Here is a 57,671-nt window from a genome sequence, read left to right as displayed (position 1 = left end):
ACCGATTCCGCGCTGACGGGAACGAATCTGCGCCTGATCCTTCACAATCTCGGCATCCGGAATGTCATCTGCTGCGGTATCTTCACGGACCAATGCGTGTCCTCGACGGTGCGCAGCCTGGCGGATGAGAGCTATGCCGTCATCGTGATCGAGGATTGCTGCGCGGCGGCGACCGAGGAGCTTCACCGCAAGGAGCTCGAAATCATCAACATGATCTATTGCCACGTGATGTCGAGCGGCGAGCTATGCAAAATCATGGCCTTGGCAAAGTGACGCTGCGTCCGTACTGTCATGGCGGCACGAGCAGGCTGGGACACATCGGCCGCCCTGTGCGGGGAACTGCATACAGCTGTCACGAATGGAGAGGGCTTCATGGCCATAGAAACTGCACGCGGGACGATCGACGTCTCGAAGAGTAACAGCATCAACCTTTTGCACTCGAAGGCCGTTGGGCTCGCCGGAGTGCTCTTCCTGGCCGTCACCGGCGCGGCGCCAATGTCGGCGATGCTGGGCAATGTCCCGTTCGCGGCGGGCTACGGCATCGGCAAATATACCCCTGCCGCCTTCCTGATGGCGACGATCGTGCTGACCATCTTCTCGGTCGGCTATGCCGCGATGGCATCGCGCGTATCGTCGGTCGGCGGCTTCTACTCCTTCATCAGCCAGGGGCTCGGCCGCGAGGTCGGCATGTCGGCGGGCATCGGCTCGCTCGCCTGCTACTCGCTGTTCGAGGCTTCCCTCACCGGGCTGTTCGCCTTTTTCGGCAATCTGTGGCTTTCGCAGCATTTCGGCATCAACGTGCCGTGGATCGTGCTCGCGCTCGCCATGATCGTGGTCATCGCGGCCCTCGCCTACCGCGATGTGAAAGTGTCGGCACGGCTGCTCGGCATAGCCCTCATTCTGGAAGTGATCATGCTGGTGATCTTTTCGCTGGGCGTGATCTTTGCCCATGGCGGGACGAATTTTTCCGGCGATTCGCTCAATGTGTTCAAGGTGTTCACGCCTGTCGCCGAGCAGACAGTCGGAACCGTGGCCATACCGGCGGGCGCGGCGGCGGTCGGCATCTTCATGGCGTTCTGGTCGTGGGTCGGCTTCGAGATGGCGCCGAACTATGCCGAGGAATCCCGCGATCCGAAGCGCATCATTCCGCAATCGCTGCTGATTTCGGTCATCGGCCTTGGCCTGTTCTACACCTTCGTCAGCTGGTGCGCGGTGGCGGCCTATCCGACCGAGGCCGACATGGTAGCCAAGGCCTTCTCCGACGGCGTGAACTTCTTCCTGACACCCATTCAGAGTTTTGTCGGTGGCTGGGGCTACCAGTTGATGTCGCTGCTCATCCTGACCAGTTCCTTCGCCTGCGGCATGGCTTTCCACAACACCGCTTCCCGCTATCTGTATTCGCTGGCGCGCGAAGGCGTCCTGCCGCAGGCGATCGCCGAGACGCATGACCACCACAAGAGCCCGCACAAGGCCTCGGCGCTGCAGTCGGTGCTGGCGGCGGTATGGGTGCTGCTCTACGGTCTGGCCTACGGCTTCGACGATCCGTCGGGACAGGCCTGGCTTGGCGTCTATACGCTGTTTGCCGTGCTTGGCACCGGACTGCTTTTGGTGCTGCAGGCGGTTGTCTCGCTGGCCATCTACATGTGGTTCAAGAAGAACGGCGGCGGCAGCATGCTGACGACTGTCATCGCGCCGTTGATCTCGCTCGTTGTGCAGTTGGTGCTCGTCTACACGCTGGTCGCCAATCTGGCGACTCTGGGCGGCACCAATGGCTTTGCCAGGAGCATCCCCTATGTCGGGCTTGCGATCCTTATCGTCGGCCTGATCTGGGGCTTCGTGCTGAAGTCGGCCAACCCCAAGGCGTATGAGAACATCGGTCACATGGTGAACGAGGGCTAGGGCATTCCTCGCCCTGGATTTCCAGCGTCAACGGGGACGGAGCATCACTCTGTCCCCGTCTCATTTTGGAGGTTCAAGTCATGACCCAGTCTCTGAGGGGTCGATCCGTCGTCGTTACCGGCGGGTCGAAAGGCATCGGCAAGGGCATAGCGCGGGTGTTCGCACTCTCGGGTGCCAAGGTCGCCATCATTGCGCGCCATGTCGACCAGGCCGAAGCCGCGGCCGCCGAGATCGGCCATGGCGCCTTTGGCGTGGTTGGCGACGTTACCTCGCTCGCCAGCATCGAGAGCGCGCTTGCCGCGGCAGCCGCGAGAAACGGCAGTATCGACGTTTTGTGCGCCAATGCCGGCATCTTCCCGCAGGCACGGCTCGAGGACATGACCTCACAGCAATGGGACGAGGTTGTCGACACCAACCTCAAGGGCACCTTCCACGCTGTCAAGGCGGCGGTTCCCTATCTCAAGGCATCCGACCAGGGCCGCATCGTGCTGACGTCGTCGATCACCGGCCCGATCACCGGTTTTCCCGGCTGGTCGCACTACGGCGCCACCAAGGCGGGACAGCTCGGCTTCATGCGAACGGCCTGCATCGAACTGGCGAGATACGGCATCACCGTCAACGCCGTCATGCCCGGCAACATCGTGACCGAGGGCCTTGTCGGCCTGGGCGGGGACTACCAGAAGACCATGGCCGCCTCGATCCCCCTCAAGCGGCTCGGAAGCGTGGAGGACATCGGCTACGCCGCGCTCTACTTTGCATCGAAGGAAGCCGGCTACGTGACGGGACAGACAATCATTGTCGATGGCGGCCAGATCCTGCCGGAGAGCCTGGAGGCACTGGCATAGGTTGGTTCAAAACTTGCTCAGATAGGCCTCGCACAGCCCGACCGTTCCCTCGGTATAGGGAAGGCCCATCGACTTGGCGAGGTCTGTCTCGGCGTGCGAGCCGATCCACGCGACCAAGAGCAGACGGCGCAGCATCACGAAGGTCTGGATCTCGTCTTCGTCCGCCCTGGGCAGGTCAAGCACACGGCGATAGCCGGTCGTCCATGACCGGATGAGATCGGCTGCCTGTGGCTCGTGCTCGTAGAAAGAGATGGGCGTCGCCGCGTCGTACATATACCAGCCGAAGCCGCAGTCGTCGAAGTCGATGACCTTCACCGTCTTGCCGTCGATCAGAAGGTTGGCGAGCCGCAGATCGCAATGGATGAGGCCGAAGCGGTCATGGCCCTTGCCGAAGGCGGCGAGCCGGCGGCCGATCAGCTCCGCGGTGCGGCCAAAAAGCCTGGCTTTCGCGGCATCGACGCCGATGCCGTCACGCCAGCGTCCCCAATGCGGCCTCTCCTCGCCGAGGCTTGTTTCGAAATCCCATACAGGGCGGCTGAACCAGGAAGGGCGCTTCCACTGCCGGGTGTGGATGTGCATGCGGGCCGTCACCTCGCCCAGCAGTTCGAAAGGTTCGCCAAGCGCCTCGCCTATGCCCGGCTCCGAACCGGTCTCCCATTGCGACAGCACGACATTGCGTGGTTGCGCCAATCTGGCATGGCCGACACGCTGGATTTGCTCACCGTCCTTCCCCGCCACCGGCACGGGCGTCGGGACGATCCCGGTCTGGCGCAGATCGGTCAGCCAGGCCAGTTCAGATTGAATGGCCATCCTTGAATGGTAGCCGTCGCGATGGATGCGGAGCGCCCAGCGCCGGCCGTCGCGGGCCGCAATCTTGTAGGTCGCGTTCTCCGACAGGTTGATCATATCGACGGAAACGTCCGCCGGCAGATCGTAGTTGGCGGTGGCCGCTTCCGCCGTTTCCTGCAGGATCCCGAGTTGCTGGTCGTGGGTGAGCGCGTCGAAATCCATCACTGTCCATCCTGCCCTATCCCAGCACACCTGCCCCATGCCGGAACCCGCGCGATCCCGGCAAGCCCAGCCGCCCGTTCGCACTGGACGCCTGACAATTTCAACGAGGGTTGGACCATGTCAACTCGCCTTGCCTGCCTGATGCAGCAACGCCCGCGCGCGCGGCATTGCCGCATCGAAGCGATCCATGATGTCCCGGCAGGTCTCGTGGTCCAGAAGAACGCCGGGCTTCCATTGCAGCACCCGCTTGTCGAGCGACGAGAAGATCGCCCAGACGCCCTGCTCGTAGAGCGCACGCGACACGAAGACGGCGCCTTCCGGATGATTGCTGAATTCCAGCCCGAGGATCACGCCTTTCTGGCGTACCCCGGTGAAGATATCGCCGTGACGAACCTGCATCTCGCGCATGGCCTGCGCCATGAACTCGGTTACTGTGCCGACATTGGCCACCAGTTCGGGCCGCTGCAGCATCTCGATGACCTTGTGGCCGACGACACAGCCGAGTTCGGCCCCGCCGGTCGTCGAAATGTGGGCTGCCCCATCCTCGTTGAGCCAGCCGCCGGCTCTGTCGTTCACCAGCGCCGCGCTGATCGGATAGAGGCCGCCGGACAAGCCCTTTGCCGTCACCATGATGTCCGGCTGGACGCCGTAGGCCTGCCAGCCCCACATGCTGCCGGTGCGCATCAGGCCGGTCTGGACCTCGTCGGCGATGTACATCGCGCCATGCTTTTCGCACAGCGCCTTGCAGGCGGCGAGATAGCCGTCCTTCGGCATCGGGAAGCCGTAAGTGGCGGGGATTGTCTCCATGATCAGCGCCGCGACGTCTTCGCCCTTGAGCACCCGTTCCATGGCGTCGATATCGTTGAAGGGAACCTGGATGAACGTCTCCGGCTGGTCGGAGAGAAAGATCTTGGTGAAGCGATCGTCGCCGGTCGCCACTGCGAGCCCCGAATGCCCGTGATAGCCCTTGATGATCGACACGATCTTGCGCCGCTTGGTGGCATAGCGGGCGCTCTTGATGGCGATGTCCACCGCCTCCGCGCCGCCCGGCGCGAAGATCGCGTATTTCATTCCCGGCGAGACATTGACGAGGGATTCCGCCAGCGCCGTTCGCGCCACGGAAGGGAACCAGTGGTTGCCGATGTCGAAATAGTCGAGCGCGCTCTTCAGCGTCTCGACCAGCTCCGGATTGCGGTGACCGAGATTGTAGGTGCCGCCATTGAGGTGCAGGTCGATCAGGCGCCGCCCCGTCATGTCGTAGAGGAAATAGCCCTCTCGCCTGCCGATCACCAGATCGATCCCGGCCTTCTGCCAGAACCTGGTCTTGTCGGGGTTCCAGAAACGCATTGCCTTGTCGAAAAAATCCTGCTTCGACTCGAACTCGAAGGGGCCGAAGTCGTACATGCCTGTCTTGTCCTCAAGGGTTGATCGGGCGAGGCTCGCCCGATCGATGATGCAGGATTACCGACCGGCGAGAAAGGGGGAAGCATGATCCTGAAGGACAGGACCGCGATCGTCACCGGCGCGGGATCCGGCATCGGCAGGGCGGCGGCGCTGATCATCGCGCGCGAGGGTGCGGTGGTCGGCGTGGCGGATCGTAGCGCCGACGGCGCCAACGCGACGGTCGAACAGATTCTTGCCGTCGGTGGCCGGGCAAAGGCGCTTGTGTTCGACCTGACCGACGATCAGGCGCTTGAAGCCGGTTTTCACGATTTCATCCACGCTCAGGGCAGGATCGACATCCTGCACAATCATGCCGGCGTACAGGTCGAAGGCGACGTGCTCGGTGTCAGCGTGAAAGGCTTCGACACCTCCTGGACGCTCAATGTGCGGGCTCACTTCCTCGGTGCCCGCGTCGTCATGCCATTCATGAAGAAGGCAGGCCGCGGCGTCATCCTCAACACGTCGTCGAGCTCCGGCGTGCTCTACGACCGCGAGATGATCGCCTATACGACGACCAAGCACGCGGTGATCGCGATGACCAGGCAGATGGCCGGCGACTATGGCCGGTTCGGCATTCGCGTCAACGCGCTTTGTCCGGGTTGGGTGGACACGCCCTTCAATGCTCCTTTCATCGCCCAGATGGGAGGCCGGGAAGCCATCGAAGCCTACATCCGCGAAAGGGTGCCGCTTGGCCGTTGGGCAACCGTCGAGGAGATCGCGGAGGCAGTGCTGTTTCTGGTGTCCGACCGATCCTCGTACATGACGGGTCAGATCCTGGTTGTCGATGGAGGAGAAACGGTGATCTAGGACAATTCCGGGAAAGGTGTGAGCGGTTTTCCCGGGGAAAGCGCAGGTGCTTCAGCCTGGCGCGAGTGCCTTTCACGAGTGCCGGTGCGTCAAGGATTGGCCTGAGCGGTCATAGGAATGCGCTTTGGTCGGCGCCAGGGAACGAACGTCGAAGATCTATTCGAAAGAGTAAGTAAATCCTTCCGACGAGGCACCGACGGTGACTTTTGTCATCTTCTTGCCCTCGAGCGAGCGATTGAGCACGCCGCGGCTGAGTTCCGGCAGCAGCGTGTTGGTGAGGATGGCGTCGATCATGCGTCCGCCGGATTCGATCTCGGTGCAGCGCGCCTTGACCATGTCCATGACACCGTCGCCGATCACCAGCTCGGCATCGTTGGTTGCCTTGAGGCGCCGCGCGATCTTGCCGAACTGGTGCCTGGTGATCGCCTCGATCATCGCGTCCGAGAGCGGATAGTAAGGGATTGTCACCACGCGGCCGAGGAAAGCGGCCGGAAACACTTTCAGCAGCGGGCCGCGCAAGGCGGTGTCCAGGTCGTCCATGCCGCTGCGCAAGGTGCCGTTCTTGGTGCGGTCCATGATAACCTCGGAGCCGACATTCGAGGTGAGCAGGATCAGCGTGTTCTTGAAGTCGATCCGGCGGCCTTCGCTGTCGTCCATCATGCCCTTGTCGAAGACCTGGAAGAAGATCTCGTGTACGTCCGGATGCGCCTTCTCGACCTCATCGAGCAGGATCACCGAATAGGGCTTGCGCCGCACGGCCTCGGTCAGGATGCCGCCCTTGCCATAGCCGACATAACCGGGCGGCGCGCCCTTCAGCGTCGAGACCGTGTGCGCCTCCTGGAATTCGGACATGTTGATCGAAATCAGGTTCTGCTCGCCGCCATAGAGCGTTTCGGCCAGCGCCAGGGCTGTCTCGGTCTTGCCGACGCCGGAGGGGCCGCAAAGCAGGAACACGCCGACCGGCTTCTCCGGCGCGCCGAGGCCGGCGCGGCTGGTCTGCACGCGCCTCGCGATCATCTCCATCGCATGGTCCTGACCGACAACGCGCTCGGACAAAGTGGCGGCGAGCTTGAGCGCCTTCTCGGTCTGGCTGGACAGCATCCGTCCCGTCGGGATGCCGGTCCAGTCCTGGACGACGGCAGCCACCGCATTGCGATCGACCGACGGCAGGATCAGCGGGGTCTCGCCCTGCGCCTCGGCAAGTTCCGCCATCAATTCGCGCAGTCGTGCCAGATCGGCAGTGGAATCCGGCACGGCAACGGGCTCGTGCGCGGCAGCGGCCTCCATCTTTGCCGCCTTTGTTTTCGGAGACTTGGCCTTCGAGCCCTTGGGTTCGGCCGTCTTGGGTTCGGCCGTCCCGGGTTTCGGCGTCTTGGCCTCAGCTGCCTTGCTTTCATGCGCCTCGGCGGCTGGCGCATTGACGGCCTCGCCCGGAGCGGCTTCCCCGCCCTCCACCGCGTCAAGCGGCACGCCCTCGCCTCGGAGTTTGGCGCGCAGGTCGAGAATCTCGGCGACAAGCGCCTTTTCCCGATCCCAACGCGCTTGCGCTGCCGCAAGCACGGTCTCGGTTTCCGCCAACCCGGCCTCCACGCGAGCCTGTCTGTCGGCCACTTCGATGCCGATCGCCGCCTCGCGGCCGATGATGCCTTCCTCGACCTCGAGCGCCTGGCGGCGGCGCAGAATGTCCTCGACCTCCGCCGGCGTAGCGTGCTGCGAAACGGCAACGCGGGCGCAGGCTGTGTCGAGGAGGCTGACCGCCTTGTCGGGTAGTTGCCTGGCCGGAATGTAGCGGTGCGAAAGCGAAACCGAGGCCTCGATCGCCTCGTCGAGGATCTGCACCTTGTGGTGCTGCTCGAGAACGCCTGCGACACCGCGCAACATCAGCACGGCCACCGTTTCGGAAGGTTCTTCGATCTTGACCACCTGGAACCGGCGGGTCAGCGCCGGATCCTTCTCGATATGCTGCTTGTATTCGGCCCACGTCGTGGCGGCGATGGTGCGAAGCTCGCCGCGCGCGAGCGCGGGCTTGAGGAGATTGGCCGCATCGCCGGTTCCCGCCGCGCCGCCGGCGCCGATCAGCGTGTGTGCCTCGTCGATGAAGAGGATGATCGGCGTCTCTGAGGCCTGGACCTCGTCTATGACGGCCTTCAGCCGCTTTTCGAACTCGCCCTTGACGCTGGCGCCGGCCTGCATCAGCCCGACATCGAGCATGCGTACGCTGACATTCTGAAGCGTCGGCGGCACGTCGCCCTGGGCGATACGCAAGGCAAAGCCTTCGACGACCGCCGTCTTGCCGACACCTGCTTCGCCGGTCAGGATCGGGTTGTTTTGCCTGCGCCGCATCAGGATATCGACAATCTGGCGGATTTCAGGATCGCGGCCGACGACCGGATCGATCTTGCCGTCGCGAGCACGCTGGGTCAGGTCGGTGGCGTATTTGGCGAGCGCCGAATCCCCGCCCGGGCCGCGTCTCATCGGCATTTCGGCGGCCGCCGCGGCCGGAGGTGAGCCGGCTTCGAGCGAGCCCTCGGTGACGTCGCCAAAGCGGGCAATGACCCCGTCCGCATCGATCTTGTCGAATTCGGCGCTGATTTTCGAAACCAGCCCATCCAGCGCCGGCGTCTTCAGACAGGCGAGAAGAATATGCGCGCTGCGCACCTCCTCGACACCGAATTCCAGTGTGGCCAGGCTCCAGCCTTCCTGTATGGCGTGGAAGATGTGATCGGAGAATTCCTCCACCGAGGTCGCGCCGTAGGGCAGCTTGTCGATGGCGCGGGTCATATCGGCGGTCAGCCGGCTGACATCCAGCCCGGCATCGGCGACGATCATCTGCACATCCGAGCGCTCGGACAGCACCAGTTGCTGGACGAAATGAACGAGCTCGACATAGGGGTTGCCGCGCATCTTCGCCGTGTCCGCGGCGGCCTTGAAGGCGCGCACCCCCGTGGGATTGAGCTTTGCAACCAGTTCCTTGCGCTTGAAACTCTGCGACGATCGGCGCTGTTCCATTGAACCTGCCCCCGAAATCTGCTGACCGTACCCTGCCATAGAAGCGGCCGCTTGACAAAGCCGTGTGACGAACGAGGCCTTCCGACCCGGTTCGGGCGGCACCTCGTGGTTACACAAGCCCTGCAAACTCCTCCAACAAACCCGGATTGCGGGCCGGGCATGCGAGCCATTTCGCATGCCCGGCCCGCCGATCGCACAATGGGTTTGGTTGAAAGATTACTGGAGAATTCAGCTTCTGTTAGTTTTTGAGGAAGTGCTCAATTGTCGTGGCATGGGACCGATGATAACGTTGCGTCACATGGGTCACAGGGCCTTTGCTGGGGGTAGGTGTGATTGATCTCGCACTCTGGCTGAATCCTCTGGACGGTGCGAACCCGTCGGGAGAGGATTTACGCAACGACCCGGCTTTTCATGAGCTGGAGCGGCTCACGGAAGCCCAGCTCAAGGTCGTCCACGACGGTGGCAACAAGGCTTCGCAGTCAACCAGCGCCGTCGACTGGGCGGCCGTCCTCGAAAAATCGGAAGAATTGCAGTCGCGCGGCCGGGATTTGCGCCTTCTGGTCATCGTCACGCGCGCGCTGGCCAATGAAGAGAAGCTCGCCGGCCTCGCCCAGGGGCTGACCCTGATCGCAAGGACTTTCGACCAGTACTGGGATACGATGCATCCGGCTTTGCGGACTGGTGCCACGCCCCGCGACGCGGCGCTGCGACGCATCAATGCGCTGCTTGACCTCCAGAACGGCCAGGAAGGCCTGCTGGCGAACCTCAGGCAGACCGTCTTCTTCTCACCGCGCGCCATCGGGCCGATCAGCGGGCGAGACCTGGAACAGGCAGCGCTCGACGAGCGCGTCATGCTCCAGGAAGCTGCCTCGGGCCTCGGAACCGCCGAAAAGGCAGCGCTGACGGCCGCCCACAACCAGCTGCTGAACCGGGTGCGCACAGGATGCGCGGCGCAGATCGATCAGGCCGCGGACACTGTCGCGACACTTTTGGCCGATGCGCGCGCCGCGATTTCGGCGCTGGAGGCGGTGGATACCGCGCTCAATGCCCGCATCGACGGCAATGGCGCGGCCGTTCCGGATTTGAAGAAGTTCCTGCAGCGCCTGCTGACGACGTTGGAGCGGAATTCCAGCGCCGGCGCCATGGCCAACGGTGCGGCAAAGCCTGCCCCGCAGCCGGCCCAACCGGCATCGACGCCCACCCAAAACGGTCATGGAGCCGAAACGATGGCAAGTGTGGCAAGCTCCGTGGACGCCAGCGCCGGCCTGCCTGACCGGATCAACTCGCGCGACGACGTCGTCAAATGCCTCGATCTCGTGGTCGCCTTCTACGACCGCACCGAACCGTCCAGCCCTATCCCGCACCTCGCCCGGCGCGTGCGCAGGATGGTGCACATGGATTTCGTGGAACTGATGGAAGATCTCGCCCCGTCGGGGCTGAAGGAATTCCGGCTGCTTGCCGGTGTCGCCGATCCCAAGAAGCCGGCCCAGAAGGATGAAAGGTAACCAGTATGCCAGCAGAGAGCAAAGCCAAGGTCATCGAAAGAAACCGCGCCCCGCGCGTGCAGATCGCCTACGACGTCGAAACCTACGGCAGCCCCACGACGATCGAGTTGCCGTTCGTCATGGCTGTCATGGCCGACCTTTCCGGCGCCTCGCAGACCAAGGAAGCGTCGAAGTCGGTTCTGGACCGCAACTTCGTCGAAACCGACGCCAATCGCTTCCCCAAATTCATGGAAGCGATGGGACCGCGCGTGAAGGCGCGCGTGAAGAACACGTTGCCGCAAGCCGAAGGCGCCGAGCGGGACGAGGAACTGGCGATCGATCTCACCTTTTCCAAAATGGGTGATTTCGCGCCGGACAAGATCGCCGAGCAGGTACCGCAACTGGCCGAGATCCTCAAGATGCGGCGTCAACTCGAGGAACTGCTGGGCTTCATGGATGGCCGTGTCGACGCCGAAAAGCGCATCGCGCAGCTTCTGAACAACGAGCCGCTGCTGAGCAAGATCGCCGGCCAGGCGATTTCTGACGGCAAGGGCGAGGAGTAAGTCATGGCCGAACAGCAAAAGACCGCAGCCGCTACCGCCGAGGCCGAAGCCATCGATCTTGGCGAATTCAGCGGCCTCCTTGAAAAGGATTTCAAGGTCAAGAAGGACGACAGCGAGAAACTGCAGCAGTTGGTGCGCAACCTGGCACTGGCCGCTCAGTCCCGTTCCGAGACGACGACCATCTCGTCCAACGCGATCAGGTCGATCAAGTCGCTGATCGCGGGCATCGACAAGATGCTGACGACGCAGGTCAACGAGATCCTGCATGCCCCGGAAGTGCGGGAGATGGAAGGCACCTGGCGAGGCCTTTGGTACCTCATCAACAACACCGAGACTGACACCAAGCTGAAGATCCGGGTGATGAACATCTCCAAGGAGCAGTTGGCCGACACGCTGGAAGACTATGAAGGTCAGATGTGGGACCAGAGTCCGATCTTCAAGAAAGTCTACACGGACGAGTATTCGATGCTGGGCGGCGAGCCGATCGGCTGCATCATCGGCGCCTACGAGTTCTCCAACCATCCGCGCGACGTCGGCCTGCTGCGCAACATCTCGGGTGTCTGTGCCTCGGCGCACACGCCATTCATCGCGGCCGCGTCGCCGCGGCTGTTCCGCATGGACAGCTGGCAGGAACTGCCGAACCCGCAAGACCTGCAGATGATCGTGAACAACCCGTCCTATGCCTCATGGCAGTCGCTGCGCGAGAGCGAGGACGCCCGCTATATCGGGCTTACCATGCCGCGCGTGCTGGCACGCCTGCCCTACGGCTCGGAAACCGTTCCGGTGAAGGGCTTCACCTTCGAGGAGGAGGTGGGCGGCGACCACAACAAATATGTCTGGATGAACGCCGCCTTCCCGATGGGCGTCAACATCAACCGCAGCCACAAGCTCTATGGCTGGGGAACGCAGATCCGCGGCGTCGAGAATGGCGGCACGGTGCTCAATTTGCCGGTGCACGCCTTCCCGACGGACGACGGTTCGATCGCAATGAAATGCCCGACCGAGGTCGCCATCGACGACCGGCGCGAGGCGGAATTGGCGAAGCTTGGCCTGATGCCGATCCTGCACCGCAAGAACACCGATCTCGCAGCCTTCATCGGCGCGCACTCGCTCCAGGATGACGAGACGCGCGCCGGGCGCCTCGTCGACCCCGACGCCCAGTCGAACGAAAGGCTGAGCGCCAACCTGCCCTACCTGTTCCCGGTGTCGCGTTTCGCGCATTACCTCAAGGCGATCGCGCGCGACAAGATCGGATCGTTCAAGGAACGCACCGATATGGAGATCTGGTTGACCGAATGGATCAACCGGTACGTGCTGGCCAATCCGGCCTTCGCCGACGACAAGGCACGGGCCAAGCGTCCGCTTGCCGCTGCCGAGGTTCAAGTCGACAGCGTCGAAGGCCGGCCCGGTTACTACAATGCCCGTTTCTATCTGCGTCCGCACTACCAGCTGGAAGGCATCAACGCCTCTCTCCGGCTGGTATCGGAACTGCCGTCAGTGAAGGGCTGAAGTCGCAGCGAAGTCATCTTGTTTCGTTTGAAAAGCGGTGGAGAAAGACAATGCCGACCACAGAGAGAAGCGAGGGTCCTTCAATGAAGATCGATGGTTTTTTGAAAGTTCCGGACATCAAAGGCCCGAGCAAGCGCGACGGCCATGAAGACGAGATCGAAGTGCATGGCGTCGATTACAAGATGATAGCGCCCTACGACCCGAATTCGCTTTCGCGACGCGGCCGTGTGTCGATGGGAATGATCAAATTCATCAAGCACTACGACAAGTCGTCGCCATATCTGAAGAAGGCGCTGTTCGAGAACAAGGCGCTCGACGAGGTGGTGTTCTCGGCACGCCGCACCATTGACGGCGAGACCAGCGACTATCTGGTCGTGACGCTCACCGACGCCTCGGTCATGGAGTACGATATGCGGCAGGCCACCGACGAGGCCGATCTTATCGAGGAAGAAGTCAGCTTCGCCTACAAGAAGATCAAGTTCGTCTACGACAAGGACGACGAGATCGAAATGGACGTCTATGTCGGCAAGTGAGGCCAAGCGGCCTGGCGCGAAGCCGCAGTTTGCCGGCAGTTCGCGGGCAAAGCGCGAGGCGGTCCAGCCTTCGCTCTGGGACCGCCTCGTCAACGACTTGCCTGGTGTGGCGTCGGAGATCGACGGGCTGCGCCGTCTTCTGGATGAAGAACTCGGCGCCGAGCGCGTCGAGGCTCTTCTTGCCGGCAGCGCACGCGGCATCGATACCGAAGCCGAACTGACGCCAGAGCAGAGGCGGCGCCTGCACCGGCTGGTCTTCCAGGCCGAACATCGCGCCGAGATCGAAAGCCGCGGTGTGGTGGTTTCGGCACGCGTGCTGAAAGAAGCCGTGCGGCGCGACATCGAGGCCCTGTTCAACACCGAGCGCTTCGAATCCGTACCGATGCTCTCCGATGCCGAACACGAACAGCCCCTGGACGAACTGCCGTCGCTCGCCGACTTTCCCGAGGTGCGCCGCAGCGTGGTCAATTATGGCGTGCCGTCCTTTTCCGGCCGCTCTTCGCGGGATTTCGACCGCGATGCGCTGGCGCGCGAAATCCGCGCGGTGCTTGCCACCTTCGAGCCGCGCCTGAAGGAGAGCGCCACGACCGTCAACGTCACGCTCGGAGACAAGACCGTCGGCCTCAAGATCGAGATCGACGCGGTGCTGATCATGGCCCCGACACCGGAGCGCATGCGGCTGCGCACCACGATCAATCTCGACAACGGCCTGGCACGAACCGAATTCCGGGAGACCTGAGATGGATCGGGTCTTCGTGGAGTACTACGAAGAAGAACTGACCCATATCCGGGCGTTGGCCGCGGAATTCGCCGACATGCATCCGGCGGTCGCCCGTAATCTTTCCCTCGACACGGTCCCCTGCCCCGACCCTTATGTGGAACGGCTGCTCGACGGCGTGGCCTTCCTGGCCGCGCGCACCCGCCTCAAGGTCGACGCGGAGCGCTCGCGCTTCTCGCGCGCCGTGCTCGATGTGCTTTATCCGGATCTGGTGACGCCGGCGCCGGCGACGGCGATGGCCGTGCTGAAACCCGGCCAGCAGGTGCAGTCGATGATTGCCGGCCACGCCGTCGCGCGCGGCACACGATTGGTCTCCGGCCTCAATCCAGGGCTTTCGACACGTTCGACCTTCACGACCGCGCAGGAGGTCACGCTGTGGCCGATCGCGATCACCTCGGTCGGTTATTTCCAGGATCGCAGCGCGCTCGCGGCTGCCGGAATCGCGCCGATCGGCGACGCGCGCGGCGAGGCGGCGTTTCGCGTCACCCTCTCCCGGACGGGAAAGGGCAAGCTCAGCGAACTGTCGCTTGACCGTCTCGACCTCTATTTCGCCGGGCGTGCCAGGGCACCCTTGCTTTTCGATGCAATCTTCGGCGCTTGCTCGGCTCTCGGCGCGCGGGCGGAAGGCAAGACCAATCCGCTGACGGCGCTGCCCGAGCCCGAAATGATCGGCATCCGCGACGACGAAGCGCTGATGCCGCGCACCCGTCCGACCTTCGAGGGATACCGGCTGCTGCGCGAATATTTCATGATCCCGGAGCGCTTCCATTATGTGCGGGTCGCCGGCCTCCAGCCGGTGGTGCGCAAGTGCGATGCGGGGATCGAGATCATCTTCCTGTTCCGGCGTCCGGTGCCCGAGCTCGCCGATGTGACGGTTGCCGACTTCGAATTGTTCGTGACACCGGTCATCAATCTCTTCGAACGCGAATGCAACGTCATCGAGATCGACCCGCGCAAAACGCGTCAGGTGCTGCACGCCGACCGCACGCGGGCGCGGGATTTCGAGATCTTCCGGGTCACGCGGGTCGAGGACGCCGACGCCGAGAGCGGCGAGGCGACAATTCCCGAACTGTTCAGCCTGGGGCAGAACCGCGGCAGCGGCTGGGTCTATTCGATTGAGCGGCGTCCGCGCCGGGCCACCGAGGACGAGCGGCGCGAGGGCCTGACCCGCACCTCCTACACCGGCGACGATGTCTTCATCGCCGTCTCGCGCCCGGCAGGGAGCTCGCCAAACCGGCCACTCAAGCGGCTCGACATCACGGCGCTGTGCACCAACCGCGACCTGCCGATCCTGGACGACACGCCGACGCTGACGCTGGAGACCGCCGATCCGGTCGAAGCGGTGCGCTTGCTTGGAGCGCTGCGGGCGCCGCAGCCGGCAGTCCCGGCGTCCCTTCCTGCCAGCGCGGCCGGTGAATCCCGCGCCGACAATCTCGCCTGGCGGCTGGTGTCGCAGCTCTCTCTCAACTTCCTCAGCCTTGCCCAGGAAGGCCGTGGTGTCGATCCGCTGCATGCCTTGCTCGACCTTTATGCCGATCGCGGCGATCCCAGCCTTGCCCGCAACGTGCATTCGATCGTGCGCATCGATTCACGCCCGGTGATCGAGCGGCTCCAGATCGACGGGCCAATGTGTTTCGGACGCGGTACCGAAGTGACACTGCATGTCGACCAGTCCGTGCTGGCGGGGCAAAGTTCGCTGCTGCTTTCGGCACTGCTTTCGCGGCTGTTCGCCCGCCATGCAGGGATAAACGGATTTGTGCGGACCCGTACCCGGTTGCTGCAGAAGCAGGAGGATGTGCCATGGCCGATGACGCCCGGCAATCGCTACCTGATCTAGCGGAGCCCGCAACGGTTGCGGCCGAACCGTTGCTGGAGAGCTTCGACTTTTTCGAGTTGCTGCGGCGCCTGGAGCAGCGCGGTGGATTGTTCGGCCATTCCGGAACGGCCGACCGCGAGCCGGCGAGACTTGGCCAGCATGTGCGCCTGAGCTTCTCGGCTCGCGATGTGGTCAAGCTCCAGGACGCCGGGGACAAGGCCCACGCGCGGGTGACCGTCGCCAATCTCGGGCTGCTTGGACCGGAAGGACCGATGCCATTGCATCTGACACGCTGGGTGCTCGACCGGCTGTCGCAGCGCTGGTTCACCGGGGCCGATGCCGAGCAGACCAGCGACACGACCTTCGTCGATTTCGTCAACATCCTGCAGCACCGCATGATGGCCCTCTACTATCGCGCCTGGGCCGACGCGCATCCGGCGGTGCAGGTCGAACGGTCAGTCGGCGGGCGGGTTCGCGCCATGCTGGAGGCAATGTCCGGGATCGGCTTCCCCGGCACGCAGGATCCCGAACTCGACACTGTTCGACTGCGGCAGGCTGGATCGCTCGCCAACCAGATCGACGGCGCGGAGCGGCTGACGCTGTTTCTCGCCACCGCCTTCAAGGTGCAGGTGCAGATCAAGGAATTCGTCGCCGCTTGGATCACCATACCGAAGGCACTGCAGACGCGTCTCGGCAAGGCCCATGCCGGGCTTGGACGTGGCGCGACGATCGGGCCGCGGGTCTTCAGCCGCCAAAGCAGGATCGAATTGCGCATCGGTCCGTTGAGCCTCGACGACTTCAGGTCGTTCCTACCCGGCGAACGGCGCCTTGGCCTGTTCAGGAAGGCGGTGCGCGACATGATCGGCGAGACGCTCGACGTCGATCTGCGCATCGTCCTCGCACGCGACGCCGTGCCGCCGCCACGGGTCGGGACCGTCCAGCTTGGCCGGACGGCCTGGCTGGCGCGTCCCGCCGAAAAGGGTGACGCCGACGATCTCAGATTGCACACCATCGTCGGCTGGCGGCCGGAAATGGCGGAGGCTGCCGCATGAGCCTGCTGCTGACGCTGGAACAAAGCCCGCGCTCGCAAGTGGTCAGGCAGACCCGGCTGGACGAGGGCGAATTGGTGATCGGGCGCAGCGCCGACGCCGGCTGGCAGATCGACGACCCGGACATGTTCGTCTCGCGCGCCCATTGCAAGATCAGCGGCGACCGGGATGGCTACTTCGTTACCGACACGTCGAGCAGCGGATTGTTCGTCGATGACTCCGACAGCCCCCTGGGTCCTGGCAGGTCGATGCGGCTGCAGAACGGCATGCGGCTGCGCATGGGCGACTATATCTTCCACGTCGAGGTTCAATCCAAAGCGAACCGGACGTCGGTCGGCCCGGCCCCTGTCACCGGCCATCCCGCGCCTGCATGGTCATCGCCGGGAGCGCGAACGCCTGCCAGCACCGGCGGCGACGACTTCTTCTCGGCCAAGGTCGAGGAAGAACCGCGCCCGCCACGCCCGGCGGACTTGCCGAACCCGTTCGAGCAGCCCGTTCCGGGGGCTTATGACCGCCCATCGATCCAGCGCAGTTCGCCTGCCTTCGACGACCCGTTCAGCCTCGACCCGGTGGCGACATCGCAATCCAGCGATGCCGCTGCTCCAGGTCAGCCGGATCCGTTCGGGTTCGGCGAAATGCCTTCGCGCAACGATGCGTCCGGGCATGCGGCAAAGCCGGCAAGCTTCGATGACGATTTCAGCTTTGGGCCGGCCGCGACCCCGCCTCTGGCTATCGGCGCAGACCCGGCAGGACGTGTGCAGCATCAGGCTGAAAAGCCGCGCGCCGGGCATCCCTGGGATGTACCGGTGCAAGCAGCCGAGCCACCGCCGCCGCGACGCGCCGTTCCAGCGCCCAAGCCGGCGCGCCCGGCGCAGCCCGCATCCGGCGATATGGCACTTCGTGCCGCATTCTTGCGCGGCATGGGCGTCGAGGAGGCCGATTTTCCCGGCCGCGACCCGATCGCCGAAATGGAAAAATTCGGACGTGAATACCGGCTGATGCTGGATGGCTTGATGCAACTCCTGCGCAAGCGCGCCGAGGAGAAGGGAAGCGCGCGCGTCGCCCAGACGGTGGTCGGCGCTTCCGAGGTCAACCCGCTTAAATTCCTGCCGACGGCCGAGGATGTCATCGTCACCATCATCTCGGAACGCAGTCCGGGCTTTCTCTCCGGCGAGGCGGCGATCGACGACGCGGTAAGGGACCTTGCACAGCATCACATACGCGCCTGGCGCGGCGTTCAGGCCGCGCTTCGGCGCATGATCGACCGTTTCGATCCGGCCGCGATCGAGGAAGAGCTCAAGTCCAATTCCGCCATCGGCAATCTGCTCTCCGGCGGACGTAACGCCAAGCTGTGGGAGCTCTACCAGAAACGCCATCGCGACATCGCCCAGAGCGCGGAATCGAGTTTCCTGGGCGAGATCGGCGCAGACTTCAGGGACGCATATGAAGAGGAGGAGTAGGACATGATCGACAGACGCGAATTCGTCGTTGCCCTCGGCGCGACGGGGCTGCTTGCGGCTTGCCAGAGCGGCCCGCCGAAACCATCGGTTATCTCGGTCAACGTGACCGGGGGCGCCGGCATGAATCCAGGACCGGGCGGCGGCGACAGGCCGGTGACGGTACTGGTGATGCGGCTTGCCAGCACCGGCAAGTTCAACTCGGCCGACTATTTCGCGCTGCAGGGCGATGCCAGCTCGGCGCTCGGCGCCGACCTCATCGGCTCCGACACGATCTCGGTCGCGCCAGGCAAGACGGCGGCCAAGACCATCACGGTCGAGCCGAACGCCACGGCACTCGGCTTCGTGGCGCTGATCCGCGAGCCAGGCGGACGCAACTGGCGCACGACCAAGTCGGTATCGCCGGGGTCGAAATTCACCGTCAATGTCAGCCTCGGCAAGGGCGGCATTTCCGCCTAGCGACAGGGGCCACGGATGGTTGTGCGCAGAAAGTAATGGCATGAGCGATGCAAACAGGGTGCTGTGGTCGGAGGGCCTGTTTCTCAGGACCCAGCACTTCCAGCAGCAGGATCGGTTCTTCGAGGGCATGGTGCGCGGCGCATTGCAGGCCGGTCAGCTCCATACTTTCGGCTTCCAGCAGCTGACCCTCGACCAGTCGCTGCTCGACGCCGGCCAGGTCTCGATCGTGTCCGCCCGGGGTATTTTCCCGGACGGCACCCCTTTCTCCATCCCGGAACTGATGGATGCGCCGAAGCCGCTGCCGGTCACTGCGGACACCGGCGCCGGTCCGGTGCTGGTGGCACTGCCGCTCGAGCCGCCCGGTGGCGTCGGATTCGATCCGGCGCATGCGGCTTCGACGGGCGCGCGCTACCACGGCAAGATCGTTTCGGTGCGCGACGCCGTCCAGAGCGGCGCTGATCCGGAAGAGATCGAGGTCGCCCGGCCGCAAGCCGCCCTGCTTGCACCCGGCAAATCGGTCGGCGGTTATACCGCCTTGCCGATCGCCGACATAAAGGGTGTGCGCGCCGACGGCGGCATCTCGCTCGATGAGACGTTCCTGCCGCCGACGCTGGTCACCGGCGCGGTCCACTGGTACCGGCAATTGCTGCAGGAAGTGGTCACCGGCCTCGACCAGATCGCCGAAGCGCATGGCAAGATGGTGATGGGCGGCGCCGGCCGCAGCGTCGAAGACCTTTTGATGCTGCACCTCGCCAACGCCGCTCGCCCGCGGCTTGCCCACATGCTGGCACAGGATGTCTTTCATCCGGCCGAACTCTATCTCGAACTGGCCGGACTGGCCGGCGAGATGGCAACCTACGGCTCGAGCTCGCGGCGGCTCGGCGAATTGCCGGCCTACGACCACATGGCGCCCGGCCCCGCCTATATGGCGCTGGCCGACGCCCTGCGCTCGCTCATCCTCAGCCTGCGCTACATCGAGCCGAAATCACGCGCGCTGCCCGTGATGCGGCACGCGACCAATGTCTGGAAAGTGCGCATCGACAACCCGAAGCTGTTGGTCGCCAGCCGCATTGTCATCCGCGTCGGATCGGAACTGTCGGAAGACGCGCTGCGCAAGATCTTCGTCAACCAGGCGACGGTCGGCGCCGCCGATCAGTTCGAAGGCCTTTGGAAGTCGCGCCTGCCGGGTATTCCGCTGAAACCGCTTCATTCGCAGCCACGCGAGATTCCCTATGATGGCGACCGGCTGTGCCTGGAGCTTGACCAGAAGAGCGAGCATTGGGCCTCGTTGCTCGACGCCCCCGGCTTCGTCATCGGCGTTTCCGGTGTCCTGCCGAGCGAGCCGCAGGTCGACTGCTACTCAGTGAACAGGTGAGGCCATGAGCCGGGATGATCCTTTCGGACTGTCGGAGGATCGCGAACGCACACGCATCAGGCTGGCGGGCGCCGCGCCGCGGCCGATGGCGCCGCTGGCACCGGGCGCGCCTGTCAAAAGGGCGCGCGCCCATCCCAACACGCTCATCAATATCTTCGCGCCGTTGCTCGAATTCGCGCCGGAGCTCGAAAGCGCGCTGGCGCCGGAGAACCCGGAAGCGATGCGCACGCGCCTGCTCGACGAGTTGGTTCAGGCGCGCGACGCCGCGATGGCAGCAGGCTCCTCGCTGGAGCGCGCCGACCAGGCGGCCTGGGCGGTGGCGGCGTTGCTCGACGACCTGGCGCTGAACACGCCGTGGGGCGGCGCCAGCGCCTGGCCGCGCCAGCCGCTGGTGGTCATGCTGCGTGGCGATGTCGATGCCGGCACCCAGTTTTTCACCCGCCTTGACGAGTTGGAGCGCCATCCCAACCGCGACCGCGAGATGCTTGAGCTTCAGTATTACTGCCTGGCGCTCGGCTTCCGCGGCAAGTACCGGGTGCCCGGCCGCGCCGGCGACCGCTCGCTCAATGCCGTGCGTGTGGCAGCCGCGCGGTTCCTGCGCAATGCCGACGCCGAGGACGCGCCGCTGTCGCCGAACTGGAAAGGCGTGATCGCTTCCGACGAACCGCAGCGCTTCATCGTTCCAATCTGGGTGATGGCACTTGCCGCGGTCGTCGTCGCCGCCGCCGCTTACATCGGTCTGTCGATGGGCTTGAGCAGCCAGGCGGTCGAACTCTCCGCCCTCGTGCGCACGCTGCCGCCGGCCTCACGCGCGGACGTTACCCGCGCCGCGCCCAAGCAGGATGCGCCCGCACCTGAACTGCCACAGCCGGTCGATTTCGCGCTGCTGCCCGCGTTCAAGGTGGAAGCGCCGACGAGCCTCAAGGGCGCGCTCAGCGGCACCGAAAGCGTCTCGCTGGCCAAGCTGATCATCCAGTCGTCCAACCCCGAACTCTTCCAGTCTTCGCGGCCGACACTGTCGCAAGGCTATGAGCCGCTGATCCAGTCGATCGCCAAGGTGATCCTCGCCAATCAGGAGCTCATCGGAAACATCACGATCGTCGGCCATACCGACAATGTGCGCCTGCAACGGTCCAATCCGCTCGCCAGCAACCAGCGGCTCTCGGAGGCACGTGCCCAAACCATAGCGGACCTCCTGGTGCAGGCTGGCGTGCCACAGGAGCGCATCCATTCCGAAGGCCGCGCCGACTCCGATCCGGTGGCCGACAACTCGACGCGCGAGGGCCGCGCGCTTAACCGGCGCGTCGAGGTCCTGGTCGAGAAGAGGCTCTGAGATGTCCATCCTGCGCTTCCTCTGGGCGGTCATCACCTCGCGCTTTCTCTGGACGCTGATCGGCATTGCGCTGCTTTCGCTTTTGATCTGGGTGTTCGGCCCGATCGTCCAGGTCGGCCCGTACGCGCCATTCGAATCCGACAATGTGCGCATAGCCATCATCGCGGGCCTGATCATCCTGTGGCTGGTCTGGCTGATCATCGCGCAACGGCGCGCGATTCGCGCCAACCGCATGTTCGTCGCCGAGATCGCGGCACCCGTGACCGAAAAGCAGCTTACCCCCGGCGAGGAGAGCGTTGCAGCCGTCGGCGCCAAGTTCGGCGAGGTGATGGCCGAGCTCAAGCGTCGCAAGCTCGGCGGACGGAAGTTCCTGCGCGAGATGCCGTGGTATGTGATCGTCGGGCCTCCGGCCACCGGCAAGACCACGGCATTGCGCCAGTCGGGCCTCAATTTTCCAATCGATCTGACCGATGATCTGCAGGGTGTCGGCGGCACGCGCAACTGCGACTGGTTTTTCTCCGAGAACGCGGTGCTGATCGACACTGCGGGCCGCTACGTCCAGCAGGAGAGCCAGCCGGACGTCGACGCCGCGGAATGGCTGGGCTTCCTGGACCTTCTGAAAAAGCACCGCGGTCGCCGCGCACTCAACGGCGTCATCGTCGCGCTGTCGATCGATGTGCTCTCGGAAGGCGACGAGGCGATCAAGACGCACGGCCGCAAGATCCGCCGCCGACTGGCCGAGCTCAACGATCGGCTGGAAATTCGTCTGCCCGTCTACCTGATGCTGACGAAGGCCGACCTGATCAAAGGGTTCGAAGCCTTCTTCGGCGGCTTGTCGACGAGCGCGCGCGAGCAGGTGTGGGGAACCACCTTTGCGCTGGATGCCCGCGTCAACGCCGGCATGATCCAGTCGGAGCTGGCCAGGCTTGGCACCGAGCTGGAGCGAAGGCTGGTGCCGCGCCTTGAAGACGAAGACAAGCTTGGTTCGCGCGCCGAGATCTTTCGCTTTCCGGCGCAGTTGGCGAGCCTCTGCGGGCCGATCCAGGTGCTGATCGAGGCGATGTTCGGCGAAAGCCGCTACGAGGAAGCCGCGTGGCTGCGCGGCCTTTATCTGACATCGGCGACACAGGAAGGAGCCCCCATCGACCGCCTGACCGCGGCGTTGTCATCGTCCTTCGGGCTGCCGCCGCGCCGCGCCATGCCGGCGGCGCGCGTCGAGAAGCGCAGCTTCTTCCTCAGGAACCTTCTCACCGAAGTGATCTTCAAGGAGGCCGGCCTTGGAACATTCGATCCGCTGGCGCAGCGCCGCCGCGCCTGGATCTGGCGCGGGGCCGCCGCCGCCTGTGCGCTCGCGGCCCTGCTGGCCGGCGGAGTGTTCACCTGGTCCTACCTCGACAACCGCAATGCGATCACCGAACAGGCCGGCCAGTTCGAAGCCCTGCAAGGGCCGCTCACCCAAGTCGCCGCCACGCCGGCCGCGGTCGAGCAGCCGACCATGGATGGCGCGCTGGCGGCGATGGACGCGGTGGCGACCGCCCGAACGCCGCCACCAGACGCCGTCCATAACCTGCTCGGCCCGACCGCTTCGCCGGAGCTGGTGCGCGCGCAGACCGATACCTACGACCATGCGCTGCGCAACGTGCTCGAGCCGCATATGGTCGCCCTGCTCGAGGCCACGATGTGGCGGCAAATCCGCGATCCGGATTTCATGCTCGGCGCGCTGAAGACCTACCGGATGATGACCGGCCTGTCGCAGATGGACACCGATTTCGTCCAGAACTGGTGGGTGAACAGCCTGCCGCAATTCGCACCGGCTCCGCCTTTCCCCACGGCCGACGCCGAAGAGCACCAAATCGCCGCCATCCGCCGCATGGCCGTCGACGACAGCTACATCGCCCCGGACAAGGCTCTGGTCGCGGAGGCGCTGAAGACTGTATGCACGATCTCACTGCCGCAGCGCGCCTACAAGCAGCTCCTAGCCGATCCGGAAGTAGCCGCCGTCAAGGAATGGGTGCCGGCCAATTTCGCCGGGCCGAACGGCGCCAAAGTGTTCGCGCGCCGCTCCGACAAGACGTTGCGCGTCGGTGTTCCCGGGCCCTACACTTATGCGGGTTTCCACGACGCGATCCTCGACCGGGTCGAGGATGTGGCGGGACAGGCCGCCCTCGATCGCGCGGTGTTTGCCGGCGGCTGCTCGGAGAACTCGGAGACGTCGGTCTCGGCGCTCTCGCAGGACATCCTGAAGCTCTACTACGACGACTATATCGCCCAGTGGGACTCTTTCCTGCGTGACATGCGGCTTGCGCCGCTCACCGATCTCAACATCGCCAGTGAAAACCTCAAGGATCTTTCCAACGCCGACTCCGCGCTGAAGCGCCTGTTGACGGCAGTGGTGCAGGAGACCGACCTCACCCGCTCCGACGACGCGCCGGCCGACGACAAAAGTGGCGCTGCCGCCAAGACCGGCTCCAAGCTGCTCAGCAAACTCGGCAAGCTGGGCAAGGTGGTGACCTCGGGCGCCAAGCTCCTGCCGCGCGCCGGCTCCGCCAACCAGGTGGACATGACCGGCAGCTTGGTTGCCGAGCATTTCAAGCCGCTCAAAGGCACCATTGCCCAGGTCGACGGCCAGCCGCCGGCGCTCGACGCCGCCGTCGTGGCGCTGACGGCGCTGTCGAATGTGCTGCAGACGGTGACCGCCAATCCCAACCCGCAGGATGCGATCAAGAAGCAGGGCGGGCTTGCCGAACTGACAGGCGCAGTCGCCAGGCAGGCGCAGATCCTGCCTTCGCCGATCAACGAGTGGCTGGGCGGCATTGCCGGCGACACCAGCGGCCTGTCGCAGAAGGCCGTAACCAACGAACTCAACGCCATCTGGCGGGCCGACATACTGCCGTTCTGCCAGGCGGCGCTCAACAACCGCTATCCGTTCAGCCCGGACAGCGCGGTCGATGTCAATGTGCGCGATTTTCAACGTCTTTTCGGGCCGACCGGCCTGATCGATGCCTTCACCACCGACCATCTGATCAACTATGTCGACACCGCCAGCGAGCCGTGGAAATGGCGTGCCGATTTCGGCCTGGACCCGGCGGCGCTCGCAGCGTTCGAGCAGGCGAGGCATATCCGCGACGACCTGTTTCCGGGCGGCACCGGCCCGGTGATGAACTTCACGCTCGAACCGAAGGACCTGTCGCCCAACGTGACGCGCGTCACGCTCAACCTCGATGGCCAGAACCTCGTCTACTACAACAACGCCACCAGGCCGCAACCGATGACGTGGCCCGGCAAGGATGGCACCGGGGTGATCTCTCTCGCCTTCCAGCCGGTCGACGGCTCGCCCGAAGTGATGCTCAACGAGACCGGCAGCTGGGCGTGGCTCAGAATGCTGCGCGGCGGCCGCTTCGCCGCGACCAAGCTCACCGACGTCTACAGCCTGCGGCTCGGGACGAAGGGGATGTGGGCCGATTTCGAGCTCAAAGCCGCCAGTGTCGAGAACCCCTACACGCTCGAAATGTTCAAGAAGTTCACATGTCCGCCGCAGATCTGATCATGCCCGGCTTCTATGGCAAGATGCCCGCCACCGGCGATTTCGTGACCCGGCGGCTGCCGGCGGATTTCGTGCGTGGATGGGACCGCTGGCTGGCGCAGCATATCGTGCCGCTGTTTGGACTTGAAACCTGGCCGCAGCACATTGCGCTGCGTTTCCTCAGCGGGCCTGGTTCCTTCGGCGCCTCGGCCGGCATTGTACTGCAAAGCGCCGACAGGGTCGGCAGGCAATTTCCGCTGAGCATCGTCGCGCGTCTTGATGAAGCACCGCTGAAGCTTGCCTATGCCGATGCCTGGTTCGAAAATATCGAAAAAGCCGCCTTCGCCGCACAGCGGGGCGAGATGACGCCTGACGAACTCGACGCGGCGCTGGCCGCCCTGCCGGTTCCGGTAATCGATGGCGAGGGCGATGTGATCGACGATCTGGTCATGTGGTCAGCGCATACGGATATTTTCGATGTCGACCAGCTGGCGCCGCGACCGGTGCTGGAGCAGATCGCCGCCAGCCACATGGAGGCGAGCTGATGCAGATCTGGAACCAGATGGGCTATCCGCATCAGTTCACCATGGGCATGGATAAGGCCGGCCATGAATGGATCGTGGTCGTGGTCAAGGGTACTTTCGATTTTCCGACGAAGCCTGGCGGGCTGGTGCAGAAATCGGCCGAACAGGTTCCGCTGGTCATGGCCGACACGCAAACCGGCGTGCCCGGCTATTCGGCGACGTTGTGGGAGACGGATTTCGCCTTCCGCAAGCCGCGCTGCGACGTGATCGCCAATGGCTGTGCCTACGCGCCGGGCGGGCGTCCGGCCGAGCGCGTACCGGTCGGCATCAAGGTTGGCAACTGGTCAAAGTTGTTCGAGGTCGTCGGCCACCGCGAATGGCGCGCCATCGGCCCGCTCTTTACCGCCACGTCGCCGCAACCCTTCCTGAAACTGCCTATCTCCTATGATGTTGCCTGGGGTGGCGTCGACAGGCTGGATCCAGAGGACAAGCTTCCCGCCAGCTATAAATACAACCCGGTCGGAACCGGCTGGTCGCGGACCAAGAACCAGCGTCTAGTCCCAGGCCTGCGGCTGCCGAACACCCAAGCGGTCAACGAAGAAATCCGCTCGCCCTTCGGCGACTACAAACCGATGAGCTTTGGGCCGATGGGCCGCGGCTGGCCGGGACGCATCGAATATGGCGGCACCTACGACCAGAACTGGATCGACAATATTTTTCCGTTCCTGCCGCAGGATTTCGATGAACGCTATTTCCAGATGGCGCCACCGGACCAGCAGATCGACCATCCAAGGGGCGGCGAGGACGTGCAGTTGATAAATTTGACGCCGGCAGGCAAGGAAAGCTTCCGCATGCCAACGACAGCGTTGCCGCTGACGCTGTTCAAAGGTCGCGAAAAAGCGTTCGAGGGCGAGCTTCTGCCAGATACGTTGTTGTTCGATCCGGAGAAGCGGCGGTTTTCGCTGGTCTGGCGGGTATCGCAACGGATCCAGCGCACGATCCTCGATTTCAACGAATGCTGGGTCGGGCCACCTACGCGCGGAATGGAGCGCGCCAGGACAACGGGCAAAGTATATGTTCGCGGCTTCAATGCGCCGCCACGAGATGAGGCCGACGCGGCATGAGCGCCAGTCTCGACATCGTCTCAGTTGGAATGGTCACCGCTGTTGGACTTGACGCACCGTCGAGCTGTGCCGCAATGCGGGCAAGATTGGACGGATTTCGCGAGACGAGATTCGTCGGCCCTGGCGGAGACTGGTTGATCGGCGCTCCAGTGCCGCTGCCGCGGAATTGGGTTGGCGAGAAGCGCCTAGAGCACCTGGCGGCCGGCGCGATCAGCGAAGCTTTCGCAAGTGGTGAAGCGGCGAGGGATCAGACGGCACTGCTGTTGTGCCTTGCTGAGGAGGGTCGCATTGGCTCGCCGGTGCGCGACAGCTCGCGATTTATGCGCGCAATTGCAAAAATTCTGGAGTTCGAGCCGCATATCGCGTCACGCATTATTACGCACGGCCGGCCGTCTGGACACGTCGCTTTGGATCACGCGCGTAAGCTGATCGCGTCAGGCGCTGTTTCGAATGTCATGATCGTAGGGGTGGACAGCTACCTCTCGACATTGGCAGTAGGCCATCACCTACGACAAAATCGCCTGCTGACGGCCGACAATGCCAACGGATTTATTCCTGGCGAGGCGGCCGCAGCAGTGCTTTGCGCTCGCAGCTCGAACGGTAGCCTTTCCCTCTTCGGTCTCGGACTCGCACGTGATCCTGCGCCAATCAACAACCCGCGTGATCTGCCATTGCGCGGGGACGGCATGGCCTCAGCCTACCGCTTGGCCTTGGATGAAACCGGCATTGGACTAAACCGCGTCGGCTACCGGATTGCTGACCTCATCGGCGAGCAATACTGGTTCAAGCAAACTACCCTTGCGAGCTTGCGCCTGGAGCGCGACGCCACAGGCTTTCAAGATCTCTGGAGCCCCGCCGAGTCTCTTGGCAACGTCGGTGCGGCCGTGGTCCCGCTCATGATCGGAATGGCGTACTTTGCAGCGCGCAAGGGCTATGCGGCTGGCAACCCCGTGTTGATCGAGGCATCGGCAGATGACGGAGCCTGTGGGGCTGCCATCGTCTCCGCGAGGGCTGCCTGATGTCAAACGTCTTTGCGAATGGGCTAGAGATCTCTGGCAAGGCCGTCCAAGCACAAACCATTGCTGCGTTTCCCGATGTGTGCTTCACGCCACCTCAGACGCCGGCGACGCCGCCAGGGGTGCCGATCCCCTATCCATCCTTCGGAATAGCATCCGACACCGAAAATGGCACTGGCAAAGTCCTCATCGGCGGCAAGACGGTGAACATCAAGAATAAATCTGATATTTCGCGGACCAGCGGAACAGAAGCCGGATGTGCGCCGAAAAAGGGAATCGTCACATCGAAGAATACAGGCAAGAAGTATTTCAACTCTTGGTCCAACAACGTCAAGTTCGAGGGCGAGCCGGTCATACGCTTCACCGATCTCGCAACGCACAACCACGCGTCGCCCGGTGGCCAAACTCCTCCTTGGCCGGAGATGGTCGCGGCGGCGCCGCCAAATCCCGACGGGACGAAGTGCATAGTTGGTGAGTATTCCTCGGATGCGGCGAAAGACTGTGCCAAAAACACAGACGCCGATGGTAATAAATACCAGTTCCACCACATTGTGCCCGATCGCACTTTCCGAACCGGTCGCAGAAAGGTCCGGGGGCTGAAGAATCCACGCGACTCACGAATGCCTGGCGCGCCCTCACACGGTGAAGGCATGTGCATCTGTCTTCCTCCTGATAACCACGTTGGATCGTCCAAAAGCACGGAGACCGCAGTTCACAAAGCCATGGACAGCAAGTTGACCGCTTTGGGCAAACAGGCGAGCACTAGAGCCAACCCAAGCGGAGTCGCCAAGATGAGCGACGTGAGAATTGACTGCTTGAAAGCGCTGAAGAAGCTCGTCCCCGACGTTATCACTGCGGAATGCTTCAAAGCTGCCACGAAGGCGGTGATGGAACAGACCGAACCGCATAAGGACAGGCTTGTGCGAGCAGAAAAGAGCCTGAACAATCTCAGTCCGACGGCGAGAGGAGTGTTGAATAAGCCATGGCCATAGAAATTCCTAAAGGCCCCGCTTCTCTGCGCGGCGGAGTTCTTACCACGTCGGGCACGTTTTACCTTCTATGCGACCACGAAGACGCCGAGGATGATGAGCTCGTAGTCGTGGGGGGCCGCCGTGACGGAAACCGTATCCCGCTGACGGGACTGACCGATCTCGAGGAAATCGTATCGCTCATTCCCCTGTCGGGCGTTTGGGCCGGTAGCGCCGAGGCGGCGGCAATGACTGCCGAGGGAACCGTTTTCTTTCTAACTCCGGCTGCGGCAACTCCAGATCCTATCCCCGGCGCTGGCTATAATCGAGCAGGCGCGCTGGACCTTGGCCGGATGACGACCCTTGTCCAGGCAGGTGATTATCTGTTTGCATTTGGTTTCGGCGGGCAGGTCTATCGGCGTACCCCAACGGAGAATTGGCAAAACCTGAATGTACCCTCCGAGGCAAGTGAGCCGGGATACGACCCATGCTTTTATGCAGTCGTTCTCGGGAAGAACGAGTTTTGCTTTGGTGGGATCGATATTTCTCGAGATGAAACAACCCCGGAGATGGAAGCAGCGAACAATGCCGGCGACGCTGATCTGCTTGCCGACCTCCTGCTGGCAGATGTTCGGCCGGATCGCACGACGCTGCGCATCTATGACGGACGCTGGCGTACGCTCGATTTCGACTATTCCGGTGCCGTCATCGAGATCCTGCCCGCTCCTGGTCGAACCTGGTACGTTTTCTCAAGTACGGGTGTGGTTTGGCGCACGACGGATTTCCTCGCCTTTGATGAAGTTGTTGCCCTCCCTGGCCGACGATATTTCTTCGACGTCAAGGCACGCGACAACGATGTGTTGCTCTTGCTGGGCAGTGGCCTCAACCTCCTGCAGGGCGGGGAAATCGTGCCTTTCGACCCTCCGCTGCCGTCCATCGAGTCAGCCTACGTGAGCATCTCCCCAACAGTTGGCGCAATCGCGGCAATGTTCGAGAGCGGCGTCATGTTTTTCGATGGCAGCCGGTGGGCGCGGCTTTATCCTATCTTCGAATAATCAAGGCTCTTGTTTTTCGACATGGGCGGCAAGGAAAGCTCGCACCTTTGCTAGGTCGAGATCAGACACTCGCGTCCTTGTCGCCGATGGCTCCAACATTCGAAGCACAAACAGTTCCCCCGCTTCTGGGAATTCCGAATAGCGCTCCTTGGCGATGCGCAAGCCATCCGCCCGCGCCACTCGCAGCCCGTCGAGATGCGCTTCCAACCGTTCGATTAGTCGGGCAATGCGCACTTCGTCCATCTCGGGATTCTCCTCCGGATGTAGAAGTGCATCGTCATATACAATCCACAGAAAGGCCGCCATTTCCGCGTGTTGGCGCACTATCTCGGGAATGACGGGCGCCGGGATCAATTAAGGTTCACCGATCCACCACGAATTCGGTTCGTGGCACTAGCATGGCTCGTGACATAAGTTCCGCGGATGGTGATGTGCCCATCCTTCTCCAGGATTATCGTCGCTTTTCCGCATCTAAGTTCAACGCGATCTTCACCGCTGATGCGGGTATATTTGCCGTCGGCAATCACATGAGTGGGTCGCGTTCCCTTGGTTGGATCGACAATACGCCCAACAATTAAAGGGCGTGTGGCTTCGCCGCTTTCGAACAACAGTGCGACCTCAGCGCCGATCATATCCGAAGTAAGCTCAATAAGACTGCGAGCCCGGATGCCGTGATCTTTAGGATTCCCCACAAAAACCACCAATGGTGCGCTGGCGTCGAATCCTAAAAATATACCAATTACTACACCGTCAATACGCTTCAAAATGTAAGACATCTTATCACCTCAATTTTGCAGTATTTTACTGCCTTTCATTGTAATATCGCTTGACGCCTCCGCGCTTATCTTTCCAGATGCGTCAATCGAAATATTCTTTCCTTTTATTCCAATTGTTCCATCTTTTTTTAGAATAATCGAAGCTGCCCCACATTTAATCGTAATCGATTCTTTGGCCTCGATCGTCAGATTTTTTCCTACTATAATACCGCTGTCTTCTCCAACCTGTACAAGGCTGCCCTTTCCAATCTTCTGCTCATGTGCACCGTTAATCTGAGTTGCATCGTCTTCGCCAATCTTCGTGGATCGTTTTTTTCCGATTTCCGTCGACTGACCGCCACCAATCTTTATTCCTTGATCCGCCCCGATCTGAACGCTTTGGCCTGCACCAATCTCCCAACTGTCTGATACTGCGATAGTATGGCTCTGGCTAATGCCGACCGTGACAGTGCGGGCGGCGCCGATCGTGTTGGTCTGAACGCCACCCACAGTTCGGGTCTCGGCGGCGCCGACCGTGTCGATGCGTGCTGCGCCCACCGTGATGGTCTGGACGATCCCCACCGTCTGGGAATGATTGGCGTCGATGTTCTCCGTCGAGTTCGACACAACATGGATGGTCTCGTTGGCCTTGACCGTCAGCGAACGGTTGGCGCCCACCGTCTCCGTATCGTTCGACCCGATGTTCGTCGTCTGATCGACGCCGACCTTGACTGTCTTGTTGTTGCCGACGTCCTCGTCGAGGTTATGGCCGACGGAGTGCTTGGCGTCATGGTCGATGCGGTCGGACTGGTCGTGCTGTACCGTCTTGTTGCGGTCGTGCTTGATCAGCAGATGATGGTCCTTCTGCGCCTGGAAATTGACCAGTTCGGAACCGGCCTTGTCCTCGAACATCAGCTCGTTGTAACCGCCGCCGCCTTTCGAGGAATTGGACTTCCAGCCCGATTGCGTGGCGTTGCCCGGCAGCGCGTAAGGCGGCATCTCGGAGGCATTGTAGACGCGGCCGGTGATGATCGGCAGGTCCGGATCGCCCTCGATGAAATCGACGATGACCTCCTGGCCGATGCGCGGGATCTGGATGAAGCCCCAGCCGCTGCCGGCCCAGGTCTGAGACACGCGCACGAAGCAGGATGAGTTCTGGTCCTTCTTGCCGAGGCGGTCCCAGTGGAATTGCACCTTCACCCGCGCGTATTTGTCGGTGAATATCTCCTCGCCCGAAGGACCGACCACCGTTGCCGTCTGCGGGCCGCGCATGATCGGTCTGGGCGTGATGCGCGGCGGCCGATAGGGCAATTTCGTCGGCGCTACGCCCAGCACCACCTTGAAATTCTCGCTGTGAGCCTCGTTCTGGGTCCGGTAGCCCGGATCGAACAGGCGGTATTCGGCGCTCACAACCAGATATTCCGTGTTCTGGTCGTCGCGCGGAAAGCTTTCGAGCGTGAACTTGCAGCCGGAAAAAAGGCCGCGCACCGTACCGACGGCGGTGTTGCGATGATGCACTGCCTGAAGTTCCTCGCGGCGGATCCCCGCGATTGTGTCGCCGCGCCCGACATCGAGATGCGCTCCGGGCTGGCGGTAGTTCTCGCCCGAAGCCTCCTTGTGGCTGAAGGGCTGGGCGGACTTCGCCATCAGATCGGCGCCGGGCTTCTCGAAGTCATAGTCCGTATGGGCGTAGGCGCCTGGCCGCACCGCACTGCCCGGGATCCATTCGGTGATGTATTCGACGTCGCGTCGCGAGCCATAGCCCTCGAAATTATAAAGCACCTTCTCGTAGCCTGGAGCCGGCTTCAGCTTGCTCATCGCATCGCACAGCACGAGCGTGTGCTTGTCCTCATCATGCTCGAAGAAATAGAAAATCCCTTCGTGCTCGAACAACCGCTGCACGAAATCGAGATCACTCTCGTCATACTGGACACAGTATTCGCGCGATGGGTAGGAGCCCTGCAGTCGCTTCTCGAATTTTGCGATGCCGTATTTCGAAAAGATCTTTTCGACGATCTCCACAGCGGTCATGTTCTGGAAAATGCGGCAATCGGTGGTGTTGCCGAGGAACCAGAGCCATGGCCTCACGGTGGCCTCGTAATAGGCCAGCCGGTCCTCTATGCGCGTTAGCTTGAAATCCGACACCAGGCCGCTGAACCAACGCTTTGGATCGGATTCACCTTCGACCGAAACGACGCCGCCCAGCATCTTCAGCGGATCGACGTCGCGGCTCTTGCTGACGAACCCGACGGTATAGGCAAAACTTCGGCTGATCTCGTCACGACCGACGAGATGGGTGAAGGTCAGCACATCGGCGCCAACCGGCGTGTGTACTACCGTGGCACGTTCGTTCGGCATGGGGCGTGCCCCTCCTCGACGCGGCCGCCAGTGTGATGGATTGAAGCCCCCGCTCCGTAAACTGCGTCACGCTCGGGAGGTTTTCGAATTCACCGCATCGGACCGCAGCAAGCCTAGCATATGTTTGATGGAGGCCAAACAGAAGCAATGTCTAAACCGTGGCGTGCATTCATGTGAGGCGCACCTCTCCCACTGCGCTGGCAAGATGCTAGAATGCCTGGGATTTCAGGTTTGCCAGTGGCGTCGAATGTTCATTTCGCTCCAGATCAGCAATGTTGACAGACTGCCGCCAGGCATAGCGACCAGCTATGCCGCCCGCGACCGCAGCTTCGAAATCGGGCGCGAAAATTGCGACTGGACACTTACCGACCCCGACAAGTTCATCTCGGGCCGGCATTGCGAAGTCCACTATCAGGCGGGCTCGTTCTGGCTTCATGACGTCTCGCGCAACGGCACTTTCGTCAACGGCTCCAGCCAGCGCATGAATGCGCCGCATCGGCTGACCCAAGGCGACCGGCTGCTGATCGGCCGTTATGTCGTCGCCGTTTCGGTCGACGCAGAGCGCGTCGCCACCGGGCATCCGCAAGCCAGGACCGGTTCAACGCAACGCGAGTTGCCGCCCACGACGGGAAGGCCGCTGGAACCTGGCAGCGCGCCATTCCACAATCCAGCGGGGCAGCGCCTGACCGAGGCGGCGCCGGTGCCGACGTCTTCGGCGCGGCAGTCCACCCCCGCTGTTCCGGCCAAGCAGTCGGCGGAAGCGGACGGGATACTGCGCGATATCGCCAGGGCGGCCGGCTTGTCGCCGGAGCTGTTGCAGTCGCGCGACCCGCATGACGTCGCTGCCGAGATCGGTGCGGTGCTGAGAACCACGGTCGAGCAACTGTCCTTGCTGCTCAAGGCGCGGGCGGCCGCCAAGGTGCTCGCCAAAAGCGCGCACCGCACCATGATCGGCGCCGAGGACAACAACCCGCTGAAATTCGTGCCGGGCACCGACGACATACTCGAGATCATGTTTGCCAAGCGCCGGGCCGGCTATCTCGATGCCAGGCACAGCATCGAGGATGCGTTCCGCGACCTGAAGACCCACGAAATCGCAACCTACGCCGCCATGCAGGCCGCGCTCTCGAGGCTGCTCGACGACCTGTCGCCGGAGGCGATCGCCAAAAGAATCCCGCCTGCGTCCTTTTCGTCCAGGAAAAGCCAGGCCTGGGACGCGCTCGTCGCAACGTGGCGGACGATGGAGGACAAGCACGAAAACGGCATGCTGGATGTCTTCCTCGCCTATTTCGCCGAAGCCTACACCAAGGCTGGCAAGCAGAAATAGCCGCGCTCGGCAAATGTCGTCGGCAACGCTCTTACGGGCTGTGTGAGGGACCCCCTGGAAGAAGCCGCTTCCTTGATCATCCTGCTTTCCGATTTCAATCGGCTTGCGGTGCGACTAGGATAGCGCATGGGTGCTTGCCTGGCTGGCAAAGCGGCGTGGCTTGGGGCGTGTGCAGGAATGTCATGTTTCGGCAAGATCAGTCTTTCCATCCGGCTCGCTGTTGATACCCAGCCTGGTACGCGCACCTCGACGGTGGCGCGGCGATGAACTCGAAGGACGATCCCTCCGAGCCACCGGACAAAACCGTCATCCGCGCGCCACGGCCAAGGCAAAAGCCGCGCGCGGCTCCCGATAGTTCCGGTGCGCAATCACCCGCCAGGGAATCGACGGTGTTCGACCCCGGCCTCGGCCGCCAAATGCCCCCCGGCTGGTCGTCCGGAGCCGTGGTCTTTCAGGAAGCCGGCCACGGGGCTGAGCCCGCGGCGGCGCCGGCGTTGCGGCAGGACGCCTTGCTCGACGCCACCGCTGGCGTGAAGTATGCCGCGAGAAATCCCATCCTTGCCGCCGCAGCCCCCTTGCTCATGCTGTTCGGTCAGCTGCGCCTGATACCGGTCGAACGGCAAGCCGCAGCCTTGGCGGAGCATATCGCAGACGCCGTCGAGACCTTCGACCACACCATCGCCAAAGCCGGTATTGGGAAAGAAGACGCACGGATCGCGAAATTTGCGCTTTGCGAAACCGCCGACGATCTGGTCGGCAACCTGCCCTGGCCGAACAAGGAAACCTGGCTTCAGCACAGTCTGGTGGTGCAGTTCTTCCACGCACGACCGACAGGAACCGGGTTCTATGAAGCGCTGAACAATATCCTCGCCAAGCCTGAAGCCCATTACGACCTGCTCGAATTGATGCATGCCTGCCTGTCGCTGGGGTTCGAAGGCCAGTATCGGGGATTGTCCGGCGAACGCAACGCACTCGAGCGCGTCCGGCGCGACGTCTACGACACGCTGCGCTATTTCAGGCCGCGCGCCGCCGAGGACATTTCGCCCCGGTGGCAAGGCATGGCGGCGGCGATGGCCAGGCCAGGGGGGCGGCTGCCTTTGTGGGCGATCGCAGCCGCTGCGGCGACGCTGGTGACGGCGGCCTTCTTTGGGCTGCGGATCCTGATCACCGATGAAGGCGATGCAACCGCCGGCGCGCTGCTGGCGCTCAATCCTTCGACCCCTCTCACCATTGAACGCGCCAGCGTGGCGGCACCCGCCGAACCGGTGCAAGCCAAACCGCCGCCACCCGCTCCCCCGGACACCACGCAGATCGACCGCATCCGCGCGGCACTCGCCCAGGAGATCGCCGCCGGCGGACTGAACGTCGGCACGAAGGGCGACTTCATTGTTGTCGAGATCAGCAACCAGCTTCTGTTCGCATCCGGCCAGGCTGAGTTGAAGGCACAGTTCCAGCCGATCGCGGCCAATATCGCCACGGCCCTAGACGCCGAAGCCGGACCGATCGAGATCGTCGGCCACACCGACAATGTGAAGCCGAAGAAGTCGAGCGCGTTCAAATCGAACTTCGATCTCTCGGTCGCCCGCGCGAAGGCCGTGCAGGCGATGATCGCCAGGCAATTGAAGGATCCATCGCGTCTGAGCGTGGACGGCAAGGGCGAAGACGAACCCATCGCCGACAACGCGACGGCGGACGGCCGCGCCAAGAACCGCCGCGTCGACGTGATGATCCCGAAACACGAGACCTTGCAGACCGGATCGGCGGAGAACGGCAACTGATGCGCTGGCTGCTGCGGATATTCAGCGTGCTGGCCCTGGCCGGCTTCTCGGCCGCCGTCTGGTATGCCGGACCGCTGATCCGCTTCGCCGATACCCGCCCACTCGGATCCGTGTGGCTCAGGGCGGTCATCGTCGGCGTGACGGTGGCCGTGCTGGCGTTGTTCTACGGCATCGGCTTCTGGCAAAGGCGCAAGGCGCAAAAGGCGCTCGAAGCGGCCATCGTGCGCAGCGACGAGCGCAACGACGATGCACAGCTGCTCGAAGCGCGCATGAGCGAGGCCATCGCGACGCTGAAGCGGACGAGCGGCAAGCGCAACTTCCTCTATGATATTCCCTGGTACATCATCATCGGCCCGCCAGGCGCCGGCAAGACGACGGCTCTGGTCAATTCCGGGCTGAAATTTCCGCTTGCGGGCTCCGGCAATGCCCAGCCGGTCGCCGGCGTCGGCGGCACGCGGTCATGCGACTGGTGGTTTACCGATGAGGCGGTGCTGATCGACACGGCCGGCCGCTACACGACGCAGGAATCGGACCGCGAGCGCGACAAGGCAAGCTGGCTTGCTTTCCTCGGATTGCTCAAGAAAAACCGCGTAAGGCAACCGATCAACGGCGTGATCCTGGCCATCAGCCTCGCCGATCTCATCGGCCTCGACGACCGGCATATCGAGGCGCATGTGACCGAGATAAGAAGCCGCCTGCGCGAATTGCACGAGACGCTGAAGATCCAGTTTCCCGTCTATCTGCTTTTCACCAAGTCCGATCTCGTTTCCGGCTTCTTGGATTATTTCGGCCAATTCGACGAAGCGCGCAGGCGCAAGGTGTGGGGCGCGACGTTCCAGACCGCCGATCGCACAAGGAACATGGCCGGCGAGGCGCCGGCCGAACTCGACCGGCTGGCGAAGCGCTTGGCGGAAGAAGTCGTCGATCGCTTGCAGGAGGAGGCCGACCCGGTGGCGCGCATCGCCATCTTCGGCTTCCCGGCGCAGTTCGCTGCGCTGGGGAACCGGATAGCGCATTTTATCGGCAGCTTGTTCGATGCCTCTCGATCGCATGTCAATGTCAGCCTGCGGGGTCTCTATTTCTCCTCTGGTACTCAGGAAGGAACACCGTTCGACCAGGTGCTGGGCACGATCGGCCGCAGCTTCGGCAGCACCTCGCAGGCGCATCTTTCCGGCACCGGCAAGAGCTTCTTCCTGCACGATCTGCTGACCAATGTGATCTTCCCGGAATCGGGCTGGGTATCCTTCGACCGGGTGGCCGAACGGCGCGCCAGGCTCGCGAGATTTGGCGGTCTCGCCGCCATTGCGCTGGCGGCCTTGGCGGCTCTCGGCGTGCTTGGCCTCAGCTTCTTCGCCAACAAGTCGCTGATCGCCTCAACCAGGCAGGCGATGGCACAGTATCGCGACAGCGCCGATTCGCTGCTCAAGAGCACGACGGTGACCGACGTCGACCTCGAAAACGTCATCGGCCCGCTCGACCAGCTGCGCAACCTGCCGGCCGGCTTCGAGAACGGCGACCAGGCAAAGCCGATCGAGGAGACGTTCGGGCTCAGCCAGCGCGAGAGGCTGCTGTCGGCCTCCAGGACCGCCTACCGGCAAGCGCTCGAGCGGACATTCCGCTCCCGGCTGCTGGTGCAGGCCGAGCGCACCATCCAGGCCAGGATGGCCGATCCGATCGCGCTCTACGAACCGCTGAAGATCTACCTGATGCTGGGCGGCAAGGCTCCGAAGGTCGATGACGAATTGATCGTCTCCTGGATGAGGCAGGATTGGGAAGAGAACCGCTATCCCGGCGAGAACAACCGCGAGGGCCGCGCGCAGCTCGAAAAGCATCTGCGCGCGATGCTGGCGCTCGACGACGCCTACGATCCCGTCTTTGAACTCAACCAGCCACTGATCGAGGCCGCGCAACGCTCGCTTGGGCGCATGAGCCTTGCCGACCGCGCTTCGGCGCTGATCAGGTCGGCGGTCTACGCCGCAAGGCTGGAGGACCTCTCCGTCGCCGCGAAAGCCGGCCCCGAGGCGCAGCTGCTGTTCGAACGCATGGATGGCCGCGATCTCACCGATCTCAACGTTCCCGGGCTTTACACGCGTGCCGGCTTCAACCGCTTCTTCCTGCCGCAGCTCTCGCGCATCGCGCAAATGCTCGTCAACGACCAGTGGGTGCTCGGCGGAGGCGGCGAACAGGGTGGCATCGACCAGGACCTGCCCAAGCTCGGTCCCGAACTGATCGACCGCTACGGCAAGGAATTCTCCTCCGCATGGAACCGCGTGCTCGACCAGCTCAAGTTCAAGGCGTTGCTCAAGGACAAGCCGCAATATCTCGCGCTTTCCGCCCTCGCCGCGCCGGACTCGCCTCTCGATCAGCTGTTCACCGCGATCGCCGATGAGACCGCATTGACGAAGCCGGACACCACGGCCGAGGGCGAGAGCAGCGCGGCGCAGGAAGACCCCGCCGGCGTGGCCAAAGGTCTGGCACGCATCGGCCTGCAGATCGCCGGCGGCAAGTCGCAGAGCCGAGCCGGATTGGGCTCGACCGTCGCACAGAATGCCGGCGCGAGCGTCGAGGCACAGTTTCGACCGTTCCAGGCCCTGGTCAGCGGCGCCAGTGGACGGCGGCCGCTCGATGCCTTGACACGGAATTTCCGCGACATCTTTCAAAGCCTCAAGCTTTCGGCCGATGTCCCTTCACAGACCGAACGCGTCAATGCCAACCTGCAGTTGCAGATCTCCACGCTGCGCGCCAATGCCTCGCGTCTTCCGAAGCCGCTTGCGCGCATGGTCAACGCGGCAGCGGACGAGTTCGAAGGCAATGTCGCGCAAGCCTCGGTGGCCAACCTCAACCAGAACCTTGACCAGACGGTCACACGAGCCTGCGAGGAGGCGGTCAACGGTCGCTATCCCTTTGCCAGTGACGGCACCGGAGAGATCCCGATAGCGGATTTCGCCAAGCTTTTCGCGCCGGGCGGGCTGATGGACCGCTTCTTCGCACAGAACCTTGCGCCGCTGATCGACATGACCGGCCAGGAATGGACCTGGAGACAGGATGTCCGCTCCAGCCGCGACCTGGCGAAGTCGACCTTGAAATCATTTCAGTCGGCCGCCGAAATCCGCAGCGCCTTCTTCCCATCCGGTGGCTCGGTGCCGTCGGTTTCGATCACCATCACGCCTTTTTCGCTGAACAGCGACGCTGATAACGCGGTTCTCGACATTGACGGACAGACCGTCCAGAGCAGTCAGGCCGGGAGCGCGCCAAGCACCGTGACCTGGCCAACCAGCACGGCCTCTGGTTCCGCCAGCCTTAGCCTGATGCCGGAAATGCCGGGCCGCGACTCCGCTCTCAAATTCGAAGGACCGTGGGCCTTCAAGCGTCTGTTGGACAAGGCGACCATCACCGCCAATGGCGCCAACACCGAAGCCCGCTTCGTGATCGGCGGACGAGACGTCGCTTACACGATGCAGACCGGACCGGGGGCCAATCCATTCCTGCTGCCGGCCCTGGCCGGCTTCAGCTGTCCAAAGGCGTTCTGACATGGCTGTGTTCCAGCGCGCCGCCGGCCGCAGCCCTCATTTCGGTACTCTAACGTATGCGCTTGTGGCAAAGTGGCCTGGGCACGCCGCCCATGATTGGTCACAGAGGACGCTCGCGAAGCGCTTGGTGGCAAATTGAGCTCTGTCGTCCTTCCCATCGAAAGCTTCGGCGTAAGCCATAAGGGCTGCGTGCGCGACCACAATGAGGACAACTACCTGATAGAGCCGCAGACCGGCCTGTGGGTGGTGGCCGACGGCATGGGCGGGCACGAGGCCGGCGAGGTCGCATCGGCCAGCATCGTCGATCATCTGGCGACGATCGGCATTGCGAGCTCGGCGCCGGACCTTCGCGCGCGCTTCGAAGACCGGCTGAGCCGCGCCAATTCCGAGATCCGCGACATCTCGCGATCGCGCGGCATCACCATCGGCTCCACCTTCGCGGCCTTGCTTGCAATGGACGGACGCTTCGCCTGCTTGTGGGCCGGCGACAGCCGCATCTATCTGGTCCGCAACGGTGTGATCTTTCAGGTCTCGAAGGATCACACCGAGGTCCAGGAACTGCTGGACCGCGGCATGATCAGCGCGGAGGAAGCGCTTACCTGGCCGCGCCGCCATGTCATCACCCATGCGGTCGGCGTCAGCGATGAGCTCGAGATCGATTTCCAGCAGGGCGAGCTGATGCCGGGCGATGTTTTCGTCCTGAGCACCGACGGACTGACGGCGCATGTCAGCGACGCCGAGATCGAAGCCGCGGTGATATCCGCAACGCCGCAGGCGGCGTGCCGAAGCCTGCTGGAGACGGTGCTGGCGCGCGGCGGAACCGACAATGTGACCATCGTACTCGTGAAGATCGGCGGCGGGCGCAACGGCGCGCTCCATTCGGATCGGTCCGGAGCGGAGAGCCTGGCGAGATGAGCGACGAGAACAAGACCCGGATATCGACGAACGACATCTATGCCGGCGTCGGCACGCAGCTCAGCGGCATTTACGAACTCGACGAGAGGATCGCCTCCGGCGGCATGGGAGAAGTCTATCGCGGCCACAATATCCAAACCGGCGACCATGTGGCGATCAAGATCGTACTGCCCGAATTCGCCCGCGATCAGACGATCCTGTCGCTGTTCCGCAAGGAAGCGTCGATCCTCAACCACCTGTCGCATGACGCGGTGGTGCGCTATCACGTCTTCACCATCGATCCGAGGATCGGCCGCCCCTATCTGGCGATGGAGTTCGTGGACGGCCAATCACTATTCGACGTGATGCGTCGCGGAGCGATGCCGGGGGGAGAAGTGCGGCGGCTTTGCCATCGCCTGGCTTCGGGGCTCGCCGCGGTGCACCAGGCGGGCGCGGTTCACCGCGACCTCTCGCCGGACAACATCATCCTGCCTGGCGGGCGGGTGGAAAGCGCCAAGATCATCGATTTCGGCATCGCCCGGTCGGCCGCCGTAGGCGGTGAAACGCTGATCGGCGGGAAGTTCGCCGGCAAATACAATTACGTTTCGCCCGAACAGCTCGGTCTCTATGGCGGCGAGGTCAGCGAGCAGTCCGATATCTATAGCCTCGGACTGGTGCTCGCCGCGGCATTGCGCGGAAAGCCGCTCGATATGAGCGGCTCGCAATATGAGGTGATCGAGAAACGCCGGACCGTGCCGGACCTGTCTGACATCGACCCCGATTTCCAAGAGCTCATTGCCGCGATGCTGCAGCCGGATCCGCGCGATCGGCCGGCCAGCATGGCCGAGATCGCCAGGGCAACGCGTGGCGAGGATGTCGACGCGACATTGCCGCCGGCATCGTATGGTCCGCGTGACCGCGCGGGCTTGCCGCGCTCCGGCTGGACGGCGCTGGCCGAGTCCGGGCCGCAGCCTTCGGCCTCCGCAGGCGAAAAGCACTTTGTTGAACATGTGCGGCCGGCGCATCTGTCACAACCCCGGCCTGCGCCAGCGCCCGCGCCGGCCAGCACGCCCATGCCGGCTGCGCCGCGAAAACCGTCGCGGATGCCGGCTGTCGCCGGCGGCCTCGTGACGCTGGCGGTCCTGCTGGGCGGCGGCCTTTACTTCAGCGGCGTCCTGGCGCCTCCGCCGGCCGAAGAGAAACTCAAGCCGCTGACACCGAAGCCAGTGCCCAAACCCGGTGTTGAAGCCCCCAAGTCGGTGGCTCAAACGCGGCAGCCGGATCAATCGAACCCTCAGCCGCCGGTGCAACCTCAGCCAGAGCCTTCAAAACCCGACAATGCCGCCACCATCGAGACGGTGAACCCACCTGCCCTGCCGGATGCACAGGTGAAGCCCCCGATGCTGGCCGAGAACCAGGCGGACGCCGCGGGCGAGCAGAAACCGGAGCCGGCCAAGCCTACCGACACCCCCATGCCGACCACCAGGCCCGAGGCGCCGCCGGCAACGGAAGCACGGCAACCCGCCGAGCAAGCGCCGGTAGCGCCCCCCGTCGGCAGGCCAGCGCCGCCTGCGGCCCAGCCCGAAACCACGGACAACAGTCAGGCGCAAGTGCCCCCGGTCGAGACCAAGCCTGCCCAGGAACCGACCGCGAACCCGCCGAAGACGTCCGCGCCAAGCCAGGCGGAGGCAGGGAGCAAGCCGGCGCAGCAGGCAAATCCGCCGGCGACAGAACCCAGTGCAACGGACCTGGTCGAGATCCTTTCCAAGCTGGCCAGGCCGGGGGCTTCCTCGCCGCCGGCCTCTGAAAGCCGGTTGCCGACGCAGCCGGCCAGCCCGCCGGCGAAACCGGCTGCCCCGCCCCCGACGGCCAGCCAGCCGATACCACCAACCTCGCCATCAGAGCCGACACAGATGGCGCAGCCGTCGCAGCAACCACAGCCACCGGCAACCACACGGCCCGACACCGAAGTCGCGATCGATGTGCCAAAGCCGGCGGTTCCACCGGGAAAGCCGGTCGACGAGGCGGCGCAACGCGCCTCGTGGGTGCGCGACTTCAGCGGCGGCGACTGTTTCTATGCGTCGCTGACATCGCAAACCGCCAGCTCCGCGGCCATCGAAGGCCTCGCGACAGCCGTGCAGCCCTTCGAGCAGATGCTCAACGATTTTCGCTCGAGGTTCCATCTCGAGCCGGACATCAATGTCCATCTTATCGAGCAGCCTCAGTGTGAAGTGACCAACTTCCTGCGCGTCCTCGACCGGAACCGTGTGGAAAGTCCGCAGCTCGTTCTCGACCGGACATCGGTGCCGGATGGCGCGCCGATCAGTGGCACGCTGGTAACGCGTGGCGGGCTGGTTTCCAACGTCATGCTAATCGACCACAGGGGCATCGCCTTCAACCTCGATGATCGCATCGTGGCGCAGACCGACAAGGCGACCTTCAACATCCCGATCGGTCTAGGCGCCGCCGACAAGTCGGCCGGCAAACCCCTGCCGCAGATCATGCTGGTGATCGCCGGGCCGAAGGACATCCAAGCCGCGATGTTCTCGAAACCGACGCCGGTCTCCGAGCTTTTGCCAAAGATCCTCAAGGAGATCGGCGCCGACGGCTTGCAGTTCTCCGCCACCGCCAAGTATTTCCGGCTCGGCGGATAGATATGAACGCCGATGGACCTTCGCCCCTCGCATTCATTTTGCCGGCCTTCGTCACACGCAAAGCGTAGCTGGCTTCGATTGTTGGCGGATTTCTCCGGCCGCTTGGCATTCTCCGCGCTGTCCGGCGCGGCGCTGCTCGTTATCTTCTCGACCGACAGCGCGCATGCCGAATTCACCGTCTGTAACCAGACGCTCGACGTCGTCAACCTCGCCGTCGGACAGAAGGTCGACAATGCCGACCAGACCGACGGCTGGTGGACCATCGGCGCCAACCAGTGCGTGAACGTCATCCGCGAGGAACTGGCCAACCGCTACATCTACCTCTACGCGACCGACGTGTTCGGCCATGCGATCCTCAACGGATCGACCGAGATGTGCGTTGATCGGCGCCGCTTTTCCATCCGTGGCATCGAGGAGTGCTGGCAGCGCGGTCATATCGCGGCGCGTTTCGTCGAGGTCGATACGCTGGAGCAGGTGCGCTGGACCTATTTCCTGACCGGAAATAGCCCGTGACGCACAGCATCGACACGAGCTTCAAACAGAAGAGACTGGCACGCCTGGCCGAGCGCAGACGCAAACTCTGGCGCCGCGTTCTTGCAGGCGTTGCAACGCTCACCGTCATCGCGATCGCCACCGGCTTCTATCTTACCAAGGACAACTGGTCGTTCGGCGACGAGGATGAGGAACTGCATCCCGTCGAAGGCATGGAAGACGTGCCGCCCGACGCCTCGGTCTATGTGCCTGCCATCATCGACCTTGCCGGTGACCCGATGTGGATCACGCTGGCGCCCGACGCGGACACCGCCACGAAGGGCCACACGGTTGCGCGCCCGGCCGAACTCGACCGTTCCGGGGCCTCGCCGCAGATCGAGATTCTGTCCGACGTGATGCTGAGCGCCAGCGAGAAGTTCATGACCACGATCCCGTCGACGCAGGAGGATTTTGCCTTCTTCAAGGCGCAGCGGCAGACTGCTGCGAAGTCTTCAACCGCAGCGCCTGACGATCAGCAGCCGACCTCGCCCGCACCTGCTGCGGCGCCCAACGACCAACCGGGCGATCTGGCAAACGACCTGCAGGCGCCGCCGGACGAGGGCGAGATCCCCGCCGGCTCGGCGCCCAAGGCCGACGCGGACGACCCCGAGGCCGGCTGGGGCGAGACCATCGACCAGGGCGAGGCAGCGCTCCCCGCCTTCAAGAAAACCGCGATCGAAAACAACACCACCGTCGCCACCGTCACCAGCGAATATCAGCGCTTCGCGGCGACAGAGGACACTTTCGTGAAAATCCTCAACGACCGCAGCCTGGATAGCGTGGCGCTCGACGCGCATTTCTCCGCGGACGACGCCAGGCTTGCCGGCGAGGCGCTGAAGGCGCTGTTCAAGCGCGACGGGCTCGAGGCCGGTTTCGTGGTCGCCATGCGCGGCTTCCGGCCGAACCGCGAGACGACCACCATGTCGCTGATGCAGGTCTCGGTCTACGCCAGGAATGTCTATGTCGGCACGCTGACGCGCAACACGGCGGGCGCCTTCGTTTCCGGCGTCGACCCCTGGGTTCGCGAGGACCTCTTCAACTATTCCGGTGCCTCGGACCAGGGCGGACCCAAGCGGCAGTACCGCCTGCTCGACGCGATCTACTCGACCGCGGCACGAAACAAGGTGCCGACCAGCGTGATCGGCGAAGCGATCATGTATCTGTCGAGGGGACAGGATCTCGACGCTTTCGCCAGCGAGGACCAGCGCCTGGTGATGATCTACTCGCAGACGCCGCGCGACCAGGGCGAGATCTCCGGACGGGTGCTTTACGTCGGTGTCCTGGGTAAGGACAAGAACCTCGACTGCTTCGTCTTCCAGCAAAGCGACGGCCAATACGCCTGCGTGACCGGCGATGATCAGGTCCGCTCGCTGAACGTCACCAACGGCATGGTCACGCCGGTCGCCGGGGTGATGACGTCGACCTTCGGCCCGCGCAAGCATCCGATCCTCGGGACGGTTCGGATCCACAAGGGTGTCGACTGGGCGGCTCCGGTCGGGGCGCCGGTCATGGCCGCCTTCGACGGCGAGATTTCCTTCCAGGGCGATGGCGGCAGCTATGGCAATCTGGTCAAGATCACGCATGCCAACGGCCGCGAGACGCGCTACGCGCATATGCAAAAATTCGCCATCGCCAGCGGCGTCGGCACCAAGGTGAAGGCCGGCGACGTCATCGGCTACATCGGCACCACGGGGCTTTCGACCGGCCCGCATCTGCATTTCGAGCTCTACGAGAACGGCGAGGCGATCGACCCGCTCGGGACGGTCACCACAGTCGCCACCGCCGTTTCCGTTAGTTCCGGCGGACCCGGCGATTCCGCGGTCGAGACGCTGACAGACCGGATCGTCCATGTCGAAAGCGGCGGCAGCGCCCGCGCCAAGAATCCCAACTCGTCCGCAACCGGCGCCGGCCAGTTCATCACCAAGACCTGGATCCGGATGATGAACACCTATCGTCCCGACCTTGCCCGATCGCTTTCGACCGCCGACCTGCTCGCGCTTCGCTATGACGCGACGCTGTCGCGCGAAATGGTGCGCAACCTGGCGCGCGAAGGGGAGGCCTATCTGCGCGCCCGCGGCCACCAGATTACCGCCGGGCGTCTTTATCTCTGCCACTTCCTTGGCATGGAAGGAGCGCACCAGGTGCTGGCCGCGTCCGGCTCGTCGCAATTGACCGCCGTTCTGGGCGCAGCCGTGATCCAGGCCAATCCGTTCCTGACCGGCAAGACCGTCGGCTACGTCATCGATTGGGCCGAGCGGAAAATGGGGCAGAAAGTGCCGCGCGTGGCGACCGATCAGAGCCAGCCGGCGACAACCACGACCGAGGTCCGGCAGACGTCGCCGGAGTTCGAGAAGTACAAGCAGGCGATAACCGCGTTGCTCAATTCAATCCAAGAGACGCTTGAGCCGGGCTGAGCAATTCCAGGAAAAGTGTGAACGGTTTTCCCGGGAAGAGCGCGTAGCGCTTGCCCTCGGGAATTGCGTCAAAACAAAGAATTGGACCGTCCTGGCTCAAGGGCGGCACGATCGCCTGCTCGATCGGTTTTGACACCGGCATTTCGGCAAATATTTGCTGAGGCCAGGTGCATTCGGTGAACCTAAGCCGTCGTCGGGGCTACACAAGCCTGAGAGCCATTTTGGCAGAAGCGACTTATGGCTGACGAAATGAGCATGCGCAGAGATCGATAGCGTGCCCCGATGGGCCGGAGGGCTGATCCATGAAACTGTTTGCCATCCTTTTGAGCGGAGTTGTCCTTTCCATCCTTGCCGCCTTCGGCGTCCAGGCCGCAACGGCCGGGGGCAAGCGTGTCGCGCTGGTCATCGGCAACAGCAAATATGTCAACGCCGTCGCCTTGCCCAACCCGGCGAACGACGCCCACTTGATTGCGTCGACGCTGCGCAACGCCGGCTTCGACGTGATCGAAGGCGTCGACCAGGACAATGCCGGCATGCATGGCCTGATCAGCAAATTCACCGAAGAATCCTACAACGCCGACCTCGCGGTCATCTTCTACGCCGGCCACGGCATGCAGGTCGACGGCAAGAACTATCTCATACCGGTCGATGCCGATCTGACCTCGCCCGCCTATCTCAAGACCCGCACGGTTCAGATCGACGAGTTCATGGCGGCGCTGCCTGCCGATCCCGCTGTTGGCATCATCATTCTCGATGCCTGCCGCGACAATCCGCTGGGTCGTACCCTGGCTGCGGCTCTGCCCAAGAGCCGCTCGCTTGGCGCCGGCCTCGCGCCGGTGGATGCAAAGGCGGACGGCGTCGGCACCGGCGGTGTCCTGATCGCTTACGCAACCGATCCCGGCGCTATCGCTTTCGACGGTGACGGCTTAGACAGCCCCTACTCGCTGGCGTTGGCCAAGCACCTGACCGAACCCGGTGTCGAGATTCAGAGCGCGCTGACGCGCGTGCGCGGCGACGTGACGGAAGCAACGCAAGGCCGGCAGCGCCCATGGCACAACGCATCGCTGGGACGCGAGGTTTTCCTTGGCAAGCCGTCGGCACAAGCCGCGGGGGCGCCGATCGCCGATGCAGCCGGGACGACGGCCTCGCCTGCCCCCGCGCCGTTGGCCAGCGATCCGCCGTCCTGGGAGGTCGAGCAGCGGCTTTGGGACGAGGCTTCGAAGAAGAATGCCATTCCCTATTACGAGGCCTATCTCGACCAGTTCCCGAGCGGCCCCTTCGCCACGGTGGCAAGGCTCGACATCGACCAGTTGAAGGCCCCCAAGGCGGGCAAGCAGGTCGCGGCGCTCGACACGAGCGATGCGGACGCGAGTGCCGGCTCGGCCGTTCGTACCTCGGCCGCCGACCAGGTCCGCGCCGCACCACCGAAGAAACAGGTCGTGCAGAAGACCCGCACGCTGAAACCGGTGGCGCAGCGGAAACCGCGAAGACAGCAGATCGTCGAGCGCTGGCGCAACAGGGAGATTGTGATGCGCGACGAGCCGCGCCGGAGAGACAACAATGACTTCCTGACCAAGGCGCTGATTTTCGGCAGCGGCGTCGTGATCGGCGGCGCGATGAGATATTGATCATGGCCCGTCAAAGGGAACCTGCTCTGGACGAGTTCCCTTTTGCCGCTATCGCTGTCGACGGATCGGCCTGGCGGCGACCGCCTACTCCGTCCTGATGCGCATTTCCACGCGCCGGTTGACCGGATCGTAAGGATTGGCGACACGCGGGTGCGACTTGCCAAGGCCGATTGCTTCAAGCCTGGCAGGTTCTACGCCGTTCGCTTCGAGGAAAGCCGCCACCGACTGGGCCCTCCGCTGCGACAGGTCCTGGTTGTAGCGATCCGGGCCGGTTGCATCGGTATGACCTTCAACGACAAAGCTGAACGTGCTCAGCCGATTGTCCTTCAGCGCCTTGGCGAACTCGTCGAGTTCGGTACGCGCCGTCTGGTCGAGTTGCGCGGAATCAAGGGCGAAATTGATCATCATGTCGAGACCGGTCTTTTGTGCAGCCGAGCCAGTCTTCTCGGCCTTGCTCTTGCACTCTTCCTCCGTGCCGACGCAGATGCCGCGCGCGGCACCCAGATTGCCGGGCTGTCCGGCGAAGAACTTGACGATGTCTTCCGATTTCTGAAGCGGATCGGCAAAGACGTGCGTTGCAAAAAGCATGGCCGCCAATGCCAAGGCTGAACTGCCCCATCGCATGACCGTCACTCCTGTCCAAGAGGATTTCGCTGGCGCATCATATCAAATCGGCAAGCGATTGTCTGTGAACAAACGCATGCCGCCCTGGTCGCCGCCTGCCAACGACTGACGCTTGACCGGCGCGCGGCCACAGGCTTGAGTGCTGTTCTGGTGGTTCTTGGGGTGTGGCAGCCATGGCCAATGAACTCGGATACAGAACGGCACGGGATCTGTTTCTCGCTTGTCCCGCCATCGCCAGGGACATGAAGTCGCTGGCCACCGGCCAGCCGCCGCTTGATTTTTGCCGAGCCTTGCTTGCCGGGCGCGTGCCGGAAGAAGCAGTCACGTTCTGTGCCTACCTGCTGCCCGAGCGAGCCGCCGTCTGGTGGGGACATGAATGCCTGAGCAATCTCGCCGAGCTCCTCGCGGACCGGGATCTCGAATTGCTGGCGCTTGTCCACGACCGCGTCGGCGAACCTGACAATCCCCACCATCAAGCAGTCTTGAGCAATTCCCTGGACCTGCCGCCGGCGACGCCGGCCGCCTGGATCGCTCTGGCAGCGGTATGGCGCGATCCGACCCTCGACATGGTGTCGACCGGATTTCCTGCCGCCCATGCCGTGAATGCCGGAATTCTGGCCGGGCTGGCCCGCGCCTCGCTGGCGGACCGGTTTTCCGTGCTTTCGGCCTTTGTCGAAATGGGCATCCAGATGGCGGAGATGGCGGCGTAACGGCATTCGCCGATCGCTGCCCGTCATCGCTGGTATCAGGCCGGCATTATTGGCAGCCGCCTTGCGCCCATCTGGCCAACGCGACCTTGAAGCGGGTACCGAGCGGATGCTGCAGGCGCAGGACCGAGACGTCGTTGGCGGCGAAATTTTTCGCCTGCTCGCAAAGCCGGACCTCATTCCACTCATGGCAGTTGTTGCAGTGCTTGCCTTGCCAGACCGATTTATCGAGGCCTTCCACCGGACTGAAAAGCGGTTCGCTCTTGATAAGTTGGGCGATGCTCTTGCCGTCGATCGCCGGGTCGCCGAACTTCACGGGACGATCGAAAAGGATAGGACCGTCTGTAGCCAGCTTCGGGATTTTCGCACGCAGCGTATCAAGCGCAAGCTGGTCGGCATTCTGGCCTGGCGAAGCGCCGGTGTTGCGCGTGTCGGATCCGGCTTCAGATTTCGGGGGGCTCGCCTCGCCGACGATCAGCGGCGCCTTGAGATCGACCTTGTGCAGGACGACCTCGGTGGTCAAGGAAACATTGATCCAGGGGCGTTGCTTGCCGGCGGTCGCCTTGAAGACGTCGCTGGTCACCCTGTTCATCGCTTCGGTGATGGAGACATTGGATTCCCCAATGTGCTGAAGCAATGCCGTCGTGAAGGGCGAGTGATCGCCGGACCCGTCATAGGCGAGCTGGTTGGGACTGGCGGCAAAGGCGACGAGCGTTCCGGCGCCGCCATTCTCGATCGGAATTTCCGCAAGGCCGCTGCTTGCACCCTTGACGCCGGCGGTCTTTGCCAGCACCTCGGCCAGAGGATTGTCCCGGCATGCGTCCAAAAACACCAGCCTTATGCTGGTCTCGCGAGACATCTGACGCAAAATGAAATCGACCGACACGGCCTCGAAGTCGAGCGAGGTCTCGTCCTCGAGCGCGGCATCCACCGGAAGCAGATAGTTCTTGCCTGAAACCTGCAGGCCATGGCCGGCATAGAAGAAAAGCGCCACGTCGGCGCCGCGCACCTGCTTGGCGAACTGGGCGACCGTGGCCTGCGTCTGCTGCTTGGTGAGGTCGAAGCCGGATATCACCTCGAAACCAAGGTTCTGCAGGCGATCGGCCATCGCTTGGGCATCGCGTGCAGGATTGGCGAGCGGCGCTGCGTGCTGATATTGCGAGTTGCCGAGCACCAGCGCGATACGGCGCTCGGCACTGGCGGCCGTCGAGGTCAAAAGCAGGACAAGGGCGACAAGGCCGGCGCCGCGAAGCAAGACGGCGCAAAAGGCCATTGTACGGGAACCCACCCCGACCTCAGTTCGCGAGCTTCGTGGCGGAGAACTCGATCCGCCGGTTGAGCGCCTTGTTCTTCGGCGTGTCGTTGGCGGCAACCGGGCTCTCCTCGCCATGGCCGGCGGCAGTGATCTGCTGACGCGGCACGCCACCGGCGACCAACGCATCGGCAACCGCCTGCGCGCGCCGTTCGGAGAGCGCCTTGTTGGCCTCGGGCGAGCCGTCCGAGTCCGTATAGCCGGAGACCTCCACCTTCAAGGTCGGGCATTTGCCGACGACACCTTCGACTTCGGTGAGCAGCGGACGGCTCTTGGCATCGAGCCGGGCGCTGGCCGGACGAAAGTAGATGGCGCCGGTGCGCGACAACACGGCAAACCGGTTGAGGCACTCCTCGTCGCTGAAATTGGCCTTCGCCGCGTCGGTGGCCACGGGACCGACATCGGCGGTGCCGGCAGCGACCGTCTGCACCGCGGCCGGCTTGCTGCCTTCGGCGACGAAGACGAAGTCGAAGGACACCGAGGCGGTGGGCACGATGTTCGTCACATTGGCGGCCTGCTGCAGCTTGTCGACGTTCGGCAGCAGGCCGAAATCCTCGACATGCACCGCGACGGGAGCCTCTGACGCCACGGAAACCTGGGTGTCGCTGATCATGGTGACGACGACGCTCGCCTCCAGATCCTTGTCGACGGCGTGCAGGCTAAGCCGGAACGGCAAGCTTGCCTTGATCCGGCGTTTGGCCGGCAAGTCGGCAAAGGCCGCCGGGTCCACCTTCGCCGTCAGCTCGGCCGTCGGATATTTGAATGTTTCGAAGAACAGGAATCGCATGCGCACATTGCGCAGGTCGACGCCAGTATCGACCGAATTGAGATCGAAGCTGACCTTGGCGTCACCCGCAGCGCTGAGCGTGCCGGTGATGTTCCTGATCTTGTTGGTCTCGACGATCGTGTTCTTCTTGACCGACTGATAGGTGAGCACCGACGCGTCAGGATCGAGCGTCCAGTTCGGCGCGGCGTTGGCGGCGTGCGGTTCGAAGACCAGCAAGCCCAGCAGCGCGGCAAGGACCAAACCAAAGGCTCCGGCCTTCGCTCGCACTTTTCGACAGAATACGACGACTTCGAACATGGAACGCCCCCGCCAGGACAACCTATCTCGATACCGCAGGAGATGGCAGCATAGAGCAGTTGCCCTTGCTTGGCGAGCGGTTACGGCAGGCCATGGTAGCCGCGATGCCAGGGTATGAAGTTACCTTGTTGATCTCCGTCACCAGCTGCTACCACCGCCGGAACTACCGCCACCGTTACCCACCCAAAGGAGCGACGACCGGCGGGGCTTCGGTTTGGGCCGGCTCGATCGTGCGAACGGCCTTCGCCCGGTGTTGGTGTTTCGTCGTCGAGGCCGGATCGACCCTGGGCGTCACCGTTGTGCACCCGGCAACAGCCAGAGCGCCGGATAGAATTGTCGCGACGATTGCCTGTTTTGATGCCCAACCCACCACACTGCCTTCTTGTTGATCAGGCCGCACGAAATCTGCCCCTGCCGTTGGAACATTAGAGATCGATAACGGTTCTTTCGCTTATACCGCTGTGTGGTGTCGGCTGAAGGTCGCTTGAGCAACCCGAGCGGCTCGCGCCCATGATCTCTTAGCCGCGAGCTCTCAGACGTCGAGCTGAAGACCCTAGGTCGAAGACGACAGGCTGCGGACGCCGCTGAAAGCTAAGAACAGGAGCTAATCATGAAACATCAGACACTTGAGGAACTGCAGTCGATCGCCGACATCAATCCGAAGGCGCCGGCTCTGCCGATGACCAGAAAGCAACGGATCGAACGGTGGGCGGAACTGCTCGAAATGAATCCGTCGCGCTGCCTGACCGCGCTCACCGGTACCGAGCGTCTTAACTCCGGGCTCCGCGAAGAGGCACGGGCAACCGGGTCGCCGATCACGGTTGCCTTCGATGATTCATTGCTGCGTGCATCGGGCCTGAAATCGGACACTTACGGCGAAGCCAAGCGCTTCTTCGAACTGTCCGACTGGCAGTTGCACGACATCGTCTGCAGTTGCCATGCCGGTGCCACGATGCGGGCCGACTGGGCGGCCGGCAGAGTGCGCAGGGTGCTCGGAGGCAGCAAGGTTCTTGCATGGCTGAGAAGTATAATGGTGCACGGTTGAGCGCCAGACGCTAGGTCAGCGAAGACGCCGCGCCGCCTCGGCTGCAAAATTGCCAGCTGGCGAGGCGGCGCTCGCTGGCCTGCGGGGTTTTGCGGAGCATGTCCTGGAGTGGGGCCGGCGACCTGGCCTTGCTGCGTCATGGAAACAGGTACTGGCGGGGTGCATCGATGGTCAGGCTCCTTCTCCTCGTGGCTGCGGCGCTTGCCCTCACTTGCGGCGGGACAGCGGCGGCCAAGCTGGACCTCGCCACTGTCAATCAAGCGCAATTCTCAGCCGAAGGATCGAAAGGCTTCAGCCCGGTTATCCTGAAAGCGCAGATACTTTTGGATCGCGCCCGCTTCTCGCCAGGCTTGATCGAGGGCCGCTTCTCGGAGAACGTCGCAAAGGCCATCAGGGCCTTTCAGACTGCGAACGGATTGCCCTCCGATGGGAAGCTCACGCTGGAGACCTGGGACAGGCTGACGGCAACCTCCACCAACCCGGTTGTGGTGAGCTACGAGCTGACGCGCAAGGATCTAAGCGGACCCTTTACCAAGCGCATTCCGGCGCGCATGGAGAGGATGGCCCACCTGCGGAGGCTCGGCTATCACAACGTCACGGAGAAGCTCGCCGAGCGCTTCCACATAAGTGAGCAATTGCTCAGGAGGCTCAATCCGGGCATCGGCTTCAGGAAGGTCGGCACTAAGTTGCTGGTTCCGGATGTAGACCGGGGTGATCCTCCCGCCACAATTGCCGGGATCGAGGTCGACAAGGGCGCACGCCTGGTGCGCGTTCTTGATCCTTCCGGTAAATGGCTCGCGGTCTTTCCCGCATCCATCGGCAGCGCCGAGAAGCCGGCGCCGAGCGGCGAGGCGCAGGTCAAGCGCGTCGTGCGCAATCCCACCTATCACTACGATCCGCACTTCGCTTTCAAGGGGGTCAAAGCCAAGCGGCCGTTCACGATTGCGGCCGGACCGAACAATCCCGTGGGGTCGGTCTGGATCGATCTTTCCATCGAGAGCTACGGTATTCACGGCACGCCCGAACCGGGCAAGATCGGCGCGACCTTCTCGCATGGCTGCATCAGGCTGACCAACTGGGATGCCGAGGACCTCGCCTCCATGGTGCAAAAAGGCACGAAAGTCAGCTTCAAGGACGAGATGGCGAACTCAGGCGGCGGGTAGAAGGCGAAGTCCAGCTCGGCCTTCTCGCGTCGTCCTTTGGCCTGGCAACAGCGCGGGCGACGCGCCGTAAACGAAACGCCGCTTCCGGCGTCGGAAGGCATTCGCCGCCGCGGGCGGCGCTCACGGGTGAATGAGCCGGCCGCATTTTCAGAATTATGATCAATCGTCGAGGCGCGTCGGAACCTTTCGTCCGCGATGCACTTCATTTGCATGTCCCAGAAGGTTGAACCCCCAATCCTGCCAGAGGACAGCCCCGATCGGGAGGTCAACTGCGAGGTCGCATTGGAGCCCGCATTCGAGGAACTGGTCGCTTCGTCACAAGCCCGCGGATGGACAGCCCAGGAGACGGCAATAACCCTCCTGAAAATCGCAAAAGCGCATGCGGCCCAGCTTGAGGCCGTCGTAGACACAGACGGCTTTTGGAGGCAGGGCAGGTCGATCTCGTTGGATGCAGCAGCAGACGTCTTTCGCGAGGCGATGCGGCAGACCCTCAGGCAGTACTCACTTTGGTATTTGGTCGAGGGCGCGATGCTGGTCGCAGCCGGAATTCTGGCAGTGACCTTTCCGATGATCTCGTCGATTGCCGTGGTGAACTTGCTCGGCTGGGTGCTGATCGTCAGCGGAAGCCTACAAGGCATAAGCCTGATCGGCGCGGGCCACGTGCCTCATTTCTGGCTGCAACTCATCTCCGTCATCCTTGCTGTGCTGATTGGTCTTCTCTTTCTGCGCCATCCTGGAAACGGACTGCTGACCATCACCTTGCTGCTGATCGTCTTCTTCATGATCGAGGGCATCGCGAAGGTAGTTTTCGCCCTCACCATCCGCCCCTTCCCCAACTGGGGCTGGGTCCTGGGGAGTGGGATGATCGGGATTCTTCTTTCCGTGACGCTGTGGGTCAGGATCCCGGTGACAGCCGTATGGCTGATCGGACTGCTGCTGGGGATAGAGTTGATTGGTGTTGGCGCCGCGATTGCTTACCTGGCCTGGCATGTGCGGAAGAGTTGAACGCTTACCGGCTTGGCTGGTCCCAACATCTGTGAAACGTCCAGATCGGGATTTTTCTTGCTGTTGCCGGCCGCGAGACTGCAGAAGTAGCCGCTGGCCAGCACCCCAGCTATCCTGGCAAAACTCACAAATGCCTGCGCCTGTTTGGTTGTCATTTGCTCGGTGATTGCGGCGGTCGCTCTTGACGCGGCGGAAATCGATTCCCAACTCATCTTTGTCGGTCGCCGTGCAAGGGGCCGACGTGTCAGGGAGCGCCAGGCTTCTTGGCGTTCCCTCGTATCTATGTTGCTCCAAGGAGGATGTAGCTATGAGAACGAACGTGGACTTTTCCCCCTTCTATCGGTCGAGCATCGGCTTTGACCGCATCTTCAACCTGCTCGAAAACGCCAGTTCGCCACAGAATGCGGACAACTGGCCGCCTTACGATATCGCCAAGCTCGGCGAAGACACCTACCGAATTGTCCTAGCGGTGGCCGGTTTCGGTGAAAACGAGCTTATGATCACGCATCAGCCGAATATGCTGGTGATCGAGGGCGCCAAGACAGAGAACGAGGAGGTCCAGTACCTCCATCATGGCCTGGCGCTGAGGCCGTTCGCGCGCCAATTCGAACTGGCCGACCATGTAACCATAGTCGGGGCGAAACTCGAAAACGGTCTGCTGATCATCGACCTCAAGAAGGAAATTCCCGAGGAGATGAAGCCGCGCCGCATCGCGATTAATGTCGAGACCGACAAAAAGGCGGCCTCCAAGCGCATTGAAAGCGCGGCGGCCTGATCTTTGGCGGTCGGCCTGCAGAAGACACCCCGTCCTGTCGTGGGTGGGATCCGGGTGCGACCCATAAAACGAAAAGGAGAAGGACAAATGAGCGTACGGAACTTGATTCCCTGGAGCCGTGGCGGCGCGTGCCCCCTCTCAACGGGACTTGGCCAAGCGTGGAGTTCTCGGAAACCGATAAGGAAATCCGGGTGACGGCCGAAATCCCGGGCCTCGATGAGAATGACATCGAGGTCATGCTGGATGATGGTGTCCTGACGCTTCGCGGCGAGAAGAAGGCAGAGACCGAGGACAAGGATCGCCAGTTCAGCGAACGCTATTATGGGCGCTTTGAGCGGCGCTTCAGTCTCGGCCGTGAGGTTGAAGATGACAAGGTCGCGGCCGCGTTCAAGAATGGTGTGCTCACCGTGACACTGCCAAAGACCACAAAGGCGCAGGCAAACGCCAAGCGCATTGCGATCAATGGCAGCAAATGACTGTCGCGAAGGAGTGCCGGGGCTCGACTAGCCCCGGCACTCGCAGATAGCGAGATGGTCAAATGACGTCCATTGAATGCCCATCTTCGGGGGTATTTCGACCGGAAGGAAAAGGATAACCATGACACGCCAAGACGTTGTCTCGGTCCTCGGGCCTGTAGACGACGTGACAATTGCGGAGATCATCGCGTCCGGTGCCTCGCTCGAGGAATTGAGAGAGGCGTGGGCCTGGGCCTTTGGTGACGAGGCGCCGATGAGCCAGGGGCGACCGCTGCCGGGAACACGGGTGGCAGCGCTAATCGACCTGATCGAGCCCGATGACGAAGGCGACGTGGCAGATCCGGCCTAGGCGCATCCGGGCATCGGTAGTTGATCAGAGATGCATGGATCGCCACGCTATTCCAGCGATTCCAAGCGCGCCGTTTAAGGTCCGAGGATGCTTGCGGACTTGGGCGGCCTCGCCCGACAACGGCGTGTCGTTGGCATGACAGTTCGCGAGGCCGTCGCTGCAAGTGTCTTGCCAGCTTCGAGCCCTTGTTCCTGAAAGACTGCGAAGACGACTACTGGCCGACGTGTAGGCGGCCCACGAGAAGGCGGAGGGGCGACCTGCACTAGCCTGTCAGTTCATTTGCAAGCAGCCAGGTCCTTCAATGCCTTGTCGGCATTGGCCTTGCTTGTATACGTCTTATTGCCGGCATCGGTCAGTTTGTGCCGTCCGGTTTTTTTGGTCACCACCTCACTCTTCTTGGTCGCCGCATCCTTGGCTACCCAGTACTCCTCCTCCCCATGGCACTAGTGACGCGTCGACCGATGCGGCGGCGGTACGACCTGCCGCCGCAAGCGAAATCAACCGTCAATTTCTGTAGGATGGTCTGCAGCGCTAATCTTAGGCCCTGTCATCCAAGGCGGCGCCACGGGAATATCCTCAATGACACCGACCCTGCGTGCCCAAGTCGTGAATGTCTTGTGTGCCGCATCGACGGACTTTCGACCATCATATGCCGAGTAGCAAGTGTCACTCGCCGCTGCGTGAAGCAGGCCGCGCCTTTCGAGGGGCCATTCCTCAAGAAACTCTATCGCATCCATGACACAAGCGATCCTTCTGAGAGCGAAGCCATCGTCTCGTACGAAGATCGTCTGTTTGAACATTCCATCTTCCATGTGACCTCCCTTCAAACTGCGTGACAACCGATCCTGCCTCGCCTGCGTGTGGCAAGGATCTCAGTTCCGGCAAGTCGACGAGCTTGGGCGAATACCATAGCAAACAGGGCAGAGTTCGACTTGAGATCCGCCAAGCCGCCGCCGGACATAGTGCCGGACATAGTAAAGAGATCGGAGACACCTCTTTTAGGTTCAAGGGGTGTTGGCAACCAGACAGCCAGAACCTTCTTCAAAGCACCGTGACAACAACAAAGGGCGTCTCTCCTGTCGCGCGTTCAGGCGTTAAGTCTTTGCGGGCGTTCTCGAGCCTGCCATTCCTCGCGGTCACAGCCTACCTCGGCGCGACTGTCGTCCAGTCGGCGAAGTGCATCCATCACGGCGTCGAACGTCACCGGGCTAGCAGCGCCCGGTGGCTTTCGCAGCGCAGGCATGGAGTCGACGGCGCAAGCATCAGAAGCCCATGAGGCAAGAATGGCGCGCTTTTCCTGAGTGTCGAGCGTGCGGTCGCCCACCACCTCATTGGGGTGACTAAAGTGCCGCGCCGGAAACAGCAGGCGGTCAAGCGAAGGATCAGAGGCCTCAGGGGCGATCGAGGGGATGTTTTTCGGGAAAGTTCGTTCCATCGATAGTCTCCACTTCCTAACAAATCTCCTTGGCATCGGTTTTGCGCTCGAGCCCCTTTTTCAGGTTTCCAGCGCCGAAAAATTTCGTAGAGTCCCTGCGGAATTTCAAGATCTGAAAGTCGCGCGTCCTAGCGAAAATAGCTGCATGAATTCATGTCACTAGCGCTCTTGTATGCAGAGTGCCAAAATTTTTCCAGCGACCCCTTGAAACTCGAAAATTCCAAAACTAGCTCGATATCCGCGCGAT

The 57,671-nt window shown here is 62.9% G+C and carries 48 protein-coding genes and 1 pseudogene (1 of these 49 running past the window's edge); 37 read left to right on the top strand and 12 right to left on the bottom strand.

All coding sequences use genetic code 11. The annotated features are described in order from the left end of the window. The 3 genes from CK226_RS24810 to fabG all read left to right on the top strand — a co-directional run. On the top strand, positions 1 to 273 hold the 3' end of the coding sequence (locus tag CK226_RS24810) for a cysteine hydrolase family protein (protein WP_095793341.1). Its footprint begins 426 nt before the window's first position; 273 of the gene's 699 nt are visible here — the last part of the coding sequence; its start codon lies off the left edge, out of view; its stop codon occupies positions 271 to 273. A 99-nt stretch (positions 274 to 372) separates the two neighbouring features. Continuing rightward, positions 373 to 1,899: an APC family permease gene (locus tag CK226_RS24805; protein WP_095793340.1), complete on the top strand. Its 1,527-nt coding sequence runs from the start codon at positions 373 to 375 to the stop codon at positions 1,897 to 1,899. Between the two features lie 80 nt (positions 1,900 to 1,979). Then, positions 1,980 to 2,744 (top strand): 3-oxoacyl-ACP reductase FabG, encoded by a 765-nt coding sequence (gene fabG / locus CK226_RS24800; RefSeq protein ID WP_095775007.1) that lies wholly within the window; start codon positions 1,980 to 1,982, stop codon positions 2,742 to 2,744. 6 nt (positions 2,745 to 2,750) lie between these two features. Here fabG and CK226_RS24795 read toward each other — a convergent pair whose 3' ends face one another. Both CK226_RS24795 and CK226_RS24790 read right to left on the bottom strand, forming a co-directional pair. After that, the gene (locus CK226_RS24795; protein ID WP_245437833.1) at positions 2,751 to 3,755 is read right to left on the bottom strand and encodes a phosphotransferase enzyme family protein; all 1,005 of its coding nucleotides are present in this window, start codon (positions 3,753 to 3,755) and stop codon (positions 2,751 to 2,753) included. A gap of 120 nt (positions 3,756 to 3,875) precedes the next feature. After that, entirely contained in the window at positions 3,876 to 5,159 is a 1,284-nt protein-coding gene (locus CK226_RS24790; RefSeq protein ID WP_095793338.1) for an aspartate aminotransferase family protein, read from the bottom strand. Positions 5,160 to 5,243: 84 nt separating this feature from the next. On the opposite strand from CK226_RS24790, the gene CK226_RS24785 reads away from it, so the two are divergent. Next, positions 5,244 to 6,005 (top strand): SDR family oxidoreductase, encoded by a 762-nt coding sequence (locus tag CK226_RS24785; RefSeq protein ID WP_095789838.1) that lies wholly within the window; start codon positions 5,244 to 5,246, stop codon positions 6,003 to 6,005. A gap of 156 nt (positions 6,006 to 6,161) precedes the next feature. Here CK226_RS24785 and tssH read toward each other — a convergent pair whose 3' ends face one another. Continuing rightward, complete coding sequence (gene tssH / locus CK226_RS24780; RefSeq protein ID WP_095793337.1) at positions 6,162 to 9,014, bottom strand: type VI secretion system ATPase TssH; 2,853 nt, start codon at positions 9,012 to 9,014, stop codon at positions 6,162 to 6,164. Positions 9,015 to 9,343: 329 nt separating this feature from the next. On the opposite strand from tssH, the gene tssA reads away from it, so the two are divergent. From tssA to CK226_RS24695, 17 genes are all read left to right on the top strand, one after another. Then, positions 9,344 to 10,519: a type VI secretion system protein TssA gene (tssA, locus tag CK226_RS24775; RefSeq protein ID WP_095793336.1), complete on the top strand. Its 1,176-nt coding sequence runs from the start codon at positions 9,344 to 9,346 to the stop codon at positions 10,517 to 10,519. Between the two features lie 5 nt (positions 10,520 to 10,524). Next, positions 10,525 to 11,061, top strand: coding sequence for a type VI secretion system contractile sheath small subunit (tssB, locus tag CK226_RS24770; protein WP_019859789.1), 537 nt, complete (start codon positions 10,525 to 10,527; stop codon positions 11,059 to 11,061). A gap of 3 nt (positions 11,062 to 11,064) precedes the next feature. Further along, a complete protein-coding gene (gene tssC / locus CK226_RS24765; protein ID WP_095789835.1) occupies positions 11,065 to 12,570 on the top strand; it encodes a type VI secretion system contractile sheath large subunit in 1,506 nt (501 codons plus the stop codon). A gap of 83 nt (positions 12,571 to 12,653) precedes the next feature. Continuing rightward, positions 12,654 to 13,103, top strand: a complete 450-nt coding sequence (locus tag CK226_RS24760; RefSeq protein WP_162034372.1) for an Hcp family type VI secretion system effector — start codon at positions 12,654 to 12,656, stop codon at positions 13,101 to 13,103. Next, complete coding sequence (gene tssE, locus CK226_RS24755; protein WP_095775014.1) at positions 13,090 to 13,842, top strand: type VI secretion system baseplate subunit TssE; 753 nt, start codon at positions 13,090 to 13,092, stop codon at positions 13,840 to 13,842. The genes CK226_RS24760 and tssE overlap by 14 nt, the downstream gene beginning before the upstream one ends. Position 13,843: 1 nt before the next feature. Beyond that, a complete protein-coding gene (gene tssF / locus CK226_RS24750) occupies positions 13,844 to 15,718 on the top strand; it encodes a type VI secretion system baseplate subunit TssF (RefSeq protein WP_095789833.1) in 1,875 nt (624 codons plus the stop codon). After that, on the top strand, positions 15,682 to 16,749 hold the full coding sequence (gene tssG, locus CK226_RS24745; protein ID WP_095793335.1) for a type VI secretion system baseplate subunit TssG: 1,068 nt from the start codon (positions 15,682 to 15,684) through the stop codon (positions 16,747 to 16,749). Before tssF ends, tssG begins: the two co-directional genes overlap by 37 nt. Continuing rightward, a complete protein-coding gene (tagH, locus tag CK226_RS24740) occupies positions 16,746 to 18,206 on the top strand; it encodes a type VI secretion system-associated FHA domain protein TagH (protein WP_095793334.1) in 1,461 nt (486 codons plus the stop codon). The genes tssG and tagH (CK226_RS24740) overlap by 4 nt, the downstream gene beginning before the upstream one ends. A gap of 3 nt (positions 18,207 to 18,209) precedes the next feature. Beyond that, complete coding sequence (tssJ, locus tag CK226_RS24735) at positions 18,210 to 18,662, top strand: type VI secretion system lipoprotein TssJ (RefSeq protein WP_019859795.1); 453 nt, start codon at positions 18,210 to 18,212, stop codon at positions 18,660 to 18,662. A gap of 40 nt (positions 18,663 to 18,702) precedes the next feature. After that, positions 18,703 to 20,037: a type VI secretion system baseplate subunit TssK gene (gene tssK, locus CK226_RS24730; RefSeq protein ID WP_095793333.1), complete on the top strand. Its 1,335-nt coding sequence runs from the start codon at positions 18,703 to 18,705 to the stop codon at positions 20,035 to 20,037. Positions 20,038 to 20,041: 4 nt separating this feature from the next. Then, the gene (gene tssL / locus CK226_RS24725; protein ID WP_095793332.1) at positions 20,042 to 21,370 is read left to right on the top strand and encodes a type VI secretion system protein TssL, long form; all 1,329 of its coding nucleotides are present in this window, start codon (positions 20,042 to 20,044) and stop codon (positions 21,368 to 21,370) included. Between the two features lies 1 nt (position 21,371). Continuing rightward, entirely contained in the window at positions 21,372 to 24,914 is a 3,543-nt protein-coding gene (gene tssM, locus CK226_RS24720) for a type VI secretion system membrane subunit TssM (protein ID WP_095793331.1), read from the top strand. Next, entirely contained in the window at positions 24,896 to 25,438 is a 543-nt protein-coding gene (gene tagF / locus CK226_RS24715) for a type VI secretion system-associated protein TagF (RefSeq protein WP_095793330.1), read from the top strand. Before tssM (CK226_RS24720) ends, tagF begins: the two co-directional genes overlap by 19 nt. Next, positions 25,438 to 26,541 carry a DUF2169 domain-containing protein gene (locus tag CK226_RS24710; RefSeq protein WP_095793329.1) on the top strand — a complete coding sequence of 368 codons (1,104 nt, stop codon included), beginning with the start codon at positions 25,438 to 25,440 and terminating at the stop codon, positions 26,539 to 26,541. Before tagF ends, CK226_RS24710 begins: the two co-directional genes overlap by 1 nt. After that, positions 26,538 to 27,560 carry a beta-ketoacyl synthase N-terminal-like domain-containing protein gene (locus CK226_RS24705; RefSeq protein WP_095793328.1) on the top strand — a complete coding sequence of 341 codons (1,023 nt, stop codon included), beginning with the start codon at positions 26,538 to 26,540 and terminating at the stop codon, positions 27,558 to 27,560. The genes CK226_RS24710 and CK226_RS24705 overlap by 4 nt, the downstream gene beginning before the upstream one ends. Next, entirely contained in the window at positions 27,560 to 28,549 is a 990-nt protein-coding gene (locus CK226_RS36045; protein ID WP_280951248.1) for a DUF4150 domain-containing protein, read from the top strand. Before CK226_RS24705 ends, CK226_RS36045 begins: the two co-directional genes overlap by 1 nt. Continuing rightward, positions 28,540 to 29,580 (top strand): hypothetical protein, encoded by a 1,041-nt coding sequence (locus CK226_RS24695; RefSeq protein ID WP_095793327.1) that lies wholly within the window; start codon positions 28,540 to 28,542, stop codon positions 29,578 to 29,580. Before CK226_RS36045 ends, CK226_RS24695 begins: the two co-directional genes overlap by 10 nt. Here the strand turns inward: CK226_RS24695 and CK226_RS24690 are convergent, their stop codons facing one another. Genes CK226_RS24690 through tssI form a run of 3 tightly spaced genes read right to left on the bottom strand, consistent with a single transcriptional unit; the run spans position 29,581 to position 32,693 of the window. Then, positions 29,581 to 29,934, bottom strand: coding sequence for a hypothetical protein (locus CK226_RS24690; RefSeq protein WP_095775025.1), 354 nt, complete (start codon positions 29,932 to 29,934; stop codon positions 29,581 to 29,583). Then, positions 29,931 to 30,356 carry a DUF6484 domain-containing protein gene (locus CK226_RS24685; RefSeq protein WP_095793326.1) on the bottom strand — a complete coding sequence of 142 codons (426 nt, stop codon included), beginning with the start codon at positions 30,354 to 30,356 and terminating at the stop codon, positions 29,931 to 29,933. The genes CK226_RS24690 and CK226_RS24685 overlap by 4 nt, the downstream gene beginning before the upstream one ends. A gap of 9 nt (positions 30,357 to 30,365) precedes the next feature. Continuing rightward, complete coding sequence (gene tssI, locus CK226_RS24680) at positions 30,366 to 32,693, bottom strand: type VI secretion system tip protein VgrG (protein ID WP_095793325.1); 2,328 nt, start codon at positions 32,691 to 32,693, stop codon at positions 30,366 to 30,368. 247 nt (positions 32,694 to 32,940) lie between these two features. On the opposite strand from tssI, the gene tagH (CK226_RS24675) reads away from it, so the two are divergent. The 8 genes from tagH (CK226_RS24675) (at position 32,941) to CK226_RS24640 (ending at position 47,449) form a co-directional block, all read left to right on the top strand. Continuing rightward, complete coding sequence (tagH, locus tag CK226_RS24675; protein ID WP_095793324.1) at positions 32,941 to 34,020, top strand: type VI secretion system-associated FHA domain protein TagH; 1,080 nt, start codon at positions 32,941 to 32,943, stop codon at positions 34,018 to 34,020. Positions 34,021 to 34,283: 263 nt separating this feature from the next. Then, on the top strand, positions 34,284 to 35,798 hold the full coding sequence (gene tssL / locus CK226_RS24670; RefSeq protein WP_095793323.1) for a type VI secretion system protein TssL, long form: 1,515 nt from the start codon (positions 34,284 to 34,286) through the stop codon (positions 35,796 to 35,798). Continuing rightward, positions 35,798 to 39,328 carry a type VI secretion system membrane subunit TssM gene (gene tssM, locus CK226_RS24665; protein WP_179301124.1) on the top strand — a complete coding sequence of 1,177 codons (3,531 nt, stop codon included), beginning with the start codon at positions 35,798 to 35,800 and terminating at the stop codon, positions 39,326 to 39,328. Before tssL (CK226_RS24670) ends, tssM (CK226_RS24665) begins: the two co-directional genes overlap by 1 nt. Positions 39,329 to 39,463: 135 nt before the next feature. Beyond that, positions 39,464 to 40,243 (top strand): PP2C family serine/threonine-protein phosphatase, encoded by a 780-nt coding sequence (locus CK226_RS24660; protein WP_095793321.1) that lies wholly within the window; start codon positions 39,464 to 39,466, stop codon positions 40,241 to 40,243. Continuing rightward, positions 40,240 to 42,876, top strand: coding sequence for a serine/threonine-protein kinase (locus CK226_RS24655; protein WP_095793320.1), 2,637 nt, complete (start codon positions 40,240 to 40,242; stop codon positions 42,874 to 42,876). The genes CK226_RS24660 and CK226_RS24655 overlap by 4 nt, the downstream gene beginning before the upstream one ends. A gap of 102 nt (positions 42,877 to 42,978) precedes the next feature. Beyond that, positions 42,979 to 43,389: a DUF1036 domain-containing protein gene (locus CK226_RS24650; RefSeq protein WP_245437832.1), complete on the top strand. Its 411-nt coding sequence runs from the start codon at positions 42,979 to 42,981 to the stop codon at positions 43,387 to 43,389. Beyond that, positions 43,386 to 45,821, top strand: coding sequence for a M23 family metallopeptidase (locus CK226_RS24645; protein WP_095793319.1), 2,436 nt, complete (start codon positions 43,386 to 43,388; stop codon positions 45,819 to 45,821). The genes CK226_RS24650 and CK226_RS24645 overlap by 4 nt, the downstream gene beginning before the upstream one ends. Before the next feature lie 302 nt (positions 45,822 to 46,123). Then, a complete protein-coding gene (locus CK226_RS24640; RefSeq protein ID WP_095775033.1) occupies positions 46,124 to 47,449 on the top strand; it encodes a caspase domain-containing protein in 1,326 nt (441 codons plus the stop codon). An 84-nt stretch (positions 47,450 to 47,533) separates the two neighbouring features. Here the strand turns inward: CK226_RS24640 and CK226_RS24635 are convergent, their stop codons facing one another. After that, on the bottom strand, positions 47,534 to 48,037 hold the full coding sequence (locus CK226_RS24635; RefSeq protein ID WP_095793318.1) for an OmpA family protein: 504 nt from the start codon (positions 48,035 to 48,037) through the stop codon (positions 47,534 to 47,536). On the opposite strand from CK226_RS24635, the gene CK226_RS35040 reads away from it, so the two are divergent. Both CK226_RS35040 and CK226_RS24630 read left to right on the top strand, forming a co-directional pair. Then, a complete protein-coding gene (locus CK226_RS35040; protein ID WP_179296064.1) occupies positions 48,036 to 48,182 on the top strand; it encodes a hypothetical protein in 147 nt (48 codons plus the stop codon). The genes CK226_RS24635 and CK226_RS35040 overlap by 2 nt on opposite strands. 64 nt (positions 48,183 to 48,246) lie before the next feature. Beyond that, entirely contained in the window at positions 48,247 to 48,783 is a 537-nt protein-coding gene (locus CK226_RS24630; protein WP_245437831.1) for a hypothetical protein, read from the top strand. A gap of 46 nt (positions 48,784 to 48,829) precedes the next feature. Here CK226_RS24630 and CK226_RS24625 read toward each other — a convergent pair whose 3' ends face one another. Together CK226_RS24625 and CK226_RS24620 are read right to left on the bottom strand one after the other, a co-directional pair. Then, positions 48,830 to 50,053, bottom strand: a complete 1,224-nt coding sequence (locus tag CK226_RS24625; protein ID WP_095775036.1) for a caspase domain-containing protein — start codon at positions 50,051 to 50,053, stop codon at positions 48,830 to 48,832. Between the two features lie 22 nt (positions 50,054 to 50,075). Continuing rightward, positions 50,076 to 51,119: an OmpA family protein gene (locus CK226_RS24620; protein WP_245437830.1), complete on the bottom strand. Its 1,044-nt coding sequence runs from the start codon at positions 51,117 to 51,119 to the stop codon at positions 50,076 to 50,078. Positions 51,120 to 51,786: 667 nt separating this feature from the next. Between CK226_RS24620 and CK226_RS24615 the strand changes: the two genes are divergently transcribed. From CK226_RS24615 to CK226_RS24605, 3 genes are all read left to right on the top strand, one after another. After that, positions 51,787 to 52,221, top strand: coding sequence for a hypothetical protein (locus CK226_RS24615; protein WP_095789812.1), 435 nt, complete (start codon positions 51,787 to 51,789; stop codon positions 52,219 to 52,221). 167 nt (positions 52,222 to 52,388) lie between these two features. Further along, positions 52,389 to 53,384, top strand: a complete 996-nt coding sequence (locus CK226_RS24610; protein WP_095789811.1) for a L,D-transpeptidase — start codon at positions 52,389 to 52,391, stop codon at positions 53,382 to 53,384. A 210-nt stretch (positions 53,385 to 53,594) separates the two neighbouring features. Beyond that, complete coding sequence (locus CK226_RS24605; RefSeq protein ID WP_245437829.1) at positions 53,595 to 54,389, top strand: HdeD family acid-resistance protein; 795 nt, start codon at positions 53,595 to 53,597, stop codon at positions 54,387 to 54,389. Here CK226_RS24605 and CK226_RS34490 read toward each other — a convergent pair. After that, positions 54,359 to 54,601 (bottom strand): hypothetical protein, encoded by a 243-nt coding sequence (locus CK226_RS34490; protein ID WP_143750387.1) that lies wholly within the window; start codon positions 54,599 to 54,601, stop codon positions 54,359 to 54,361. The two genes, CK226_RS24605 and CK226_RS34490, sit on opposite strands and share 31 nt — an antisense overlap. Before the next feature lie 95 nt (positions 54,602 to 54,696). Here CK226_RS34490 and CK226_RS24600 point away from each other — a divergent pair, with 95 nt between their 5' ends. From CK226_RS24600 to CK226_RS24590, 3 genes and pseudogenes are all read left to right on the top strand, one after another. Next, the gene (locus CK226_RS24600; protein ID WP_095775928.1) at positions 54,697 to 55,164 is read left to right on the top strand and encodes an Hsp20 family protein; all 468 of its coding nucleotides are present in this window, start codon (positions 54,697 to 54,699) and stop codon (positions 55,162 to 55,164) included. A 149-nt stretch (positions 55,165 to 55,313) separates the two neighbouring features. Continuing rightward, positions 55,314 to 55,640, top strand: a pseudogene (locus CK226_RS24595) (Hsp20/alpha crystallin family protein); the annotation flags it as partial. 115 nt (positions 55,641 to 55,755) lie between these two features. Further along, positions 55,756 to 55,989, top strand: a complete 234-nt coding sequence (locus CK226_RS24590) for a hypothetical protein (protein ID WP_179296579.1) — start codon at positions 55,756 to 55,758, stop codon at positions 55,987 to 55,989. Positions 55,990 to 56,486: 497 nt separating this feature from the next. On the opposite strand, the gene CK226_RS24585 is transcribed toward CK226_RS24590, so the two are convergent. Together CK226_RS24585 and CK226_RS24580 are read right to left on the bottom strand one after the other, a co-directional pair. Next, positions 56,487 to 56,789 (bottom strand): DUF982 domain-containing protein, encoded by a 303-nt coding sequence (locus CK226_RS24585; RefSeq protein ID WP_280951055.1) that lies wholly within the window; start codon positions 56,787 to 56,789, stop codon positions 56,487 to 56,489. A 287-nt stretch (positions 56,790 to 57,076) separates the two neighbouring features. Then, positions 57,077 to 57,424, bottom strand: a complete 348-nt coding sequence (locus CK226_RS24580) for a hypothetical protein (protein ID WP_095775931.1) — start codon at positions 57,422 to 57,424, stop codon at positions 57,077 to 57,079. Positions 57,425 to 57,671: the final 247 nt, after the last annotated feature.

This window comes from Mesorhizobium sp. WSM4311, from assembly GCF_002295115.1.
Taxonomy (GTDB): domain Bacteria; phylum Pseudomonadota; class Alphaproteobacteria; order Rhizobiales; family Rhizobiaceae; genus Mesorhizobium.
Note: the sequence above shows the minus strand (reverse complement) of the source record. Positions and strands in the feature narration are given on the sequence as shown.

Excerpts from the sequence above, each read along its gene's own strand:
- CK226_RS24685 (WP_095793326.1), bottom strand. The coding sequence starts at position 30,356 with ATGTCTTACATTTTGAAGCGTATTGACGGTGTAGTAATTGGTATATTT.
- CK226_RS24760 (WP_162034372.1), top strand. The coding sequence starts at position 12,654 with ATGAAGATCGATGGTTTTTTGAAAGTTCCGGACATCAAAGGCCCGAGC.
- CK226_RS24790 (WP_095793338.1), bottom strand. The coding sequence starts at position 5,159 with ATGTACGACTTCGGCCCCTTCGAGTTCGAGTCGAAGCAGGATTTTTTC.
- tssK (WP_095793333.1), top strand. The coding sequence starts at position 18,703 with ATGAGCGATGCAAACAGGGTGCTGTGGTCGGAGGGCCTGTTTCTCAGG.
- CK226_RS35040 (WP_179296064.1), top strand. The coding sequence starts at position 48,036 with ATGGCCGCCAATGCCAAGGCTGAACTGCCCCATCGCATGACCGTCACT.
- tssL (WP_095793332.1), top strand. The coding sequence starts at position 20,042 with ATGAGCCGGGATGATCCTTTCGGACTGTCGGAGGATCGCGAACGCACA.
- CK226_RS24805 (WP_095793340.1), top strand. The coding sequence starts at position 373 with ATGGCCATAGAAACTGCACGCGGGACGATCGACGTCTCGAAGAGTAAC.
- tssG (WP_095793335.1), top strand. The coding sequence starts at position 15,682 with ATGGCCGATGACGCCCGGCAATCGCTACCTGATCTAGCGGAGCCCGCA.
- CK226_RS24615 (WP_095789812.1), top strand. The coding sequence starts at position 51,787 with ATGAAACATCAGACACTTGAGGAACTGCAGTCGATCGCCGACATCAAT.
- tssJ (WP_019859795.1), top strand. The coding sequence starts at position 18,210 with ATGATCGACAGACGCGAATTCGTCGTTGCCCTCGGCGCGACGGGGCTG.
- CK226_RS24710 (WP_095793329.1), top strand. The coding sequence starts at position 25,438 with ATGCAGATCTGGAACCAGATGGGCTATCCGCATCAGTTCACCATGGGC.
- fabG (WP_095775007.1), top strand. The coding sequence starts at position 1,980 with ATGACCCAGTCTCTGAGGGGTCGATCCGTCGTCGTTACCGGCGGGTCG.
- tssC (WP_095789835.1), top strand. The coding sequence starts at position 11,065 with ATGGCCGAACAGCAAAAGACCGCAGCCGCTACCGCCGAGGCCGAAGCC.
- tssI (WP_095793325.1), bottom strand. The coding sequence starts at position 32,693 with ATGCCGAACGAACGTGCCACGGTAGTACACACGCCGGTTGGCGCCGAT.
- tssE (WP_095775014.1), top strand. The coding sequence starts at position 13,090 with ATGTCGGCAAGTGAGGCCAAGCGGCCTGGCGCGAAGCCGCAGTTTGCC.
- CK226_RS24580 (WP_095775931.1), bottom strand. The coding sequence starts at position 57,424 with ATGGAACGAACTTTCCCGAAAAACATCCCCTCGATCGCCCCTGAGGCC.
- CK226_RS24600 (WP_095775928.1), top strand. The coding sequence starts at position 54,697 with ATGAGAACGAACGTGGACTTTTCCCCCTTCTATCGGTCGAGCATCGGC.
- tssM (WP_179301124.1), top strand. The coding sequence starts at position 35,798 with ATGCGCTGGCTGCTGCGGATATTCAGCGTGCTGGCCCTGGCCGGCTTC.
- CK226_RS24785 (WP_095789838.1), top strand. The coding sequence starts at position 5,244 with ATGATCCTGAAGGACAGGACCGCGATCGTCACCGGCGCGGGATCCGGC.
- CK226_RS24585 (WP_280951055.1), bottom strand. The coding sequence starts at position 56,789 with ATGTTCAAACAGACGATCTTCGTACGAGACGATGGCTTCGCTCTCAGA.
- tagH (WP_095793334.1), top strand. The coding sequence starts at position 16,746 with ATGAGCCTGCTGCTGACGCTGGAACAAAGCCCGCGCTCGCAAGTGGTC.
- tssM (WP_095793331.1), top strand. The coding sequence starts at position 21,372 with ATGTCCATCCTGCGCTTCCTCTGGGCGGTCATCACCTCGCGCTTTCTC.
- tssH (WP_095793337.1), bottom strand. The coding sequence starts at position 9,014 with ATGGAACAGCGCCGATCGTCGCAGAGTTTCAAGCGCAAGGAACTGGTT.
- CK226_RS24705 (WP_095793328.1), top strand. The coding sequence starts at position 26,538 with ATGAGCGCCAGTCTCGACATCGTCTCAGTTGGAATGGTCACCGCTGTT.
- CK226_RS24655 (WP_095793320.1), top strand. The coding sequence starts at position 40,240 with ATGAGCGACGAGAACAAGACCCGGATATCGACGAACGACATCTATGCC.
- tssL (WP_095793323.1), top strand. The coding sequence starts at position 34,284 with ATGAACTCGAAGGACGATCCCTCCGAGCCACCGGACAAAACCGTCATC.
- CK226_RS24630 (WP_245437831.1), top strand. The coding sequence starts at position 48,247 with ATGGCCAATGAACTCGGATACAGAACGGCACGGGATCTGTTTCTCGCT.
- CK226_RS34490 (WP_143750387.1), bottom strand. The coding sequence starts at position 54,601 with ATGAGTTGGGAATCGATTTCCGCCGCGTCAAGAGCGACCGCCGCAATC.
- CK226_RS24640 (WP_095775033.1), top strand. The coding sequence starts at position 46,124 with ATGAAACTGTTTGCCATCCTTTTGAGCGGAGTTGTCCTTTCCATCCTT.
- tagH (WP_095793324.1), top strand. The coding sequence starts at position 32,941 with ATGTTCATTTCGCTCCAGATCAGCAATGTTGACAGACTGCCGCCAGGC.
- CK226_RS24625 (WP_095775036.1), bottom strand. The coding sequence starts at position 50,053 with ATGGCCTTTTGCGCCGTCTTGCTTCGCGGCGCCGGCCTTGTCGCCCTT.
- CK226_RS24695 (WP_095793327.1), top strand. The coding sequence starts at position 28,540 with ATGGCCATAGAAATTCCTAAAGGCCCCGCTTCTCTGCGCGGCGGAGTT.
- CK226_RS24605 (WP_245437829.1), top strand. The coding sequence starts at position 53,595 with ATGTCCCAGAAGGTTGAACCCCCAATCCTGCCAGAGGACAGCCCCGAT.
- CK226_RS36045 (WP_280951248.1), top strand. The coding sequence starts at position 27,560 with ATGTCAAACGTCTTTGCGAATGGGCTAGAGATCTCTGGCAAGGCCGTC.
- tssF (WP_095789833.1), top strand. The coding sequence starts at position 13,844 with ATGGATCGGGTCTTCGTGGAGTACTACGAAGAAGAACTGACCCATATC.
- tagF (WP_095793330.1), top strand. The coding sequence starts at position 24,896 with ATGTCCGCCGCAGATCTGATCATGCCCGGCTTCTATGGCAAGATGCCC.
- CK226_RS24795 (WP_245437833.1), bottom strand. The coding sequence starts at position 3,755 with ATGGATTTCGACGCGCTCACCCACGACCAGCAACTCGGGATCCTGCAG.
- tssB (WP_019859789.1), top strand. The coding sequence starts at position 10,525 with ATGCCAGCAGAGAGCAAAGCCAAGGTCATCGAAAGAAACCGCGCCCCG.
- CK226_RS24635 (WP_095793318.1), bottom strand. The coding sequence starts at position 48,037 with ATGCTTTTTGCAACGCACGTCTTTGCCGATCCGCTTCAGAAATCGGAA.
- CK226_RS24610 (WP_095789811.1), top strand. The coding sequence starts at position 52,389 with ATGGTCAGGCTCCTTCTCCTCGTGGCTGCGGCGCTTGCCCTCACTTGC.